This is a genomic window from Mesorhizobium sp. LEGMi-168a (assembly GCF_058312955.1).
On sequence record NZ_JBZEGV010000014.1, the window covers coordinates 111,151 to 154,821 of the forward strand.

Consider the following 43,671-nt stretch of genomic DNA (forward strand, 5'->3'; position numbering starts at 1 on the left):
CGCAGCGGACGATGCAGATGGGCCGCGCGAGGGCATGGCGCTGGTCGAAGGTTTTCGCGGCGACATACTGATCTGGTTGCGCATCGGCGAGGACGGCTTGATCGAGCGCTGCCACCTGCGCGACCCCTCATGGTTCCAATGGCCGCTCTTGGAAGCGGCGATCGAAGGCAACATCGTCGCCGACTTCCCGCTCTGCAACAAGTCGTTCAATTGCTCCTATTCCGGCCACGATCTCTAGAACCATGATCCCGAAAAGTGGAAGCCGGTTTTCGGAAAAGATCATGGTCAAACAATAGACGTCCAACGCCATGCGAAAGCTCCTCTTCGAAAGCCTGATCCGCCCGCCCTTGACCGAGCGTCCGCCGCAAGTCAGCGACGCAGCGGTCGACGAGCTGGCGCGCGCCCTCGACGGCGTTGCCCGCAAGCGGCTCGGCCGAAGCCTGTCGATCCGCGCAGTCGACGCCGGTTCCTGCAATGGCTGCGAACTCGAGATGCACGCGCTCAACAACGCTTTCTACGACATCGAGCGCTTCGGCTTCCGCTTCGTCGCCTCGCCCCGCCATGCCGATGTGCTTTTAGTCACCGGGCCGGTCACCAAAAACATGCGCGAGGCACTGAAGCGGACCTTTGACGCGACGCCCAACCCGAAATGGGTGGTGGCGCTGGGCGACTGCGCAAAGGACGGCGGTTGCTTCGCCGGTAGTTATGCGGTTGTCGGTGGCGTGGCCGACGTGCTGCCCGTCGACCTTCATATCCCGGGCTGCCCGCCGCGGCCGGTCGAGATCCTCAAGGGATTGATCGCGCTGCTCGACGGAACGAAGGGGAAGGCCGGCGCTTCCAAGGGCTGACCACGAGAGGCCGCCGCCGTGTCGTAGCTCACTGATCGACGACCAGGCGCAGCACCCTCACTTCCGCATGTTGCACAACAAACTCACGATTTGAATTCAGTCTGAGCGGATGGGCCGGTACGTATGGACCGTGCGCTGCGGGGTGTCTGCTGTGCTGCTACGGGTTCATACAAATCGCCATCGCCTATTGAACTTTCGACCACGCCCGAAGGGCGATTTCCGCGACAGCTTCCAATTCCTTTTTGTTCGCTCCGTCGGCCGACAATATCGCCATTCCGTATATCAACGCGGAAAGGTATCGGGCGAGGTCCGCGGGTTGCGCGCCGGCCTGTAACTCGCCCTCATCCTGTGCGCGCTGCAGTCGATTTAGTATGCCGAGCTCCCCGCGGCGACGCCGAGTGGCCAAATCGCCTCTAACCGCCTGCGATGACGGGCTGACTGACAATGCCCCTTGGACGCCCAAACAACCTTGCGGATTGCGCCGGTCTCCGTGCAGCTCGACTGGTCCGGTCATCAGCAGCCGAACTACCTCCTCAAGGGCCGTGGCTTGCTGCGCCGCGCGCCTGTAGGCGCCGGCCCGGCTCTCATAACGATCCATGGCGCGCTGGAACAAAGCCTCCTTGCTGCCGAACGCGGCGTATAGACTTGCGCGGGTGATGCCGAGCGCGTCGGTAAGGTCGGCAATTGAAGTCCCCTCGTAGCCGTGGCGCCAGAACAGCTGGACGGCCCGGTCGAGCGCCTGGTCGATGTCGAACTCTCGTGGTCTTCCTGCTCCCATCTCAACCTCCGACTCAGCCTTCCCATAATAGTGCTTGCTTAATGTAGAACGATCATTCTAGATTTCAGCATCTGCGGATCGAGATAGTGGAGGGAAAAATGCTAGGAAGAGTGATGGCGCTCTCGTTGTTCCTGGCAATAGGCGTGCCAATGACCGCTCATGCGGAAGCCGGCATTTTTTCGGGCTTCCACACCGAAATGGTGGCCGCGAACGGCGCCGAAATCTTTGCGCGCATCGGTGGATCCGGGCCAGCCGTGGTGCTGATCCACGGATTTGGTGATACTGGCGACATGTGGGGGCCGCTGGCTGTCGACCTTTCGAGAAATCATACCGTCATCGTTCCCGATCTGCGCGGCATGGGACTTTCTTCGATCCCAGAGGGCGGCTACGAAAAATGGAACCAGGCCGCCGACATCCAGGCTTTGCTCGATCATCTGGGCATCGGGAAAGCCGATATCATCGGGCATGATATCGGCACGATGGTCGCTTATGCCTACGCAGCTCGCTATCCTGAAAAGACAGACAAGCTGGTCGTCATGGATGCACCGGTGCCGGGCATTCCGCCTTGGAACGATATCGTGCGCGATCCGAGGCTCTGGCATTTCGATTTCGGCGGTCCCGACATGGAGCGCCTCGTGCTAGGCCGCGAACGCATCTATCTTGACAGATTCTGGAACGAATTCGCGGGCACGCCGGCGAAATTCGATGAAGCGACCCGCCAGCACTATGCGAAACTTTATGCAAGGCCCGGGGCAATGCGCGCTGCCTTCGCCCAGTTCCGATCGATCCGCCAGGATGCTGTCGACAACCAGGCTGCCTTGGCCAAGAAATTGCCGATGCCTGTTCTTGCCATCGGCGGCGCGAAGTCATTTGGACAGACGGAGGCGGTCGTCATGCGCAATGCCGCCGCCAATGTCACCGAAGTTGTCATCCCCGATTCCGGGCACTGGTTGATGGAAGAGGCCCCAGAGCCGACAATCAGCGCAGTGCGGGATTTTCTGGAACATAGCTGACGCCCGGCAAGCTTCGACGGTCTCATGCGGCGGTTCTCATCCACGCCAGGAAGGACTCTATCACCGCGGATCGCGAACTGTGGTGCGTCCAGACGACATAGAAGCTGTGGCCCGGCAGGGACAACGGATGCGCCTTGACGAGCGAGCCGTTTCCCAGTTCGCGGCCGACCACGACGTCACTCAAGATCGCAATGCCTTGCCCGGCGGCAACCGCATCGATCGCGTGCAGCTCCTCGCGGAAGCTCAAATCCCAGGCCTTGTCGCGATCAGGTCCGGATCGATCGAACGGGCCATCGCCAGCCATCCGCGCCATGTGGGAGCGTCCGGATCCCGGTTCATCCAGTCAAAATGGATCAACGGATCACGCAACAGATCGGCGGCACGCTCTTTCGCTGGCATATCGAGGACCCGGTGATCTTCCGCGAACGCATCCGCGTGAGCATCGAGCACGGCCACGCCAACCGGCGCGCCGACGACATCTCGTCGGTCGCCTTCTGGTACCAGGCCGAGCCGCACAAGCCGTTCGCGCCGCTGCCGCCGGTCGCCGCGCGCATCCCCGGTTTTAGCCGCGACGCGGAGGGCTAGGACGCATCCAACTTGCCCCTGCGCAAGTGGGCAGAAGCTGGCATCAATGCCCGGTTTTCATTTGGTGCAGGCCCCGCAAATCGAAGCGACTGAACGCCGCATCAAAGCCAATCCGATGTCGAACCCGGAGCTTGCCGCGAAGCTTTGCGAGATAGAGCCCGGCCGATCGCCTGGGGCCGCAATCAGTGTGTCTCATGATCCCTGAAATGGTAACTCGTGCTTCGGCCCCCGGCGGGGTCCCGCTGCAAAATCCCGCGCTCAACCAAATCCGTGATGTCGCGCAGCGCGGTATCCGGTGAGCATTTTTCCATGATCGCGTATTTCGAGGACGTGAGCTTTCCTTCGAACTCGTCAAGGAGACGATTGATCATGTCGCGCTGGCGGCCGTTGAATGTCTCGCCGGCATGCCGCTTCCAGAACTCGGCTTTGAAGAGCACGTCGGCAAGGGTTTGTTCCGCGCCCTCTATGGCGCGGTCGAGGCAATTCAGAAACCATTCCAGCCACGGCGTGATATCGAGGTCCGGGGCTTTCTGTGTTCTTTCCAGGATGTCGTAGTAGCCCTTGCGATCGAAGCGGATTTGCGCCGACATGCTGTAGAAACGCTGCGGGCTATCCTCGGATCGGGCCAATGCCATGTCGGCGATGGCTCGCGCGATACGGCCGTTGCCGTCATCGAAAGGATGGATGGTGACGAACCAGAAATGAGCGAGGCCCGCCTTGAGGACGGGATCGATGTCGTCGCCATCATTGAACCAATCGAGGAAGATGCTCATCTCCTGACCGAGGCGGTCGGCGGCTGGCGCTTCGTAGTGGACACGCTGCTTGCCGAATGGACCGGAGATAACCTGCATCGGCCCCGATTTGTCGTCGCGCCACGCGCCCACGACGATGCGCGTCATGCCGCTACGGCCGGTCGGAAACAGCGCCGCGTGCCAGCCGAACAGACGTTCGTCGGTCAATGGTTCCGCAAATTTCTGCGCGGCGTCGAGCATCATCTCGACGACGCCTTCGACATGGCGATCCGCGGGCAAGACCGCTCCTGCCTCGATGCCAAGGCGGCGTGCGATCGATGACCTGACCTGTTCGCGATCAAGGATCTCACCTTCGATCTCGCTGGATTTGAGAATGTCTTCGGTCAGCGTTCTGAGGATGGCTTCCTGGCGCAAGCGGAAGCCCAAAGCCTGCATCCGGCCGAAGAGTCGGCCCTGGCGATGACGAACGGCCGCGAGCTGCCGGGAGAGCTTTTCGGGCTTCCAAGCGAATGCCGGCCATCCGGACAATTGGTGAACGTACTTAACCGCATAATCTCCGCGTCTCATGCGGAGATTATGCGTCTTATTCACCGCAAAAGCAGAGGATAATCGCCGCAGAGGATGCGGAGATTATCAAGGGGGTTCATCGCATTGTTGCTTCGGGTCGCTGGAGCTCGGAGACCGCGCCTTTGTCCGCTCAGGGCGAAGCCCTTCGCGATTTCGGCCTGAGATACTCGGCAGGTTCACTTGGACCAACTCAACCGACCCGCATTGTGGTGGGTGACATTGTCCCGGTCCATTTCGACTTAATCGCCTGAGCGAATTCGTCGATGAACACCCGCGTCTTGGTTGGTGTCATGCGGCCCGGCGGAAGCACGATGTAGATGCCGAGGTCACTGGGGCCAGCCCATCCGTGCAGGACCTCGGCGAGCCGTCCGGATTGGATCTCCGGCGCGACCAGCCATTCCGGTGCTAGCATGATGCCAAGGCCCTGCAATGCCGCTTCAAGTATGACTTCCGAATTGTCGGCCATCATCGCCCCTCTGGGTCGAACAGTCTTCCGAATACCGCCCTTTTCCAGAGGCCAGTCCGGCCAAGAGGCGTGACTCGGAAAACCAAGACACGAATGCACTTCAAGCTCATCGGGCGCCTGCGGATAGCCACGTACCTCCAGATAGTCGGGTGAGGCGACCAGGATGTTTCGATAGCTAGCGACCTTCTTGCCGGTAAGGGAGCTGTCGACCATCGCTCCGAGTCTGATTGTGACGTCGAAGGATTCAGCGACAAGATCGACAAACCGGTCGGTAAAGCGGGCATCTATCCGGATTTCGGGAAACTTCGTCAGAAACTGTGGAAGGAGAGGCGCCACCCATTTGCGCCCGAAGGTTTGCGGAAGCGAAATTCGGAGAAGCCCCCTTGGTGAGGAAGCCAAGTCGACGACCTCACGATTGGCGCCTTTCAACTCATCCAGTACCGTCTGCACCTTGTGGAAGTAGAAGTCGCCGGCTTCGGTCAGGGCGACCCGCCGCGTTGTTCGAGCCAGAAGCGGCACCTCAACGCGTTGCTCCAATTGCTTCACTCTTTTGGAAATTACCGAGGGGTCACGTTCCAGCGCCACGGCGGCGGCGGCGAAGCTCCCGGCCCGGGCCACAGCCACAAAAGCTTCCAGTTCTTCAATCTGCGATCCGTGGTGATCCAATTGATGCCGTTTTTGCATTTGTTATATGCCTCAATACGTAATTACTGCCAACAATGCATGAGATAACGAGGTTGCGCAACTCAAAAGGAGATAGAGAGATGAAAACCTTCCTCAGCATTGGAACGGGCCCCGGTATTGGAATCACCACGGCCGAACGTTTCGCGTCCGAAAGATTTCGCTTGGTGCTGAGCGCTCGTGATGTGGAAAAGTGCCAGCAATTCGCCGCAAGTCTGCGGGCGAAGGGTGTGGAAGTCCACGTTCGCGCGGTCGATGCTGCAGATGTCCAGGCGGTAAGCGCACTCGTCGAGAGCGTCCGCGAGGAATTCGGTGAAATTGACGTCCTCCACTACAATGCGGCCAACCTCCGGCACGCAACGCTGGAGGAACAGCCAGCCGCATCCTTCAATACGGATCTCGCTGTCAACATTGGCGGCGCCTTGGCCGTGGTTAAGTCCGCTGGGCGCCACATGAAGGCGAGGAAGACGGGGACGATCCTGCTGACAGGCGGTGGCTTCGCGCTGGCCCCCCACCCGGAATATATTTCGATCAGCATCGGCAAAGCTGGTATTCGCGCCTTGGCGCAGGGCCTCTTCGACGACTACAAGTCGTGCGGCGTCCATGTCGGAACCGTCACCGTCGCCGGTTTCGTGGAAGCAGGGACGTCTCAGATCACCGATATCGCCGATCGTTTCTGGCAGCTTCACGCCCAGCCCCAGGAGAGCTGGACCGTCGAAGAAATCTATCACCCGTAGTGCGAACACTTCAGCTCTGATGTGCGAGCGCGGGCGTCCCGCGCTCGCCTTCCGAGAACGCCTTGACGTAAGACTTCCACCACGACGCCAGAAATGAACAGAGATGCGTTGATAGGCGTCTCCGGGGGGCGATACTTGGACTAAACGTTGATGCGCCGACATCGGTAAGCTGAACTCAAGCTACCACTGCCAAGCCCGGCGAAGCGCGCAAGCGGGCTATGTCGCGCGCCGGCGGTTCTCCAAAGTGGCGGCGATATTCGCGACTGAACTGCGACGCGCTTTCGTAACCCACGCGCAAGGCGGCAGTCGTGACGTCGATGTCATCGACCAGCATCAGGCTTCGCGCGTCCTGCAGTCTGAGCTGCTTCTGGAATTGCAGCGGCGTCATCGCCGTCACGGCGCGAAAATGCTCGTGCAGGCTCGACGGACTCATGCCTACTTCCGCGGCAAGCCGCTCGATGCTGAACCGTTCCCGGAAGTTCTTCCCGATCCAGGCGATGGCGCGCCCGACCTGGGCCACCCGACCCTGGCTGGAGGTGATGTGGCGCATCCTGGCGCCGTCCGGGCCGGCGAGCAGGCGATAGAGAATTTCCTGCTCGGCAAGCGGCCCGAGCACGGGCAGCGCTGCCGGATCGTCGAGCAGGCGCAGCAGGCGTAGCGCCGCGTCGAGCAGGCCGGCGCCGGCGTCGGACACCGTCTTGCCTATGGGCGAGGATGGCGCTCCCGGCGGCGGCGGCACGCGCAACGCCAACTCCCCCAGCATGACCGGATCGAAGTCGAGGTACAGGCAGAGATAGGGCTTGTCAGGCGTCGCCTCGACCACATGGCCTATCACCGGCAGGTCGTAGGTCACGACCCCATAGCGCCCCGGTGCGTATCTGAACACGCGGTCGCCCAGCGTGACCTCCTTGTGCCCCTGCGCGACGAGGCACAGTTGCGGCCGGTAAACATTCGGCATCGGCATCGTCACCGTGGAGGATCGGACAAGCGTCACGCGTTCGATGGGGGTGGCGTGGAAGCCGTCCTTCGAGACGTGCCGGGCAATCACGGCCGCGATTTCGGTCAGTGTTTCCATGAATCGGACCATCGCACGCGCGCGGAAGTGCGGCAATGCGAACCGCAGCTTCTGGAGGATTGGGCAGGAATCCCGGCGCATCAGGCTGACGGTTCGGCGCCGCCGCGCATCACAGTGTCGGCAGCGCCTGGGTCACAGCATACCTGGCCGCGGAACAAGGATGGAGCAGAACATGACAACCGATAATCTGAAGACCCCCACGGTCGCACTGGGCACGTGGGCCTGGGGCGACAGCGGCGAGACTGGCGACGGCTACTTCGGCAGCAGCCTCACTCAGGCTGGTTTGGAAGAGGTCGTCGACAAGGCCCACGCGGCCGGGTTCACCCTGTGGGACACCGCCCTGGTGTACGGCATGGGCCGTTCCGAGACCGTACTCGGGAAGGTACTGAACCGCTACGCCCGCGGCGACTACCAGCTCTCCACGAAGTTCAACCCGCGGATCGCCGGAAGCAGCGACGATCCGGTGGCGGACATGCTGGAGCAGAGTCTGGCCAACCTCGGCACCGACTACATCGACCTCTATTGGATTCACAATCCAGCCGATGTGCCGCGGTGGACTCCGCACCTCATTCCGTTGCTGAAGAGCGGGAAGGTCAAACATGTCGGCGTCTCGAATCACAACCTGAGCGAAATCAAGCTCGCCGACCGGATCCTGGGCGAAGCCGGGTTCCGGGTCGAAGCCGTCCAGAACCACTATAGCCTCCTCTACCGCAGCTCCGAGCACGCTGGCATCCTGGACTACTGCCGCAACCAAGGCATCCCGTTCTTCGCCTATATGGTGCTCGAACAGGGCGCCTTGACCGGCAGGTACAGCCCGGAGAACCCGCTGCCGGAAGGCAGCAGCCGGGCAAAGACCTACAATGGCATGCTGGCTCAGCTGAAGGCCCTGACGGACAAGCTCGCCTCGATTGGCCGGAGCCAGGGTGCAGCAGCGCCCGACGTCGCGACAGCGTGGGCCATCGCCAAGGGCACGACGCCGATCATCGGCGTCACAAAGCCCCATTATATCGAGGGTCTGGTCCGAGCCGGCGGCATCACGCTCACCAGCGACGACATCAAGGAGCTGGAAGCTTTTGCCGACGCCGCTGACGTGAACACCCGCGGCTTTTGGGAACAAGAAATGTAGGTCTAGAGCAGTTCAGCGTTTGATAGAATCGATGAACTGCTCTAACTCTTTGTTTTTACGCAATTCCGGACGGAAAACCGCTGCGCACTTTTCCTGGGATTGCTTTAAGTCCTCGGACCGCCGCTCCAAGCGATACGGCAGGCGATCATCTCGTTCTGCGGGATGATCGCCTGTGACCAAGCAGGTTGCCGTTGCCTCCGGCCAGCAGGCGACACGCCCCAGCCGGCCAAGGCATAGGCGTCTACATTTCCATCGGCCCGTCCGGTTCCGCTTGTCCGCCCGCCGCGACAACCTTCAGTCGTCCCAGATAATGGTTCCAGCCTTTCTGATGGCTGACGCGTTCCTTTTCGTTCGGCAGCCCGCTGTGCGTGAGGCGGACGAGTGTACCGCTATCCTTTGCCACCAGATCAATCTCGACGAGGCTCGATCCCGGCGGCACGGTGTCGTTGTCGTCCCAACCGAAGCTGTAGGCGAGACGGTGAACCGGGATCACCTCCGTGAACTCGCCGCGCGCCACATGCTTGCCGCCGACATTGACGAGGTAGATGCCGCCAGGGTTTGCTTCGATGGTTGCTTCCGTGCCGATCCATCGTAGGATCTTGTCCGGATCTGTCAGCAACGCGAATACCGTTGCCTGAGGGGCGGAGACTTCGATCTCTGTGTAAAGCGTTGCAGCCATCGGTGGAGCTCCGGCGTACGATGAGACGTAAGGCTGTTCTTCCGCCTGCCCGAAGATTTTGAGAAGCTGACGACAGGCGCTGATCAGCATAGCATGATCCCCACGATGAAGCTGCCAAAGTCACTCGCTTTTCTGCTTGATGATGCTGCCGCCTGCGTCGATGCAGACGCTTTTCTGACAGGCCTCGCAACCCAGCTGACGGCCGACGGATTACCATTGCTCGGCGGGGCACTGACCCAGGAGGCCTCACACCCGATCATCGCACGCCGGACATGGCTGTGGCGCGCGGATACGGGACAAGTCATCGAAGCGCTTGGCTTCGGCTTTTCGGTGGAGGCCGATGAAAGTGTCGCCCGCGTTTGGCTGGACGGCCTGTCGGGTTTCCCCGCGGAGGCGGATGTTGAACCGACTGCGCAAGCAGCCAGGCTCCAATGGGTAATGACACGTCCGCTGGACGACGCGGAAGCCGCCTTGCTGAGCGATGTTTCCCGTTTCGCTACGGCGCCTCTCGCCGTGCTGGTTGCACGGTCGACCCTTGGCGCACTGCTTGAAGCCTATCTCGGCAAGCGCAGCGCCGCCCAGGTGCTCGGCGGCCAATCGCGCCGCGAGCACGGCGAGACCATTCGCGCCGCATTGCTCTACGCGGACCTGCGCGGTTTCACGCCGCTATCTGAAAGGTCACCTTCCGGGGACGTGGTGCAGGCGCTCGACGCCTGGTTCGACCGCGTGGCCGGCGCCGTTCACGCTTTCGGCGGCGAGGTGCTGAAGTTTATCGGGGATGGCGTTCTCGCGATCTTCCCGATTGGCGAACGCAACGCCCGATCTGCCTGCAATGCCGCAGTTCGCGCCGTAAAGGCGGCGCAAGCAGGGATGGATCATCTGAACGATTTGCGACGGCAGCAGGATGCTCCCGAGCTCGCATTTGGAATAGCACTGCATGTCGGCGAGATATTCTGGGGCAATATCGGCACCGCTGACAGACTGGACTTTACCGCGATAGGGAGAGCGGTCAACCTCGTCAGTCGGCTTGAAGGACTGTGCCGGTCGCTTGGCCGGGACGTCCTCATATCAGGAGACTTCGCAGCGGAGACATCCGAAAAACTATATCGATTGGGGGACCATGAACTGCATGGAATTGCTGCGCCTTGCAGCGTCTATGCGATCCAGCCCTGAGGCGATTCCAAAGATTGCAAGTCGCGAAGCTCCCGAAAGACTGGGTATCCTTGCCGGCGCGGGTGGCTCGATCAAAGGACGCGATCGATCGGGATGGGGGTGTTCTACACCGTCTACTATGCCGGCATGCTGGTTGGGCCGGCGATCGGTGGCAAGTTTGCTACCTGGGCCGGCACCGCGACCGTCGCGCTCGATTTCGGCGCTGCCGCGCTCTTCGTTGCCCTCTCCTTCCTTGGTCGTTCCACCGGATCAGCCGCCTGCCGCAGCCGATGGCGGTTCCATCCCGGTGAGGCGGCTGGTCGTGCCGAGACCGCCGGTATGGCGTTCGCCTGGCAGAAATCGTTGAGAATGCCGGGATAGCTGGGCACCGCTATGCTGTTGTTTGCGCCATAGCTTTTTGAGGCAAGCCATATGGCTTTCAAGAAAGCTGGACGATTCCCTCGAGCGCTGCATAGACCGAGGGTCGCAGCCAACGGTCCATGCTGCGGGCAAGGCCGGGATCGCCGCTCAGGAAAAGGCCGCCCCTTTCTTTCTCGCGCTCGATGCTGGAGCGGCCCTCGATGATGGCCCCTAGCGAAACAACGCCGGTCTCGACGTAAAGGTCGACGTCCCGGCGGGGGTCGAGTGAGCATAGCTCGGGCAAGTCCGCGCCTGGCTCGACCACAAACCAGTAATGGGGATACTTCGGTGGGGGATCGTCGCGGAAATGGAAGCGGATGACGGCGCGCCGCCGCGGCAGTTCAGAGAGGTCGATCATTCGTCGCACGGCCCACATGATGGTCGAAGCATCCGCACCGCTGAGCGCGATCTCGGCCTCGATGTTGCATAGCGACCATTCCGCCAGCGCGTTCATCGCCGGTTCGAGCTTGATCGACTTCTCGGTGCGGAAATAGTCGACCGTGCCCGCCGTCCTGTCCTCGACGCGCTCGACCAGGCCCGACGCTTCCATCTCCTTGAGCCGCTTCGACAGGATGGCGGACGAGATGTTACCCACCCCCTTGCGAATGTCGTTGAAGCGGGTCGATCCGTTCCAGAGCTCGGTCAGGATTTGGATCGTCCAGCGCGGTCCCAGGATCTCGCAGGCGAGCGAGATCGGGCAGATCAGTCCGTAAGGCCGTCGCGTCATGGCCGACCACTCCTGTGCCGCAAGTTAGTCCTTGCGGAGGTCTAAGGCCAGTTCACAATCTGAAGCGGATCACTTCCGAAGCTGCTCTAGCACCTGCCCGCCTTCTGCCGTCATGGTGATCGTCATTCGAGCAACCCCAACCATCGGTGGTTACCATGGAGACTAGGCCGGACCGCACTGCGCGTGTCGGGCACTTTTCTTGGTCGTCCGCGCGAACTCAACAAGGGACGCATGGAGGGTCGCTTGTGGCCATGCAACGTCTACAGAGAATAAGGGAGGAAAGACATGTCGGCCAAAATCCTTCAGATCAACTACAAGCTCAACGGGCCGAGGGCCGGGTATGAGAGAGAAAACCTGCCCTATGCTCAGCCCATCGCGGACATACCTGGCCTGCGCTGGAAGGTCTGGATCATAAACGAGGCCCAAAGCGAAGCTGGCGGGATCTACCTATTCGACGATGACGCCGCAGTGCGCGCCTTCTTGGACGGGCCAATTATTGCGGAGATGAAAGGTGACCCGACGTTGAGCATCAAGGCGTTTGACGTGATCGCAGAACTCACGACCATCACACGTGGCCCGGTGAAGTAGTATTCTCGGAGGTTGGGAGGGCGCTGTTGCGGCGGAACTGGGCTCGAACGCTGCTGGCTTGGTTTCAGAAATCTGGCGCGCCCGAAGAGATTCGAACTCCTGACCCCCAGATTCGTAGTTCACAGCTCACACTTTATCATTGTATTTCAATCACTTACGCGATATCCAGCTCGGACAAATGTTGCGGTGGATGAGCGACAAGTTAGGAGTTCCCTGTTGCTCATGCTACCCAAGCGTCCGCCATCGCCCGCCGGAAGGCCTCTTCGGCTCCATCGTCGGGCTAACGCCACGAGGGGTCCGCTTTGCGCCATGAGCAGTCATCCGCCTCCACTCATCGAGTCGGAGAATTGGGTCCCTTTACAGGACTTCCTGCTAAGCGCGGGGGGTGGTTGCGCTTTGGCACATTTTCCATAGTCCTTTCGCATCAACCCGACTTTGCCTTCGAAAGCACGCTGCTCCTCGCCGTCGATGTCGAAGGCGGGGCAGAGGTTCTCGCTGAGACCGAGCCGATCTCGTTCCACCCGAGTTAACGAGTGCTCGCCAGCAGCAGAGAGTCGTGAGACAATGGCTGCTACGCCCAGGGGCGTCGGCGTCGGAAGCGATAGCTCACGCCAAGCCCCGGCCCCCTCGGTCAAACGCGCATATACGGTGTTCCCAAAAGGGAGGAGACGCCATGCCGAAGATCAAGGCCAACAACATCACCATCAACTATGAGCAGCAGGGCACCGGCGATCCGCTACTGCTGATCCCCTACCTTGCTGCCGACAATGCATGCTATGCGTTTCAGGTCGCAGACTACGCCAAGCAGTTCACCTGCATCTCGATCGATCCGCGCGGCGTTGGCGAAAGTGACAAGCCGGCCGGAGCCTATTCGACCGAGCTCTTTGCAGACGATGTTGCTGCCTTCATTGCCGCCATTGGGTTGGATCGCGTCCACATCGCCGGACTGTCGTTGGGGGCGGCTGTCGGCATGTGGCTCGCCGCCAAACATCCCGCGCGGGTGAAATCGTTGTCGCTCCACAGCGCATGGGCGAAATCCGACCCCTATCTGAAAATTGTAGTCCAAGGCTGGCAGTCGATGGCCAAAGGCCTTGGCAGCGTAACCGAGATGATCATCCAAGGCATCTTTCCCTGGTGCTTCACACCGGAGCTCTATGCGTCAAAGCCCGAGCATATCGAGGCACTCGCGTCCTTCGTGCGCGGCCGACCGGCCCAGCCGCTTGCCGCCTTCCTGCAACAATCCGAGGCAGTCATTGCCCACGATGCCGCGGCTCAGCTCGCCAAGATCAAGGCGCCGACCCAGATCACCTTCGGCCGATACGATCTCGTCACCGGAGCTCGTTTCGCGGATACGTTGAACGGCGGCATTGCCAACAGCGAACTGGTGGTGTTCGAAGACTGCTCCCATGCCCCGATCTACGAAAACGTCGCTGAGTTTAACGCGAAGACGCTGACCTTCCTGAGTCGGCAGGCGGGATAGAGCCCGGCCCTCGCTGTGCCCAAAAAGAGCGCATCCGCACGAGGAGGCCCTCTTGGCGCGAGGCTTGCGACGGGTGGACATGCGCTTGCCCGATGTCCAAAGCGCCGCGAGGTCTACTTCGAACATCAGATACTCGGGTGTGCGCCCGGCCACATAAAGTTCCCGCCGCCGCGCCCACACTCCATCCGCTCTGCAAAAGGCCCGCATGAGCGAGACGTCGAGCGACCGTCTCGAAAACATCGCGGAGATTCCTCATGCGCTCGGTTCATGCCTCGGCGGCCGCCTAGTCGGTGACCGCTGAGGCCCGCAGGTCGGTGACGAGTCGGTTGATTTCGAGGACTGAGAGGACCCCCGCCAAGCGGACCTTTGAACAAACACGATGAACGTCCGCAAAGGGCCGTGAAGCAGACGTCGAAGACACGCTTCATCGATATTCGCATGCGAAGACAAAGCGCCGAGCGTTCGCTGCGGCGGCAGCGCAGGCGTGTCCCATCGCTCAAACCGTTTCAGATCGTCAATTTGAAACGGTGCGGTTTCGCTAACCTTTGAGATTGTTGGCGCGCCCGAAGAGATTCGAACTCCTGACCCCCAGATTCGTAGTCTGGTGCTCTATCCAGCTGAGCTACGGGCGCGCAACAGGCCGTGTGTGACACAAGCCCCGCGATCCGGTCGAGACGGCCGGCCGCGATGTGGAGTGTTCCCTAACGACTGAATTTCGGAAAAGCAAGCCGATCCGGCAAAAGTTTTGTCGCAGGTGCGATCAAGGTGTGTCGCACCTCGGATCGGGCCGAACCGAAGATGGTAACCCTCAAGCCGGACGGCGCAGGCCGTTGCGGGCCTGGTCGAGCCGCACCGGCTGGTCGGGGATGGTGACGGCGAAGACCGTGCGGCCGCCGATCGATTCGACCAATTCCACCGTGCCGCCATGGGCGCGGATCAGTTCATAGGCGATCGCCAGACCCAGGCCGGTGCCGCCGCTGCGCGCCGAACCGCGGAAGGCCGCGAACAGGTTCTCGCGCGCCTTGGGCGGCAGGCCGGGCCCGGTGTCGGTGACGATGATGCGGCTGACGCTGCCAAGCCGCTCGGCCGAGACGGCGAGGCGGCGCACCACCGCGCTTTCGGTGTCGGCGGCCATCGCCTGCACCGCGTTGCGGCAGAGATTGGTGAGCACGCGGAAGAGCTGGTCGGAATCGGCATCGACCTCGAAGGTGAGCTCGACGGCGTTGATGAATTCGATGCCTTCCTCGATGTCGAGCAGGCCGTGCACGTCATCGACCAGCTGGCGCAGCCTGAGGCGCCGCCGCGACGGCGCCGGTTCCTGCGTGCGGCCATAGGCGAGCACGCCCTCCGAATAGGCGACGGCGCGGTCGAGCGCGCGCAAAAGCTTCGGCGCGAAGGACTGCACGGTCGGATCCTTCACCTGGCGCAGGCGGTCCGACATCAGCTGCGCGGATGCCAGGATGTTGCGCATGTCGTGATTGATCTTCGATACGGCGAGACCGAGGTCGGCGAGATGCTTCTGCTCGGAGAGCATCTTCTGCAGCCGGTCCTGCATTTGCGCCAGCTCGCGCTCGGCAACGCCGATCTCATCGGCGCGCTCCGTCGGGCAGATTATGCGGCCGGGATCGTCGGGCGCCTCGGAGAAAGACAGGATCGAGCGCGTCATGGTGCGGATCGGGCCGATCATGATCAGGTCGATCGCCGCATAGACGAGCATGGCGGTGAACAGCGAGATCAGCAGCGAGACGACGGCGACGTTGCGCGAATAGCGCAGCATCGCATTGCGCAGGCTGCGATCCGGCATGATCAGCTCGAATTCCTTGTCGCTGTCGCCGACCGGGCCGAAGACGCGCAGCATGCGGTTGCCGCCGGCGAACAGCGTCTCCAGCGCGCCCGTCATGCCGTTGACCAGGCCGACATTGGCGATGTCGACATGCTCGTCGACCTTCGGCGGCATGTCGGCCACGACCAGCAGCCGGGAGACGCCACCGTCGCGCACGGCAATCGCCTTGGCCCCGATCGCCATCAGCACGTCGTTCTGGGCGGTGTGCGACAGCGAGTTGGGCTCGCCCTGCAACAAGACGATCGATACGGCGGCGGCGGTGCTCAGCCGCTCCTTCAGCCAGTTCACCCGGTAGCTGGCGATCCAGGGCAGAAAGATCAGGATTTCGGCCAGCAGCACGAAGACGATGGTGAGCAAAAGAAGCTTCGTCGACAGGCCGCGCGACAGCGGCACCCGGCGCGGCGAGCTCACCGTCTCCGGGCGTGCTTTTTCATCCGTGGACAGGACTTCACTCGTCATGACGTGGTCTTCACGAAGGCTTGAATGGTCAAGATTATGCGATTTGCGGCTTTTTTGCCAATTTCGCCTTCGGCCCCGTGAAAAAATGCTCCTGGACGGGCCGGATTGACTTCCAAAAACCTTCTTTCTATAAGCCCGCTCACGCTCGGGCCATTCGTCCCGGCGCGGTTTCGATCGCGCCTAAAACCGGCCCGGCTAAGCTCCTGTTACAGAGTGACAGAATCAAGAAGGGCCGCACGCCGCGGTATTAAAACAAATGAAGCGTACCTACCAACCGTCCAAACTCGTCCGCAAGCGCCGGCATGGTTTCCGTGCCCGCATGGCCACCAAGGGTGGTCGCGGCGTCGTTGCTGCCCGCCGCAACCGCGGCCGCAAGCGGCTCAGTGCCTGAACGAAAGACGAGATCGTTGCCCGCAACCGGCAAGCCAAAGGGACAAATTCCCGGGCGGCTTCTGAAACGCGCGGATTTCCTGGCTGTGCGCGGCGGCGAGAAGCGCCGCGGGCGGCTTTTTCTCGTCGAGGTTCTCGACCGTGGCGACGTTTCCGCGCCACGCGTCGGCTACACCGTCACCAAGAAGGTAGGCAACGCCGTGGTGCGCAACCGCGTCCGGCGGCGGCTGAGAGAAGCCGTGCGCACGCATGCCGCCGATGACATGGCGCCCGGTAATGACTATGTCATCGTCGGGCGCGAAGACGTGCTTGCCATTCCGTTCGGCCAGTTGAAGGCCGAGCTTTCCCGCCGGCTGCGCGGAACACGATAGGCCAAGGCTTTCGATGGAAAACAACCGCAATTTCTTCATCACCATCGCGTTGTCGGTGCTGATCCTGACGCTGTGGCAGGTGTTCTACATGAACCCGCGCATGGAGCAGCAGCGCGAGACGGCACGCATCGAGCAGCAGCGCGCCGAGGCGCAGAAGAAGGAAGCGGGCGGTGCCGCCAATTCCGGCGCGGCCGGAACGCCGGCTCCGGCTCCAGGCGCCATTCCAACCGCGCCCGGCAGCGAAGCCGTCACCGCGGCCAGCCGCGACCAGGCCATTGCCGCGACGAAGCGTCTCAAGATCGACACGCCGAGCCTCGAAGGTTCGATCAACCTGACCGGCGCGCGCCTCGACGACCTGAAGCTCAAGCACTACACCGAGACGGTCGACAAGAACTCGCCCGAGATCGAGCTGCTCAACCCGTCATCGCTGCCCAACGGCTATTTCGCCGAGATCGGCTTCGTCGGCAACGACAAGACCGGAACGGTGCCCGGCGCGGATACGGTGTGGAGCGTCGACGGCAATCCGACCCTGACGCCTTCGACGCCGGTGACGCTGACCTACACCAACGACAAGGGCCTGACGTTCAAACGGACCATCTCGGTCGACAACGACTACATGTTCACGGTCTCCGACACCGTGCAGAATTCGGGCAGCGCCGCCGTCTCACTGTTCAACTACGGCCGCGTCACTCGCTTCGACAAGCCGGCGGTGGCCAGCACCTATGTGCTGCATGAAGGCCTGATCGGCTTTACCGGCACCGAAGGGCTGCAGGAGCACAAATACGCGGCGATCGAAAAGGACAAGCAGGTCAAGCCCGGCAAGTCGACCGACGGCTGGCTCGGCATCACTGACAAATACTGGGCGGTGACGCTGGTGCCGACCGAGAAGCAGCCGTTCCAGCCCACCTATTCCTATTTCGACTTCAACGCCGGCCCGCACAGCCATAGCTATCAGTCCGATTTCCTGACCGATGCGATCAATGTCGAGGCCGGCAAGTCGGCGACCGTCGAGACCGAGGTGTTCGCCGGCGCCAAGGAAGTCGCCAAGATCAACGCCTATGAGGAAGACCGCCACATCAAGCGCTTCGACCTCCTGATCGACTGGGGCTGGTTCCACTTCATCACCAAGCCGATGTTCTGGCTGATCGACACGCTTTACAAATTCTTCGGCAATTTCGGGCTGGCGATCCTCGCCACCACCGTCATCGTCAAGGCCATCTTCTTCCCTTTAGCCAACAAGTCCTACGCGTCGATGGCGAACATGAAGAAGGTGCAGCCGAAGATGCTGGAGATCCGCGAGAAATACGCGGACGACAAGATGAAGCAGCAGCAGGCGATGATGGAGCTCTACAAGACGGAGAAGATCAATCCGCTGGCCGGCTGCTGGCCGGTGGCGCTGCAGATCCCGGTCTTCTTCTCGCTCTACAAGGTGCTCTACATCACCATCGAGATGCGGCATGCGCCGTTCTTCGGCTGGGTCCACGACCTTGCGGCGCCCGATCCGACCTCGCTGTTCAACCTGTTCGGCCTGCTGCCCTTCGCTCCGCCGGCTTTCCTGCCGCATATGGGCGCCTGGGCGGTGGTGATGGGCATCACCATGTTCCTGCAGATGCGCATGAACCCGGCGCCGCCGGACCCGACGCAGGCCGCGGTGTTCACCTGGATGCCGGTGATCTTCACCTTCATGATGGGCAGCTTCCCGGCGGGCCTCGTCATCTACTGGGCCTGGAACAACCTGCTCTCGATCCTGCAGCAGGGCGTGATCATGAAGCGCCAGGGTGCCAAGATCGAATTGTGGGACAATCTGGCGGCGCTGTTCCGCAAGAAACCATCGCCGGCGGAATAGCCGGCGCCCGACCCGAACACCAAAAACCCCGGCGCTGAACTGACCCCCGAAAGTTGGACACAACCTTCGGGGGTTTTGTTATCGTCCAATGCCCTTCGCGCAGAAACTCGCGAACTTTCTTACGGAACGCGCTTCGCCGCGCGAAACTCCAGCGCGCCTTGTCTCGTAGCTACCCGGTCCTCCCCAATAAGGCCGCGACGGCTTCCGGCGCGACGACGCCGGTGTTTGGGAGGCCGTCCGGCAGGCCGGGGTCCCGTGGCGGGACCCCGGTTCCATTCAGCGCTCCGGTAGACCGGGACATTGAGCAGCCCTATAAGCTCCTTCTCGCTTCGAGGGCGTATGGAGCAGCCCATGACCGGACCCAATCCCAACATCAAGCACCCAATCGCGATGCATCCGCGCGTCGGCTTCCTGAAGGGACTGGTCAATGCGCCCAATATCGAGATCGGCGACTTCACCTATTACGACGATCCCGACGGTCCCGACAAATTCGCCGAGAAATGCGTGCTGCACCACTATGCCTTCATTGGCGACAGGCTGATCATCGGCAAGTTCTGCGCCATCGCCGAGGGCGCGCGCTTCATCATGAACGGCGCCAACCATGCCATGTCCGGCTTCTCGACCTATCCGTTCGACATTTTTGGCCATGGCTGGGAGGAAGGGTTCGACCCGCAGACCTGGTCCAAGGAGATCCGCGGCGACACGATCGTCGGCAATGATGTCTGGATCGGCATGGATGCGGTGATCATGCCCGGCGTGAAGATCGGCCATGGCGCGATCGTCGCCGCGAAATCGGTTGTCACGCACGACGTGCCGCCCTATGCGATCGTCGCCGGCAACGCGGCCAGGGTGGTGAAGATGCGCTTCGACGAGTTCACGGTGCGGCGGCTTTTGAAGGCGGCCTGGTGGGACTGGCCGGTCGACAAGATCGGCCGCAACCTCGACGCCATCCGTGGCGCCGACATTTCCAAGCTGGAGGCCGCGGTTTGAACGCGCCAAACACGACATCCGATAAAACGACGATCGACACCGACCTGTTCACCCGCGCCTGGATTTTCATCCGCGGCGTGCCGTCGATGAAGTTCCTGCCGCCGGAAGGGCCGCCGGAGATCGCCTTTGCCGGCCGCTCCAATGTCGGCAAATCCTCGCTGATCAATGCGCTGGTCGGCCACAAGGGCCTGGCGCGCACCTCCAACACGCCGGGGCGCACGCAGGAGCTCAACTATTTCGTGCCGGACGGTTTTTCTGGCGAAGGCGCCGACCTGCCGCCGATGGCGCTGGTCGACATGCCGGGCTACGGCTATGCCAGCGCGCCGAAGGACAAGGTCGATGCCTGGACGAAGCTGATCTTTGAATATCTGCAGGGACGCGTCACGCTGAAGCGCGTCTATGTGCTGATCGATGCCCGCCACGGCATCAAGGCCAAGGACGAGGAGGTGCTGTCGCTGCTCGACAAGGCGGCAGTCTCCTACCAGGTCGTGCTGACCAAGACCGACAAGATCAAGGCGGCCGGCGTGCCGAGGCTGATCGAGGAGACGTTGGCCAAGATCAAGAAGCGGCCGGCGGCCTTTCCTGCGGTTCTGGCGACGTCATCGGAAAAGGCCGTTGGGCTCGACGAACTGCGCGCGGCGATCGCGCTGGTGGCGAACGGCGGCTGAAGCGCCTCGCATGGCGATCTCACATGGGATGGGAAAAGTTGCTTGGCACCTACCCCACCCCTACCCCCCCCACAAGGGGCAGGCAATCGCACATGGCAGCGCTGGCCCCCGCTCCGTCTCAGCGCTGCGCGCCGATCCACCTCTCCCCCATTTCATGGGGGCGAGGAAACGCCAATCGCTGAGGTAGCGCCTTGGAAGGCTTGGGTTCCTCGCCCCCGCCAAAGGCGGGGGAGAGGTGGCTCGGCGAAGCCGAGACGGAGAGGGGGAGCGCCATATGCGATTGCCCTGCCTCGAGGGGGACCGATGTCGCCGCTGTTTCCGACCAAAATCACCGGTGTTTTTGCCGCCAGTCAACGTGATCGCCGGGATTCCCCCTGTGGTTTAAGGGTGGGGCATTTCGTATTCGATTGCCCTGCTCAATCCGTCTCGTCGCGTTCCGGCGCGTGGTCCCGCCGGCCGGCGAGGATTTCACGCTTGCCGACATGGTTGGGAGCGCCGACCAGGCCTTCCTTCTCCATGCGCTCGACCAGCGAGGCGGCGCGGTTGTAGCCGATGCCGAGGCGGCGCTGGATGTAGGAGGTCGAGCATTTCTTGTCGCGCTTGACCACCTTGACGGCTTCCTCGTAGAGGGCGTCGCCATCCTCGGCGTCGATCGAGCCCTTGTCGAAGACCGGACCCGCGTCGGCCGCCTCTTCCTCCTCTTCCTCGTCGGCGGTGACCGTATCGAGATATTCCGGACGCCCTTGCGCCTTCAGATGCGCCACGACGTGCTCGACCTCGAGATCGGAGACGAAGGGGCCATGCACACGCGCGATGCGCCCGCCGCCGGCCATGTGCAGCATGTCGCCCTGGCCGAGCAGCTGCTCGGCGCCTTGCTCGCCAAGGATCGTGCGGCTGTCGATCTTCGACGTCACCTGGAAGGAGATGCGGGTGGGGAAATTGGCCTTGATGGTGCCGGTGATGACGTCGACCGACGGGCGCTGCGTCGCCATGATCAGGTGGATGCCGGCGGCCCGCGCCATCTGCGCCAGCCGCTGGATGGCGCCTTCGATCTCCTTGCCGGCCACCATCATCAGGTCGGCCATCTCGTCGACGATGATGACGATGTAGGGCATCGGCGCGAGGTCGATCTCCTGCTCCTCGAACAGCGGCTCGCCCGTGCCCTTCTCGAAGCCGACCTGCACCTGCATGACCACGACCTCACCCTTATCGCGGGCGGTGGCCGCGCGCTGGTTGTAGCCGTCGATGTTGCGCACGCTAAGGCGCGCCATCTTGCGGTAGCGCTCCTCCATCTCGCGCACCGCCCATTTGAGCGCCGTGACCGCCTTCTTGGAATCGGTGACGACGGGCGTGAGCAGATGCGGGATGCCGTCATAGACCGACAGTTCCAGCATCTTGGGGTCGACCATGATGAGGCGGCATTCCTCCGGCTTCATCCGGTAGAGCAGCGACAGGATCATGGTGTTGATGGCGACCGACTTGCCGGAGCCGGTGGTGCCCGCGACCAGCAAATGGGGCATCTTGGCCAGGTCGGCGATGACCGGCTCGCCGCCGATCGTCTTGCCGAGGCCGAGCGCCAGCTTGCAGGCCGTGTTGCGGAAGCCGGCCGATTCGATCAGCTCGCGGAAATAGACCGTCTCGCGTGTTTCGTTGGGCAGCTCGATGCCGATGACGTTGCGGCCCGGCACCACGGCGACGCGTGCCGAGACGGCCGACATGGAGCGGGCGATGTCGTCGGCGAGCCCGATGACGCGGCTGGATTTCACGCCCGGCGCCGGCTCGAACTCGTAGAGCGTGACGACCGGACCCGGCCGGACATGGATGATCTCGCCCTTGACGCCGAAATCCTCCAGCACGCTTTCGAGCAGGTCGGCGTTCTGTTCCATCCGCTCCTGCGACATGTAGAAGCCCTGGCCCTCCGGCGGCATCTGCAAAAGGTCCTCGGAAGGAAGTGCGTAGCCCGTCGCGGCGGCCGGCACCACGACCTTGCCGGCGACAGGCAGGGAGGCCGCGGGCCTGGCGGTCCGTACGCTCTTTGCAACGGAACCCGGCGCGGCCACCGCTTCGGGGGCGCGCGGCTCGACCTCCGCCGGAGCGGGCCGGGCGGCAGGCGTGTCGGCCGGCGCTGTCACCGAAGCAGGGCCCGCGGCCGGCCCATTCGCGCGCCATTCGATGACGCGGTAGAACGACGTGGCCTCACCGATGGCAGCAGGGCGGGACGAGTTCGGCTGCGCTGCGGCAGGTTTCGCCGTCGCGGGAGCGGCGGGCGATGGCGACGGATCGGTCAGGTGAGCCCGCGCCAGGCGCTCGGCAAGCAAGGGCATGCTGAACTCGAAAAACGCATCGTCGGAAAGATAGGACCAGCGAAATTTCGGCGGTTGCGGCTGCGGCTTTTGTACCTGCGCGGTGACGGCCTGCGGCCGCGTGGCGCTGGCTTGCTGCGGCACCGTGGAGACTGCAGCGGGAATCGCCCGGACCGGGTTGGCCTGAGGGGCTGACGGCGCGGGGCGGATGGAATCACGCGGGGCGGTCGCCGCCTTGGCCGGCGCTTCATCATCCGGTTGCGGCGCAGGCCGCTTATCGGAATCCGGCGTGCGGGTGAACCGCACATTGGGCGCGAGGAAGAAATATTGCTGCCAGGCCGGTTGGCCGAACTCGCCGCCGCCAGCCGGATCGAAGGAGCCGGTGTTCGATTCGCCCTCAACAGGGGTTCGCAGCGTGACGACCTGCCCCGTTTGCCCTTGCTGCGGCGAAGCCGCGCCGCGATCCCGCGCCCCCTCCGGACGATGGTAATCGTCGTTGTCGTAGGTGGAAGCACCGGAAGGATTGGCACGGGAAAAACGCATGGATGTCATACTCGAGACTCATCGAACAAACCTGTCCCGAGACATAGGAACCGATGGTTAACAAGCTCTTCCGAAAGGCTCCGCGAAGCAGCCGATCGACGGTCGAGTTGAGTTGGAAGGGCGTGTCTAACCGGCACCGGTCACGACGCTGCCGGCATTCCGGCGTTTGCGTCAAAGTGCGTCGCGATCCTTCAGCCCGTCAGGGGTTCGGTCACGCCGGTTCCGACGCCCGCTCCTCGGCCGCAAGCTTCTCGGTGCCATAGGCCTTCAGGAAGACGTTCACGCCGGAGCGGACGACATGCTCGATCTCGGCCGGGCTCGGCGCCTTGGTGCGATAGGAGAAGATGCACTGGCGGAAGAGGCCGGCGAGGCACAGCTCGGTGAACTGATAGGCGGCGAGGTCGACATCGTCGATCGCAAGCAGGCCGCGCTCAACGGCTTCATTGAGGAAGACCATAACCTTGTCATGGCCGCGCTTCGGCCCGCGCTCGTAGAAGCGCGCGCCAAGCTCGGGAATCCTGTCGGAGGCCCCGACCACCGTGCGCTGCGCCTGGATAACCTTGGCCGAGGTGATCTTGGCCGAGAGCACCATGCCGAACTTCACCAGCGTCTTGCGCAGGTCCTCGAAATGGTCGAGCACCTCATACATGTTCTTGAAGATGGTGCCGCGCTCTTCCTCGATGAGGGCCTCGAACAGCTCTTCCTTGTTGGCGAAATAGACGTAGATCGTGCCCTTGGAGACGCCGGCCTCGCGCGTGATGTCGTTCATCGAGGCGGCCTCGAAGCCCTTGTCGATGAAGACGCGGCGCGCGCCTTCGATGATCTGGGCCCGCTTGACCGGATCCTGCCCGGCCGCCGGACGGCCTTTGCGCAGGTCGAGCAGATCGCTGTCCGCTGTCGTTTCGACCATTAAAGTCACACCTCACGAAATATTTCGAACCAAGCGGTTCGATTTGCACTTGATATGGGCCTCTTTACACGCTATGTCAATCACCAATTCGAACCGAACGGTTCAGTCTGACTGACTTACTCCAGAGAGATTACCATGTCCTCGAACGCGCCCGCCACCGCCGAAGTCCGTACGTTTCCCAACGCCAAGGTCCAGCCGTCGACCGAGGCTCCGGAAGTGCCTCTGCAGCCTGCTCCTGTCGCTCCCGTCGCGCTTGTCGAAGCGCCGGCCAAGAAGAAGCGCTCTGTCCGTTCCTTCCTCCTGCCGATCATCGGGCTTGCCCTCCTCGGCGCCGGCTCCTGGTACGGCTACAACTATTGGACCGACGGCCGGTTCATGATCTCCACCGACGACGCCTATGTCCAGGCCGACATGTCGTTCGTGTCGCCAAAAATCTCCGGTTATGTGGATAAGGTGCTGGTGAGCGAGAATCAGCAGGTGAAGGCCGGCGATCCGCTGTTCGTCATCGACGACGGCGACTACAAAATCGCCGTTGCCCAGGCCGAGGCGCAGATCGCGACCTTGAGCAAGACGCTCGACCGCATCGACGCTCAGACCAAGGCGGCCCAGGCCTCGCTGGCGCAGGCCGAGGCGCAGAAGATCGCCGACCAGGCCGCTGCCGACAACGCGGCGCGCGCCCAGACCCGCGCGGCGCAGCTGGTCAAGACGCATGTCGGCACGCAGGCGCAGCTCGACGACGCCCAGACGGCGCTCGACCAGGCCAAGGCCGCGCTTGCCGGCGCCGACGCGCAGATCACCGCGGCCCAGGCCAATATCGGCGTGCTCGAGGCCCAGCGCGCGGAGCAGGCGAGCACGCTCGCCTCGCTGCAGCTCACCCGCGACAAGGCCCAGCGCGACCTTTCCTTCACCGTGCTCAAGGCGCCCTATGACGGCGTCGTCGGCAACCGCTCGGTCGAGCAGGGCGACCTCGTCAGCCCCGGCCAGAAGCTCGCCGTCGTCGTGCCGATGGACAAGCTCTACATCGTCGGCAACTTCAAGGAGACGCAGCTTGGCCGGCTGGTGCCCGGTGAGAAGGTCCGCATCACGGTCGATGCCATCGACGGCCATACATTCGAAGGCACGGTCTCGTCGCTGGCGCCGGCCTCCGGCGCGGTGTTCTCGCTGCTGCCGCCGGAAAACGCCACCGGCAACTTCACCAAGGTCGTGCAGCGCGTTCCGGTCCGCATCGACGTGCCGGCGGACGTGCTGAAGACCGGCAAGCTGCGTGCCGGCTTGAGCGTCGTCGTCGCCGCCGACAGCCGCACCGCGCCGGCCTCGACGACGAACTAGGCACTTTTGGGGGGGCGGTTCAGTGGCCGATTGAGCGCTGAGCCGCCCAGCCTGCCAGGTATTTGTTTTGACGCAATTCTAGACGGAAAACCGCTACGCGTTTCCCGGAATTGCTGAAGGGAAGCCCATCAAATGGCAACCGCAACCATCACCGCAGGATCAATGCCGGCACGGCCGGCCGCCGCCGCGCCCGCCGACCATATGCCGGTGCGCCGTGTCATTGCCTTCCTGGCGATGGTGTTCGGCATGTTCATGGCGATCCTCGACATCCAGATCGTCTCGGCATCGCTCGCCGAGATCCAGGCGGGCCTCAGCGCCAGCTCCGACGAGATCCCGTGGGTGCAGACCGCCTATCTGATCGCCGAGGTGGTCATGATCCCGCTGTCGGGCTTCCTCAGCCGGATGCTGTCGACGCGCGTCCTGTTCACGATCGCCGCCGCCGGCTTCACCGCGGCCAGCGCGCTCGCCGCGACCGCGACCAACATCGACCAGATGATCGTCTACCGCGCCATCCAGGGTTTCATCGGCGGCGGCATGATCCCGAGCGTCTTCGCGGCCGCCTTCACCATCTTCCCGCCGTCGCGGCGCGCCGTCGTCTCGCCGATGATCGGCCTGGTGGCGACGCTGGCGCCGACCATCGGCCCGACGGTCGGCGGCTATATCAGCCACGCCATGTCCTGGCACTGGCTGTTCCTGATCAACGTCGTGCCGGGCGTACTGGTGGCGACGGCGGCCTGGGCGCTGATCGATTTCGACAAGCCCAACCTCAAGCTGTTCTCAAAGTTCGACTGGTGGGGCCTTGTCGGCATGGCCGCCTTCCTCGGCTGCATGGAATATGTGCTGGAGGAAGGCCCGAACCACGACTGGCTGCAGGAGCCGGCGGTGTTCGCCTGCGCCATCATCATGACCATCGGCGCGGTCATATTCTTCTGGCGCGTTTTCACCGCCGAGGAGCCGATCGTCGACCTCAGGGCCTTCAGCAACGTCAACTTCGCCTTCGGCTCGCTATTCTCCTTCGTCGTCGGCATCGGCCTCTACGGGCTCACCTATCTCTATCCGGTGTTCCTGGGACGCATCCGCGGCTACGATTCGATGATGATCGGCGAGGCGCTGTTCGTCAGCGGCCTGGCGATGTTCTTCACCGCGCCCATCTCCGGCATCCTGTCGAGCAAGATGGATCTGCGGGTGATGATGATGGTCGGCTTCTTCGGCTTTGCCACCGGCACCTGGTGGATGACGCACCTGACCGCCGACTGGGATTTCTGGGAGCTGCTCATCCCGCAGATCCTGCGCGGCTGCTCGATGATGCTGTGCATGGTGCCGATCAACAACATCGCGCTCGGCACCTTGCCGCCGGAGCGGCTGAAGAATGCGTCAGGCCTGTTCAACCTGACCCGCAACCTCGGCGGCGCCGTCGGCCTGGCAATCATCAACACGGTGCTGATCGACCGCAACGCCTTCCACTATGCGCGGCTTTCCGAGCACGTGCAGTGGGGCAGCGAGGCCGCGCAGACGAAGCTGCAGAACATGACGCTGAATTTCGAGCAGACCGCCGGTCTCGACGCGACCAGCGCGGCGATCTCGAAACTGTCCGGAATGGTGCAGCAGCAGGCGGCGCTGCTCTCCTTCATGGACGTGTTCATGTTGCTGACGGTGCTGTTCGCCACGCTCGGATTCTTCGTGCTGTTCATCAGCAAGCCGGCCCAGCAGGGCGGCGGTGGCGGCGGAGGCCATTGAGGAGCCGGAACCCCCGCCTGGCATCCTCAACGTGTGACCCCGGAAATCGGCGACGATTTCCGGGGTCATGTCTTTTCAAGAAGGATTGAAGTGCCTCAGGCCGCGGCCGGCTTGAAGCTCAGCGCCACGCCGTTGATGCAGTGGCGCAGGCCGGTGGGCGGCGGGCCGTCGTCGAAGACATGGCCGAGATGGCCGCCGCAGCGGCGGCAGTGCACCTCGGTGCGGGTCATGCCGAGCGAGCGGTCCTCGGTCTTGCCGATGGCGTTGGGGATCTCCTGCCAGAAGCTTGGCCAGCCGGTGCCGGAATCGAATTTCGTCTCCGACGGATAGACCGGCAGGTCGCAGCCCGCGCAGGCGAAGATGCCCTTGCGGTGCTCGTTGAGCAGCGGGCTGGTGCCCGGATATTCGGTGCCCTCTTTGCGCAGCACGTCGAAGGCGGCGTCGGAAAGTATGGCGTGCCATTCGGCATCGGTCTTGACGACCTCGAAGGTCTCGGCGGCCAGGGCCGGCTTCGCGCCGCCCATGCGCAACGCCGCTCCGGTGCCAATCATCAAGGCGGTCGCGGCCGCGCCGCTCCAAAGAAAGTCGCGACGGTTCATTACCATGTCTCCTGCTGTCTATTTGCCAGATTCAGCGACCCACGGGAAATCAAAAGGCCGTTGACGCCCCCTGACGGGCGCCCCGCACCGGGCTCCGATGACGAAGCCACGGCGCGGAGCGGACGCTTACCGACCGCGAAACACACAGACAAACCACGCGATCGGTCAGAAGGAACTACTGCCTGTTCGTCGACAGCAAGCCTTTCGTTACATCTTCGGCAAGAGAACCTTGTCGATGACATGGATCACGCCGTTCGACTGGCGCACGTCGGCGATCGTGACATGGGCGACATTGCCGTTCTCGTCGGTCACGGTGACCTTGCCCTTTGCGGACTTCAGCGTCAGCGCGCAACCGCCGACGGTCTTGACCTCATGCGCGCCGCCGTCGGCCTTGGCCATCTTGGCGACGTCGGCGGCCATCGCCTTGGCTGCGATGACGTGGCAGGTGAGGATCTTGGTCAGCTTGTCCTTGTTCTCGGGCTTGAGCAGCGTCTCGACCGTGCCGGCAGGCAGCGCGGCAAAAGCCTCGTTGGTCGGGGCGAAGACGGTGAACGGACCGGCACCCTGCAGCGTGTCGACAAGGCCCGCGGCCTTGACGGCGGCGACCAGCGTGGTGTGGTCCTTGGAATTGACGGCATTCTCGATGATGTTCTTCTTGGCATACATCGGCGCGCCGCCGACCATCGGATTGGCGGCATAGGCAACGGCGCCGAGCGCGGAAAGGCCGATCGTCGAGGCAAGCAAAAGGGTGGCGAGTTTACGCATGATGTCAGTCTCCTCGGGTTGTTTTCCCGTTCGTGGGAACGTGATGAAATACGGGAGACCCAAAAACTTAGTTTCACCGGCCATCGAAGATTTTTTCTCGCCGGTTAGAATTCAGAGATTTCCGATTCATACGCGTGGAAAGACGCTCATGCCGACAAATGACCGGCAGGTAGACTTCGATTAACCTTTGAAATTATCAGATGCCCTTCAGGTCACCCGCGGCGACGACGGGACCGGTCGGCTGGCCGGTCGGCGATCCGCCGGTCGGCTCGAGGCTGACGGCGAGCACGGCGCCCTGCGCCAGCTTCTGCTGGACGGCCGGCGTGACCGCCATGCGCGCGGTCTGGCCGGCGGGGATGACGCCCATCGAGACCGGCGCGTTCTTGCCCTCGATCATCCACAGCTCGAAGTCCTTGCCGGAGCCGCGCTCACCGGAAACGAGCGAGAGGCCGACCTCGTGGCGGGCCGCATCATAGACGGCGAGGTATTTGACGTTGCTGTTGTCGGCGGCAAGCGATGCAACCAGCCTGGTCTCGGGCTGCGGCGCCGGCGGATTGACGAAAGGCAGGGCGACATAGACGGCCAAGGCGGCAATCGCGGCGGCGGCAAGGCCGCGCCAGAAGGCAAGGCTCGACCACAGGCCGGCGCTGGGCGCGGCGGATGTGGCGGCTGAAGAGGCAAACAGCCGACGGTCGATCGCCGCCTTGACCGATGCCGGAGGCTCGACCGCGGTATAGGCCGCCGCCATCGGCGCGAAGTGGACCTCCCAGGCGTCGACCAGGCGGGCAAACGCCGTCTCGGTGTCGATGCGGCGGGACGCGATCTGGCGTTCGTCGGCCGCCAGAACGCCGAGAACGTATTCGGCGGCGAGCAGGTCGTCGCCTCCGCGTTCCGGTCCGTTGTCTTCCGCCAGCGTCATCTTTCCAGGCATTCTCTAAGTTTGAGCAGGCTTCGCCGCAGCCAAGTCCGCATCGTGTTCAGCGGAACCTTGTGGCGCTCCGCCAGCTCGGCATAGCTTTCGCCGTTGAGATAGGCGCCCCGGACCGCCGCGGCCCGGTCTTTCTCCAATTCGTCGAGGCAATGGTGGATGCGCTCGGTCTCGCCGCCCGCGACAGCCATGGCCTCAGGTCCCGGCGTCGGATCGGCGACGTCGAGGGCGGTGTCGATGTTGGCGGAAGGACTGCGCCGCGCCCGGATGCGATCGATCGCATGGTTGCGCGCAATCGCCACCAGCCAGGAAATCGGGCTCAGATCGGAAACCGCGAAGCGGTCCGCCTTCGTCCAGATCTTGACGAAGACCTCCTGCAGCGCTTCTTCCGCATCTCCCCTGTCCCTCAATACACGAAGGCAGACGCCGAAAAGTTTCCCGCTGGTCTGCTTGTACAGCAGATCGAACGCAGCCCGGTCCTTCATCGAAGTCCGGACGATCAGCTTGCTGATGTCCTGAGGCCCCATGCGGGCAAATTAGAAGATTGCGATTTATTTGCAACGGGGCGCCGGGCGCTTGGTCCGCCAAAGACTGTCGTGCCGCTAGTCTGTCGAATCCCGATTCCGATTTGCCGCTTCATGCGATAGCCTTGCGCAAAAGAGGGGGCGGCGATGTCGATTGAACGCGTGCTTTGGGAACAGGATGCGACAGGACTTGCCGAGCTCGTGCACAAGGGAGACGTCTCGCCGCAGGAGCTGGTCGACGCCGCGATCGCGCGCGCCGAGGCGACAAGGCCCGACATCAATGCAATCGCCACGCCGCTCTATGATGCCGCGCGGACACTGGCAAAGACCGTGGACCGCAAGCTGCCGCTCGCCGGCGTACCTTTCGCGCTGAAAGATCTCGGCATCGGCATCAAGGGCGTGCCGATCTATGGCGGCAGCCGCATTCCGGCTTTCACCGCGGATTTCAACTCGGTGATGGTCGAACGGTATCTGGCCGCCGGCTTGATCCCGATCGCCACCAGCACCTCGCCCGAGCATGGGCTCAGGCTGATGACGGAATCGGCGCGCTTCGGCATCACCCGCAATCCCTGGAATACCGGCCACACCACCGGCGGCTCGTCGGGCGGTTCAGCCGCGCTCGTGGCGGCGGGCGTGGTGCCGGCCGCGCACGCTTCCGACGGCGGCGGTTCGATCCGCGTGCCTTCGGCCTGCAGCGGCCTCGTCGGCTTGAAGACCTCGCGCGGCCGCGTGCCGCTGACGCCGCTGGTCAGCGAGAGCTGGTACGGCATGGTCGTCGACCACGCCGTCAGCCGCTCGGTGCGCGACTCAGCGCTTCTGCTCGACCTGACCCATGGCGCCGATTCGCTGTCGCCCTATGCGGCCCGGGAGCCGAAGGGCACGTTTGCGGCTGCCGCCGCGCGCGATCCCGGCAGGCTCAGCCTCGCCGTCTACCGCAGGTCGCCGCTCGGCCTGCCGATCTCGGCCGAGACGATTGCCGCGCTGGACACGGCAGTGGCGCTGGCGCGCGAGGGCGGGCACACGGTGGAAGAGATCGACCTGCCCTATATCGGCCGCGAGTTCATGGCCGATTTCTGCAAGAGCGTCGCCTCGGCGGTTGCGGGCATGATGCGGGCCGAGGCGCTGCGCGTCGGCCGACCCGTCACCAGCGAGGTCGAGCGCGCGACGCGCGTGCTCGGCCGCCTCGGCGAAATGCTGTCGGCTGGCGAAGTCTATGACGCGGTGCAGCGGCTCAACGCCACCGCGCGGCGGATGATCGAGGAGACCGCGCGCTTCGACGCCGTGCTGATGCCGATCATCGCGCACCCGCCGCTCGCCTGCGGCGCGATGGACCCGAAGGGCGCCGACGAGCTCATCGAAAACCTGCTCGACAAACTGCACCTCACCGGGCTGCTCAGGATCAAATCAATTTTCGGCCAGCTGATGGACAAGAGCCTGTGGTTCACCCATTGGCCGGCGATCCACAATGTCAGCGGCCAGCCTTCGATCGCGCTGCCGGTCCATGTCACGGCGGGCGGCCTGCCGCTCGGCGTCCAGGCCGCGGGGCGGCCGGGCGACGAAGAGACGCTTTTGTCCTTCGCCGCACAGATGGAGAAGCTCTCCGGATGGCTGCAGCGGCGCGCGCCGCTCAAGACACCGGTTTAAGGACAGGCGTGATTTCATCATTGTGACCGCAAAGCCGTTTGCGGCCTGGGGCAATTCCCGCTAAGACGCCGCCATTCATGCTAAAGCACGTCGCGTGAAAGAGGATTCACGCGACATGCTTTAGTCCTTTGATCTTAAGCATGTCTTTGCCCCGAAACCGGCTCCCACTTTCGGGAGACATGCTCTAGCTGGGATCGACATCGATGACGGACATCGCCGCCACCGCTGAAATGCAGGCCGCGCTGCTCTCCAGAGCGCTGCCCTACATGCAGCGCTACGAGAACAAGACCGTGGTGGTGAAGTATGGCGGCCACGCCATGGGCGACAACGAGCTCGGCAAGGCCTTCGCCCGCGACATCGCGCTCCTGAAGCAATCCGGGGTCAACCCGATCGTCGTCCACGGCGGCGGGCCGCAGATCGGCGCCATGCTCAACAAGATGGGCATCGAATCCAAGTTCGAGGGCGGCTTGCGCGTCACCGATCAGAAGACGGTCGAGATCGTCGAGATGGTGCTGGCCGGCTCGATCAACAAGGAGATCGTGGCACTGATCAACGCCGAGGGCGAATGGGCGATCGGCCTCTGCGGCAAGGACGGCAACATGGTGTTCGCCGAAAAGGCGCGCAAGACCATGATCGACCCGGACTCCAACATCGAGCGGGTGCTGGATTTGGGCTTTGTCGGCGAGCCGGTCGAGGTCGACCGCACGCTGCTCGACCTTCTGGCGCGCTCGGAGATGATCCCGGTGCTGGCGCCGGTGGCGCCCGGCCGCGACGGCCATACCTACAACATCAATGCCGATACCTTTGCCGGCGCCATTGCCGGCGCCTGCCGCGCCTCGCGCCTGCTCTTCCTCACCGACGTGCCCGGCGTGCTCGACAAGAACAAGAAGCTGATCGACGAACTGACGGTCGCCGAAGCCAAGGCGCTGATCAAGGACGGCACGGTGTCGGGCGGTATGATCCCGAAAGTCGAGACCTGCATCGAGGCGATCGAGCGCGGTGTCGAAGGCGTCGTCATCCTCAACGGCAAGACGCCGCATTCGGTGCTGCTCGAGCTCTTCACCGAGCACGGCGCCGGCACGCTGATCGTTCCGTAACAGTTCATCAGCCGGCTAATCTTTTCCGATCGGGTGCTTCGCTGCGCACGACAGTCGGCAGTACCGGCTTTCGCCTCGGGTGCCGAAAGATCATCGATTCCTCTTCGGCGTCCTGCGGCGCGCCCCAGAATTCGGCGAGCGTCGGTCCGTCCTTGACGCGGCGGTCGCGCACTAGGAAACCCCAGACTTCGCGAAACCAGACGCGGCGCCCCATCTTCGTGTACCAGCGCATCGAATGGCGCTGCTCGGGATCGGGATGGAACAGGATGCGCGCCAACGCCTTCGGCCGCGACTGCACGGCAAGCTCGATCAGCTTGACGGCGAAGAACAGCATCCAGGGTTTCAGCCGGGTCATATGCAGCACCTGGTGCTTGTAATCCCAGAGGCGGACGTCCTTCTGGATCACCTTGCGGTCTCGGGCGATGCGGAAGAACGGCGTCCAGCGATGCGGCGTCACATAGAGAGCCTGGATCTGGTCCGGGTCATAGGCGATGAGCTGGCGAAAGCCGCGCCACAAATCGCGAAAACCTTCGTCCTCGAAGCCGGCGACCCAGGTCGCCATCGACAGGATGCCATGCTGCCGCAGCAGCCGGATCGCCTCGCGATCGGACTTGGCGCTGCCGCCCTTGCGGATCAAGGAAAGCGTCTCCTCGTCGGTGTTCTCCATGCCGAGCAGCCAGCGGATGACGCCGGCCTTGCGATAGAGGTGCAGGATATCGGCATCGCGCACGATGTCGTCGGCGCGGGTCGAGCCGACGATCAGCACCGGCACGTCTTCAACGATCATGGCGTCGAGAAAGGCGCGCCAGGCTTTCTTGGAGGAGGTGGGGTTCTCGTCGGCAAGGTTGACGAGCTCGACGCCATGCTCACGATACAGCCTGGCGATCTCTTTCGCGAACTTGACCGGGTCGCGGTGCCGCCAACGCGTCCAGAATCCGCGCTGGCCGCAATAGTTGCACAAATGCGGGCAGCCGCGCGAGAACTGCATGACCACGGCGCGCTTGCCGCCCCAATAGCTGTAGCGGCGATGGTCGATCAGCTCCCAGCCGACGCGATGGGCGTCGAGGTCGGCAATGGTCATCGCCGCCGGCGTGGCGAAGGGACGGCCGAGATCGTCGCGATAGGCGATGCCGGCGACGCCCGACAACGGCAGGCGCCGTTCCAGCGCTTCGACCAGCGCCACCGCAGTCGCCTCGCCCTCGCCGCGGACGATAAAGTCGAAGACGTTCGTTGCGGCCAGCACGTCGCGCCAGTGATAGGTCGGGAAGACACCCCCATAAACGATGATGACCTCGGGCGCGCAGGCCTTGATCATCTCAGCGATCCGCAACGCCGTCGGGTGCGCCGAGGTCGAGCCGGAATGGCCGATGAGGACGAAATCCGGATTGCCGCTCAGGGCGTCATCAACGAGCACGGAAAGCGGCATCGGCCCGAACTCGGCGTCGACCAGGCGCACCAGGTGGCCGGCATCGAGCAGCGGACCGCCGATCGCCAGCAACCCGAGAGGCGGCAGATGATCGTCAGGCACGCGGCTGCCGATGGCCGTATGTGGCGGGTTGACCAGCACGATGTTCATGGCGGACCTCCTTGTCGGTAGGCCGGTGCTAGCCGCCGATGTCGAAGCCGCCTTGGCGCGGTTCAGCAATTTCGATGCAGCTTTCCCACAGATTTGATGGGCGCACCCTAACGTCGCGCATGCCGGGAAACGGCGCAGCCAGTGCATAGCGAAGGTGCTGAGGTCGTACGCACCCCCGCATGTCGATCGCGCCGCGGCTCTCGTCGGTTGAAACCTTCGCAGAACCGTATTTCAGCTATCACTAATGCAGTCTGTCCTAAACTTTTATTAAAACTCTAAGCATTTATAATCGTCGGTGGGGGACCACAAGGAATGCCCATATGGCGTTGAATCCTGATTTGAAAATTGATGAGGCGAGCCTCATCACGTCGACGTTGATCAAGAAGCATAAGGCGGCGTCCGCGGAGACGGTCGACGCCGTCGAGCTTAGGGCGCGGGCAGCCCAGCTCGCCCTCGTGCTGGACCTTGCCCACCAGGCTTTCACGCGCCAGGAGCCTGCGGGGCAAATAGTCGAACGCCTGGCCGGTCGATTGCATGAACTGCGCCGCGACGTCGCCCCTGCTGTTTGGCAGGAGTTGATCCCGCTGGCTCAACAACACCGTGTGGCGGCGTACCTGAAACAGGATCCGTTCACGCGCTGGTCCTTCGAAAAGCCGCGCGGCTATTCGGGCGACGCGACGCTGCTGGACATCTACTACAAGCACTCGAGCGCCGACGAGATCGTGGCATCCTCGAGCGAACTTGGCCGCGAGATATTTGCCTATACGAGCGAGGCGGCGAGTTCGGTGGCGGGGCGCGAGCGTCGCGAGATCCTGGCCAGGACGGTCGACGAAACGGCTGCGCGGGTTGAGGATGCCGAGGTGTTGGCGATCGCCTGCGGCCATTTGCGGGAAGCCGAGCTCTCAAAGGCGCTCGCAGGGAAAAGATTGAAGCGCTGGATCGGTCTCGACCAGGACCCGGTGAGCGTCGGCACCGTCAACCGCGACCTTGCCAGCACGGCAGTGGAAGCCATAGACGGCTCCGTGCGCGGCCTCTTGCGGCGCGCCTACCCGCTTGGCACTTTCGATCTCGTCTATGCATCCGGCTTGTACGACTACCTGCCGCTCCCTGTCGGTGCACGGCTGCTGCAGCGAGCCATGGAACTGGTCAAGCCGGACGGCGAATTCCTCTTCGCCAATTTCAGCGACGAGATCACCACCGACGGCTACATGGAGACCTTCATGGACTGGCCGCTCATCCTGCGTTCGGCGAGCGACATGTGGGATATCATCAATGCCGCGGTGGACAAGAACCGCGTCGAGGCCGAGGTCTATTACGGATCGAACAGGAACATCGTTTACGGCAAGATCCGCAAGCGCGGGGATCTCGGAGCGCCGGCATAGGCGAGAGCGGCCACTTCAAAATCCATTTTGATTTCCAGTCGGGCCGTTCACGGCCCGACTTTCGTGGAATTGCCCTAGGCGACGAGTTCCCGCCTGGACTGCACGATCTCCTCGATCGGAACGGGGCGCCCGGTGAGGAAGCCCTGGATCGACTGAATGCCCATGTGCTGGAGCAGATTCTGCTGCTCTTTCGTCTCGACGCCCTCGACAAGGACCGTGTGGCCCAGATTGCGCAGAAGCCTGACCATGTCCTGCAACAGGCTCAGGCCGCGAACCGTCTGGCAATCATGCAGGAAACTCCGATCGATCTTGACGACGTCGAACTTGAAACGACGCAGCCATGCCAGACCCGCAAATCCGGTTCCGAAATCATCCAGCCAGATTTGCACGCCAAGGGCCCGAAGCTGTTCGATGCTTCTGGCGGCCTGTGCCTCCAGGGAAATGTCGCTGCCCTCGGTGACCTCGAGCGCCAGCTTATGAGGCGCCATGCCATGCCGGCCCAGGATCTCTGCGATGTGCAGCGGGAAATTCGGAGCCTTGAGCTGAACGACCGATACGTTCGCGGAAACGACCGCCCCCAGCCCATGCTCGACCATGTCGCCGCAGGCCCGGTCGATCAGCCACAGCCCAAGTTCCTCGATCCCGCCGGTCTGCTCGGCCACGGGTATGAATACGGACGGGCTGATCACGCTGCCGTCGAAGTCGCGCAGCCGCATCAGCGACTCATGGCCAAGCACCTGGCCGGATGTCGCGTCGCAGATCGGCTGATAGACCACGGAGACAAGTCCCTCCGAAACGGCATGCTTGAGCAGTTCTGAAAGATTCTGGCTGGCGCGCTTCTGGTCGATGGCCTGGGCGTCATAGATCGTGAAGGTCGCGCGACCCGAAAATTTGGAGGCATAGAGCGCGCGGTCGGCCTCCTGCAGCAGGATACGAAGCTCTATGCTTTGCTCGGCGCGCGTCAACGACGCGCCGGCGCTGATGGTGACGATGTCGAGCTTGTCGTCCCGGTCTGGATGGGAGATTTTCAGATCCTCGACGGCCCGGCAAAATTGATGCGTTACCTCACGCAGGTGATCCCGTCCGGCGACCTTGCACAGCACGACGAATTCCTCGCCGCCATAGCGTCCCGCGATGGCGTGGTTGGAAGCCGCCGTTTCGTCGAAGGCACGGGCGAGTTCGATCAGGCAGTCGTCGCCGGCCTGATGTCCGAGCCGGTCGTTGAACCGCTTGAAGTAGTCGACATCCATGAGAATGACGCCTATTTCGTCATTGTCTTTGGCCCATTCCTTGCACAACTCCGCGAATTCCCGCGTGATCGCCCTGCGGTTCTTGAGTCCGGTAAGCGGATCCGTATCGGCGATCTCGATGAGCTTTTGACCGTTCTCGATGGCGACCTGCTCCTGGATCTGCGCCTGGAGCGCATGCAGGAAGGTGTGGTAGCGCTCCATGCTTAGGCGCCACGAAAGATAGAGCGACAAGACAAGGCAATTCGCGAAGTAGGTGGCAAGCACCAGGCGGGTGGCAAGGTCGGCTTGAAGGAAGAACAGCGTGGCGCCCGAGAAGGCGACTGTTACGGTCGCGGACGACAGAGCCGAGAGCCATAGCCGGAAATTGAAGAAGAGGTTGGCGCCGAGAATGAAAACAGTGCCGAAGATGATGAAATGGGACAGCGCCGCCTGATGCGTCGTGCCGAGCGCCGACAGCAGCCACCCGATCGCGCCCGTCACGATCGCCAAGGCGGCAACGTAGTGCAGCGTGGTGACGGCAAAACCGCGTCGGGCAACGAGTTCGACAAGCACCAGAAAGGTTAGCCCCAACGTCAGGCGCGTCAGGATCAGCCGGTCCGCAACGTCCGGGAAAAGAAACAAGTCGAAGGCGCCGTAGGATATGTAGCTCACCACGGCCGCCGCTATGCCCCAGCGCACGACCTTGCGATTCTGGTCCGCGTTCTTCTGCAGAAGCATCGCGAAAAGCATCGGATCGGCCGATTTCCACGACGGGCGTGAAATCGCTTCGGTGACCCTCTGAGCCACATCCTCCGTCAATTGCATGCAACGCTCCTTGGCGATCATCCTCCGCATCAACGGCTCGAGCAAACGAAGTCCGTCAAGTCCTCACGGAAGGACGAAGGCAAGCCTGATCCATTATAAGACACTAATGTTGCTAACCGGCGGTAAACGGATTGCGCCACCGCCTCGGCACCGCGACCGGTCAAGGGTTCCATGCAGCAGTCTGGAGTTGCCGGACAATGCAGGGGATCAAGCTTTCCTCCGGCGCGCGAGAGAAGACACCTGTAAGATTTATGCTATCGCAAATCTCCAGGCATGTCTTTTCTTAACATTGGATAGTCTTAATTTCGGCCGGTGCCGGACGGACACTCCAGATTTGCATTTTGATCCAGTGTCTTGTCGGGTTCCTTTCCGCAGGGGAACCCGGTTGCGGACATAATCTAACGCCGCAGATGGCTGAGCGGCACATGGCCAGGCCCTTTGATGTTCTGCAGCACGAGCTGGGTGTGGACGTCGCGCACCCCGGGCAGCCGCATCATCCGGTGCATGACGAAGGCGTTGAGATCGTCCACCGACGGCACCATCACATGCAGCAGGAAATCGTGGTCGCCGGTCATCGTCCAGCACGACGAGACCTCGTCCATGCGCTGCACGGCGGCGATGAAGCTTTCCGGCGAGCCGTCGCTGTGGCTCACCAGCCGCACCTGGATGAACACCTCGACCGTCAGGCCGAGCGCGCGCCGGCTGAGCATGGCGGCGAAACCCTTGATGATGCCGGCGCCCTGCAGCGCTTCGAAGCGCCGCGCGCAGGGCGTGGTCGACAGGCCGATCTCCTGCGCCAGTTCCGACACGGGCATTCGTCCATCGCGCTGCAAGATGTCGAGCATTTTTATCTCGAACTCATCCAATTGAGGCATTTTCACTCCCCGATCTACGGTTTCGAGCGAAGCTTACCTCAAAACTGGTCATTTGGCTACAAACAAGGCTGATTTGCCTCGCCAGCCGCGGCTACGATGTGCCCACGATCCGCGGATCACGATCTTGAGGAGGAAAAAATGACGATCAGCGTTGCCGACTATGCCCGCGAATGCGCCGCGCAGGGCCTTCGCGGCGATTATTCGGTTTGCCGCGCCGATTTCACGGTGGCTCAAGGGTACAACTATTCGGTCGAGGAGCAGGCGGTGTGGCGCACGCTCTGCGACCGCCAGACGAAGCTGACGCAGAGGCTCGCGCACCGTTCCTATCTCGACGGCGTCGCAACGCTCGGCCTGCTCGACAAAATTCCGGATTTCGACGCCATCAGCGAAAAACTGCGCAGGCTGACCGGCTGGGAGATCGTGGCGGTGCCGGGCTTGATCCCTGCCGGGCCGTTCTTCGACCACTTGGCCAACCGCCGCTTCCCGGTCACCAACTGGCTGCGGACGAGGCAGGAGCTCGACTACATCGTCGAGCCTGACATGTTTCACGACTTCTTCGGCCATGTGCCGATCCTGACGCAGCCGGTGTTTGCCGATTTCATGCAGATGTACGGCGCGAAGGCCGAGGACATGATCGCGCTCGGCGGCGACGAGATGATCACCCGGCTCTATTGGTACAGCGCCGAATACGGCCTCATCCAGGAAGCCGGCCAGCCGCTGAAAGCCTTCGGCGCCGGGCTGATGTCGTCCTTCACCGAGCTGCAGTTCGCGGTCGAAAGCAAGGATGCCCACCACGTGCCGTTCGACCTCGAGACGGTGATGCGCACCGGCTATGAGATCGACAAGTTCCAGCGCGCCTATTTCGTGCTGCCGTCTTTCGACGCGCTGCGCGATGCCTTCGCCAGCGGCGATCTCGCCGGCATCGTCGCACGGTTCAAGGGTCAGCCGGCGCTCGACCCGGCCACGGTTTAGAGCATGATCCCGAAAAGTGGGAACCGGTTTTCGGAAAAGATCACGCTACAACAAGGGGTTAGATCAGGATGACGATTCAACCAATCGTCATCCTGATCTAGAGCAATTCCAGGAAAAGTGCGCAGCGGTTTTCCGTCCGGAATTGCGTCAAAACAAATACTTAGAGCGCACCAGCGTTTCTGTGAAACGATGAAGCGCTCTAGACCATCGAACAAAAGCGCGGCGCCTGAACCGTTTTCGGCACGGCGTGCGCCAAAGGTCCGGCTTTCGCCCAGCCGGCCGTCAGAGCGGTTCGGTCGCCGACAAAGCGACTGGACCGCTCTGGGTTCATGGGCGTCAGCCGGCGGCAGCCGGTTCGGCCTTGAGCCTCGCCAACTGCTCGCTCTGCAGGTCGAGCGCGGCGTTGATGAAGCGCAGCACGGTCGCCAGTTCGAACTTCCCAAAAGGCGCGCCAGGGCGGCGCCGGGTTGCCATTCCAGGCGCCGGCGCCGCCTGCTTTTCGGGGAACTCAGACCGTGATCACCTTGCTGAGGTGATCGCCCAGCCGGCAGGCAAGCGCGGTGATGGTGGTCGTCGGGTTGCACTGCCCGGACGTGCAGAACACCGAGGAGCCGCCGACATAGAGGTTGTCCATGCCGTGCACCTTGCAGTTGGCGTCGACGACGCTCTTCAGGACATCGGTGCCCATGCGGGTGCCGCCCATATGGTGGTGGCCCGCCGTCTCCTGGTTCGTCGGGTAGTCGCTGCCATTGCTGATCCAGTCGGCGATGCGCACGCGGCCGAGATTCTTCTGCGCCATGGTGGTGCCGAAGAGCCGCAAGCCCTCCAGCAAGGTGCGGCGCTCGAGCGGCGACTTCTTCCAGTGCAGCTCGATGCGCGGCACGCCGGCGTGGTCGACATCGATCTTCGACAGCTCGATCTGGTTCGAGGCGAGCGGCGCCTGTTCCCAAGCGACGTAGAGCTGGGTGGCGCAACGCAGGCGCTGGCTGAGCTGGTCCGACATCCATTCCGCCATATTGGGCGCGGTGCAGGCCAGGTCCGCGATCAGCCGTTTGACATTCGGGTAGGGCATCTCGATCAGCCTGATGCCGAAATTCAGGATCTGCAGCCGCTCCATCGCGGCGAGCGTGGGCGAGAAGAAGGCTTCGTTCGAGGCGTCGACCTCGAACTCGCCGTAGCTGGCGAGGATGGCATTGCCGCCCTCGAAGGTCGGGTGCTCCATCCAATAGCGGCCGAGCGCTGCGGCGTTCGGCACGACACCGCCATTCGAGCGCCGGTTCGACCACAAAAGCAGCTTGGAGTTCTCCAACCCGCCGGTGCAAGTGATGAAGTAATCCGCCGTGAAGGTGCCGGCGTCCTGGCCGTTCGACCACAATTTGGCGCCGGTCACTCGCTTGCCGTCGCCGGCGAGCTCGGTTGCGTAGGTGTTGAGCACGACGGCGATGGTCTTGCTCCGGTCGAGCTCGTCGGCGAATTTCTCGGCAAAGCGCACGGCGCCGCTCTTGATCAGCTGCACCCAGCGGATGTCGTCCGAGATTGGGACATCGGGCCGGAAGTCGGGAAGCTCGAGAATATCGCGGACTTCGGGCAGATAAGGTTCGATATCGGCGCGGCTGATCGGCCAGCCGGTGTCCGGCGCCCATGCCTTGGGCTCGAAATCCTGGCTGTCGAGCACGCGGCACCAGCCGGCCCAGTGGTTGGAAGAGCCGCCCATGAAGCGCAGCCTGGTGATGTCGAGATCGAAATAGAAATCGCCGACCGTAGCGCCGCGATAGAAATCCTGCGACTCGTCGCTGAATTCGCGCGAGCCGGCCTCCAGAACGACCACCGGAATGCCGGCGGCGCCCAGTTTCCTGGCGATCGTGGTGCCGGCCGGGCCGGAGCCGAGGATGCAGACCTTGGGTTTGAACCCCGCCTGCCTATAGGCCTCGTAGCTGTCGAAGATCATGCGAGATCGCCCCGCTTCAGGATCCAGCCGTTGACCTCGATGATCTCATCGGGGGCGATCTCGCCAAGGCCAAGGCCAAGGCCAAGGCCAAGGCCAAGGCCAGGGACGGCCGGCTGGTTGCGGAACAGCGACAGCGCGGGCAGCGCGATCAGTGCCTGCACGATCGTGCGGCGCGACATCTTGATGAAATGGGTCATGACACGTCTTTCGATGGGCTCGATACACGCATGCCGTTCCTGGACGGCACACATGCCGCCGGAGAAGCCAATTCCATGCCAAGTCTAGATGAAGACGTCGTTACAACCGCGCAATCGCCGCGGTTGAATTTGGAAAGGGTTAGGAATTTGCTAACGCCCGCCCAGGCCTCAGGCGGCTTCCGAAATGTCGCGATCGAGAATGGAAAGGTTGCGGCCGCGGTGCTTTGCCTCGTAGAGCCTGCGGTCGGCGGCGCGCATCAGTTCCGACACGGTGGCGTTCTCGCCGCAGGTGATGCCGCCGATCGAGACGGTCAACGGCACGGTCCGCTCGTCTATCGGACGGAAGCGGATCAGTTCCACCTCGCGGCGGATACGCTCGGCCACACGCCTCGCTTCCGGCTCGGTGGCGCCGATAAGGAAGGCGGCGAACTCCTCGCCGCCGATGCGGCCGAGCACGTCGCCGCTGCGCACGCCCCGCTCGATGGCGCCGGCGATCAGAAGCAGCGCATCGTCGCCGGTCAGGTGACCGTAATTGTCGTTGATGGTCTTGAAGTGATCGGCGTCGATGATCAGCAGCGCGCCGCGATCGGCCTTGCGGCGGGAGCCGTCGAGCGCGGCGAAGAAGGTCTCGCGGTTGAGCATGCCGGTCATGTCGTCGCGGCTGGCCTTCTCCGACAGGCGCCTGTGGGCCGCGGCGAGCTGCGCATGCGCGCGGGCGAGCTCGCGATGCGCGTTCTTCAGGCGGTCGCTTTGCCAGAAGGTGCCAGCGCTGGCGATCCAGGCGAGCATCAACGGGCAAACCGTGGCCGTCAGCCAGACGGTGCGGCTGACCGGAAAGCCCATGGCCGGGACCACAACCAGCGTCAACAAAAGCGAGACGGCGACCGAAGCGAACGCGACGACTGCGGACTTCAAAATTATGCGATTCATCGCTGACTCCCGACGGAATGCCTCTGTGCCAGCAAGCGCTGAAGGCGACCTTTCCGGGACGGTTAAAATTTGAAGCGAGCGGCTATTTTCACTACGCGCGACGCGCAGAAGTTGTGGATAAAGTCCGCGTCCGCATGCCATAAGGAAGTCATGACAACGACACCCGACCCCTCGCGATTTGCCCATGTCACGGATTGGGTGTTCGACCTCGACAACACGCTTTATCCGCATCATTCGAATCTGTTCGCGCAGATCGACGTGAAGATGACCGCCTATGTCAGCGAGCTGCTGACCCTGTCGCGGGAAGAGGCGCGCAAGCTGCAGAAAGAGCTCTACCAGGAATATGGCACGACGCTGAACGGGCTGATGGCGCGCCACGGCATCGACCCCGACGACTTCCTCGAGAAGGTGCACGACATCGACTATTCCTGGCTGGTGCCCGATCCGGTGCTGGGCGCGGCGATCCGGCAGTTGCCGGGCCGCAAGTTCATTTTCACCAACGGCGACCGCAGGCATGCCGAGCGCGCCGCGCGCCAGCTCGGCGTGTTGGACCATTTCGACGCCATCTTCGACATCGTCGCGGCAGGGCTTAACCCCAAGCCGGCGCGCCAGACCTATGAAAGGTTCGCCGAGCTGCATTCCGTCACCGGCCACAATGCGGTGATGTTCGAGGATCTGGCGCGCAACCTCTCGGTGCCGAAATCGCTCGGCATGACGACCGTGCTGGTTGTGCCGCGCAATTTCGAGCCGACCTTCTCGGAGATCTGGGAGCGCGATCCGGCGAATGAGGACGACGTGGATTTCGTCACCGACGATCTCGCCGGCTTCCTGACGGCAATCGTCGAAGTCCCGGCCTGAGACCAACTCTAGATTGTCGGCCGCCCCGACTAGAGCAATTCCAGGAAAAGTGTGTAACGGTTTTCCGTCCGGAATTGCGTCAAAGACAAACAGCTGGAGCAGTTCAGCGATTCGACCAAACGCTGAACTGCTCTAGCTGTGGAGCCTCAACAGGTTGTCCTCGGACAATGCGAGGCGACTGATGGGTGTTTTGGATTTTAGGCCGCCATGCGGGCGATGCCAATTGTAGCGATGCATCCAAACGGGCAACTCGGCAGCT

Annotated in this window: 43 protein-coding genes, 1 tRNA gene and 1 pseudogene (1 of these 45 only partly in view); 22 read left to right on the forward strand and 23 right to left on the reverse strand. The window is 62.8% G+C overall.

Features of this window, described 5'->3' with window-relative positions:
* Together AC4FWB_RS19320 and AC4FWB_RS19325 are read left to right on the forward strand one after the other, a co-directional pair.
* Positions 1 to 238: the 3' portion of a hydrogenase large subunit gene (locus tag AC4FWB_RS19320; protein ID WP_491027897.1), read on the forward strand. The gene continues 1,283 nt to the left of window position 1, outside the view; 238 of the gene's 1,521 nt are visible here — the last part of the coding sequence; its start codon lies off the left edge, out of view; its stop codon occupies positions 236 to 238.
* Positions 239 to 308: 70 nt separating this feature from the next.
* Positions 309 to 848: an NADH-quinone oxidoreductase subunit B family protein gene (locus AC4FWB_RS19325; protein ID WP_491027854.1), complete on the forward strand. Its 540-nt coding sequence runs from the start codon at positions 309 to 311 to the stop codon at positions 846 to 848.
* Between the two features lie 184 nt (positions 849 to 1,032).
* Here AC4FWB_RS19325 and AC4FWB_RS19330 read toward each other — a convergent pair whose 3' ends face one another.
* On the reverse strand, positions 1,033 to 1,626 hold the full coding sequence (locus AC4FWB_RS19330; protein ID WP_491027855.1) for a TetR/AcrR family transcriptional regulator: 594 nt from the start codon (positions 1,624 to 1,626) through the stop codon (positions 1,033 to 1,035).
* Positions 1,627 to 1,739: 113 nt separating this feature from the next.
* Between AC4FWB_RS19330 and AC4FWB_RS19335 the strand changes: the two genes are divergently transcribed.
* A complete protein-coding gene (locus tag AC4FWB_RS19335) occupies positions 1,740 to 2,639 on the forward strand; it encodes an alpha/beta fold hydrolase (protein ID WP_491027898.1) in 900 nt (299 codons plus the stop codon).
* 22 nt (positions 2,640 to 2,661) lie between these two features.
* Here AC4FWB_RS19335 and AC4FWB_RS19340 read toward each other — a convergent pair whose 3' ends face one another.
* Complete coding sequence (locus AC4FWB_RS19340; protein ID WP_491027856.1) at positions 2,662 to 2,952, reverse strand: LysR substrate-binding domain-containing protein; 291 nt, start codon at positions 2,950 to 2,952, stop codon at positions 2,662 to 2,664.
* A gap of 35 nt (positions 2,953 to 2,987) precedes the next feature.
* On the opposite strand from AC4FWB_RS19340, the gene AC4FWB_RS19345 reads away from it, so the two are divergent.
* Positions 2,988 to 3,224, forward strand: coding sequence for a DUF2961 domain-containing protein (locus AC4FWB_RS19345; protein WP_491027857.1), 237 nt, complete (start codon positions 2,988 to 2,990; stop codon positions 3,222 to 3,224).
* Between the two features lie 182 nt (positions 3,225 to 3,406).
* Here the strand turns inward: AC4FWB_RS19345 and AC4FWB_RS19350 are convergent, their stop codons facing one another.
* Together AC4FWB_RS19350 and AC4FWB_RS19355 are read right to left on the reverse strand one after the other, a co-directional pair.
* Entirely contained in the window at positions 3,407 to 4,543 is a 1,137-nt protein-coding gene (locus tag AC4FWB_RS19350) for a Fic family protein (protein ID WP_491027858.1), read from the reverse strand.
* 190 nt (positions 4,544 to 4,733) lie between these two features.
* On the reverse strand, positions 4,734 to 5,693 hold the full coding sequence (locus AC4FWB_RS19355) for a LysR family transcriptional regulator (RefSeq protein ID WP_491027859.1): 960 nt from the start codon (positions 5,691 to 5,693) through the stop codon (positions 4,734 to 4,736).
* Between the two features lie 80 nt (positions 5,694 to 5,773).
* Here AC4FWB_RS19355 and AC4FWB_RS19360 point away from each other — a divergent pair, with 80 nt between their 5' ends.
* Positions 5,774 to 6,427: an SDR family oxidoreductase gene (locus tag AC4FWB_RS19360; protein ID WP_491027860.1), complete on the forward strand. Its 654-nt coding sequence runs from the start codon at positions 5,774 to 5,776 to the stop codon at positions 6,425 to 6,427.
* 175 nt (positions 6,428 to 6,602) lie between these two features.
* On the opposite strand, the gene AC4FWB_RS19365 is transcribed toward AC4FWB_RS19360, so the two are convergent.
* Positions 6,603 to 7,502 (reverse strand): AraC family transcriptional regulator, encoded by a 900-nt coding sequence (locus AC4FWB_RS19365; protein ID WP_491027861.1) that lies wholly within the window; start codon positions 7,500 to 7,502, stop codon positions 6,603 to 6,605.
* 172 nt (positions 7,503 to 7,674) lie between these two features.
* On the opposite strand from AC4FWB_RS19365, the gene AC4FWB_RS19370 reads away from it, so the two are divergent.
* Complete coding sequence (locus AC4FWB_RS19370; protein WP_491027862.1) at positions 7,675 to 8,628, forward strand: aldo/keto reductase; 954 nt, start codon at positions 7,675 to 7,677, stop codon at positions 8,626 to 8,628.
* Positions 8,629 to 8,869: 241 nt separating this feature from the next.
* Here AC4FWB_RS19370 and AC4FWB_RS19375 read toward each other — a convergent pair whose 3' ends face one another.
* Positions 8,870 to 9,307, reverse strand: coding sequence for an SRPBCC family protein (locus AC4FWB_RS19375; RefSeq protein WP_491027899.1), 438 nt, complete (start codon positions 9,305 to 9,307; stop codon positions 8,870 to 8,872).
* 105 nt (positions 9,308 to 9,412) lie between these two features.
* Between AC4FWB_RS19375 and AC4FWB_RS19380 the strand changes: the two genes are divergently transcribed.
* Positions 9,413 to 10,480 (forward strand): adenylate/guanylate cyclase domain-containing protein, encoded by a 1,068-nt coding sequence (locus AC4FWB_RS19380; RefSeq protein ID WP_491027863.1) that lies wholly within the window; start codon positions 9,413 to 9,415, stop codon positions 10,478 to 10,480.
* 93 nt (positions 10,481 to 10,573) lie between these two features.
* Positions 10,574 to 10,840, forward strand: a complete 267-nt coding sequence (locus AC4FWB_RS19385; RefSeq protein ID WP_491027864.1) for a hypothetical protein — start codon at positions 10,574 to 10,576, stop codon at positions 10,838 to 10,840.
* 58 nt (positions 10,841 to 10,898) lie between these two features.
* Here AC4FWB_RS19385 and AC4FWB_RS19390 read toward each other — a convergent pair whose 3' ends face one another.
* Positions 10,899 to 11,606, reverse strand: coding sequence for a winged helix-turn-helix transcriptional regulator (locus AC4FWB_RS19390; protein ID WP_491027865.1), 708 nt, complete (start codon positions 11,604 to 11,606; stop codon positions 10,899 to 10,901).
* A gap of 285 nt (positions 11,607 to 11,891) precedes the next feature.
* On the opposite strand from AC4FWB_RS19390, the gene AC4FWB_RS19395 reads away from it, so the two are divergent.
* Both AC4FWB_RS19395 and AC4FWB_RS19400 read left to right on the forward strand, forming a co-directional pair.
* Positions 11,892 to 12,194 carry a YdhR family protein gene (locus tag AC4FWB_RS19395; RefSeq protein ID WP_491027866.1) on the forward strand — a complete coding sequence of 101 codons (303 nt, stop codon included), beginning with the start codon at positions 11,892 to 11,894 and terminating at the stop codon, positions 12,192 to 12,194.
* Between the two features lie 673 nt (positions 12,195 to 12,867).
* A complete protein-coding gene (locus AC4FWB_RS19400; protein ID WP_491027867.1) occupies positions 12,868 to 13,674 on the forward strand; it encodes an alpha/beta fold hydrolase in 807 nt (268 codons plus the stop codon).
* Between the two features lie 555 nt (positions 13,675 to 14,229).
* Here the strand turns inward: AC4FWB_RS19400 and AC4FWB_RS19405 are convergent.
* A tRNA-Arg gene (locus AC4FWB_RS19405) sits at positions 14,230 to 14,306 on the reverse strand.
* A gap of 176 nt (positions 14,307 to 14,482) precedes the next feature.
* Positions 14,483 to 15,976: an ATP-binding protein gene (locus AC4FWB_RS19410; protein ID WP_491027868.1), complete on the reverse strand. Its 1,494-nt coding sequence runs from the start codon at positions 15,974 to 15,976 to the stop codon at positions 14,483 to 14,485.
* A gap of 256 nt (positions 15,977 to 16,232) precedes the next feature.
* Here AC4FWB_RS19410 and rpmH point away from each other — a divergent pair, with 256 nt between their 5' ends.
* The 5 genes from rpmH (at position 16,233) to yihA (ending at position 20,241) form a co-directional block, all read left to right on the forward strand.
* Positions 16,233 to 16,367, forward strand: a complete 135-nt coding sequence (gene rpmH / locus AC4FWB_RS19415; RefSeq protein ID WP_008833937.1) for a 50S ribosomal protein L34 — start codon at positions 16,233 to 16,235, stop codon at positions 16,365 to 16,367.
* A 16-nt stretch (positions 16,368 to 16,383) separates the two neighbouring features.
* Positions 16,384 to 16,737, forward strand: a complete 354-nt coding sequence (gene rnpA / locus AC4FWB_RS19420) for a ribonuclease P protein component (RefSeq protein ID WP_491027869.1) — start codon at positions 16,384 to 16,386, stop codon at positions 16,735 to 16,737.
* Positions 16,738 to 16,750: 13 nt separating this feature from the next.
* Positions 16,751 to 18,583, forward strand: a complete 1,833-nt coding sequence (gene yidC, locus AC4FWB_RS19425; RefSeq protein ID WP_491027870.1) for a membrane protein insertase YidC — start codon at positions 16,751 to 16,753, stop codon at positions 18,581 to 18,583.
* 351 nt (positions 18,584 to 18,934) lie between these two features.
* Positions 18,935 to 19,573 carry a CatB-related O-acetyltransferase gene (locus AC4FWB_RS19430; RefSeq protein WP_491027871.1) on the forward strand — a complete coding sequence of 213 codons (639 nt, stop codon included), beginning with the start codon at positions 18,935 to 18,937 and terminating at the stop codon, positions 19,571 to 19,573.
* Positions 19,570 to 20,241 (forward strand): ribosome biogenesis GTP-binding protein YihA/YsxC, encoded by a 672-nt coding sequence (gene yihA / locus AC4FWB_RS19435; RefSeq protein WP_491027872.1) that lies wholly within the window; start codon positions 19,570 to 19,572, stop codon positions 20,239 to 20,241. The genes AC4FWB_RS19430 and yihA overlap by 4 nt, the downstream gene beginning before the upstream one ends.
* Before the next feature lie 416 nt (positions 20,242 to 20,657).
* Here yihA and AC4FWB_RS19440 read toward each other — a convergent pair whose 3' ends face one another.
* Both AC4FWB_RS19440 and AC4FWB_RS19445 read right to left on the reverse strand, forming a co-directional pair.
* Entirely contained in the window at positions 20,658 to 23,087 is a 2,430-nt protein-coding gene (locus tag AC4FWB_RS19440; RefSeq protein ID WP_491027873.1) for a DNA translocase FtsK, read from the reverse strand.
* A gap of 211 nt (positions 23,088 to 23,298) precedes the next feature.
* Entirely contained in the window at positions 23,299 to 23,997 is a 699-nt protein-coding gene (locus tag AC4FWB_RS19445) for a TetR/AcrR family transcriptional regulator (protein ID WP_491027874.1), read from the reverse strand.
* A 135-nt stretch (positions 23,998 to 24,132) separates the two neighbouring features.
* Between AC4FWB_RS19445 and AC4FWB_RS19450 the strand changes: the two genes are divergently transcribed.
* Both AC4FWB_RS19450 and AC4FWB_RS19455 read left to right on the forward strand, forming a co-directional pair.
* Entirely contained in the window at positions 24,133 to 25,326 is a 1,194-nt protein-coding gene (locus AC4FWB_RS19450) for an HlyD family secretion protein (protein WP_491027875.1), read from the forward strand.
* A 132-nt stretch (positions 25,327 to 25,458) separates the two neighbouring features.
* Entirely contained in the window at positions 25,459 to 27,063 is a 1,605-nt protein-coding gene (locus AC4FWB_RS19455; protein ID WP_491027876.1) for a DHA2 family efflux MFS transporter permease subunit, read from the forward strand.
* Between the two features lie 95 nt (positions 27,064 to 27,158).
* Here AC4FWB_RS19455 and msrB read toward each other — a convergent pair whose 3' ends face one another.
* From msrB to AC4FWB_RS19475, 4 genes are all read right to left on the reverse strand, one after another.
* Positions 27,159 to 27,662, reverse strand: a complete 504-nt coding sequence (gene msrB, locus AC4FWB_RS19460; RefSeq protein WP_491027877.1) for a peptide-methionine (R)-S-oxide reductase MsrB — start codon at positions 27,660 to 27,662, stop codon at positions 27,159 to 27,161.
* Between the two features lie 207 nt (positions 27,663 to 27,869).
* A complete protein-coding gene (locus AC4FWB_RS19465; protein WP_192252946.1) occupies positions 27,870 to 28,427 on the reverse strand; it encodes a fasciclin domain-containing protein in 558 nt (185 codons plus the stop codon).
* Between the two features lie 196 nt (positions 28,428 to 28,623).
* A complete protein-coding gene (locus AC4FWB_RS19470) occupies positions 28,624 to 29,346 on the reverse strand; it encodes an anti-sigma factor (protein WP_491027878.1) in 723 nt (240 codons plus the stop codon).
* Positions 29,343 to 29,882 (reverse strand): sigma-70 family RNA polymerase sigma factor, encoded by a 540-nt coding sequence (locus AC4FWB_RS19475; RefSeq protein WP_491027879.1) that lies wholly within the window; start codon positions 29,880 to 29,882, stop codon positions 29,343 to 29,345. The genes AC4FWB_RS19470 and AC4FWB_RS19475 overlap by 4 nt, the downstream gene beginning before the upstream one ends.
* A 144-nt stretch (positions 29,883 to 30,026) precedes the next feature.
* On the opposite strand from AC4FWB_RS19475, the gene AC4FWB_RS19480 reads away from it, so the two are divergent.
* Both AC4FWB_RS19480 and argB read left to right on the forward strand, forming a co-directional pair.
* Positions 30,027 to 31,523, forward strand: coding sequence for an amidase (locus AC4FWB_RS19480; RefSeq protein ID WP_491027880.1), 1,497 nt, complete (start codon positions 30,027 to 30,029; stop codon positions 31,521 to 31,523).
* A gap of 203 nt (positions 31,524 to 31,726) precedes the next feature.
* Positions 31,727 to 32,620 carry an acetylglutamate kinase gene (gene argB, locus AC4FWB_RS19485; RefSeq protein WP_040971090.1) on the forward strand — a complete coding sequence of 298 codons (894 nt, stop codon included), beginning with the start codon at positions 31,727 to 31,729 and terminating at the stop codon, positions 32,618 to 32,620.
* A 7-nt stretch (positions 32,621 to 32,627) separates the two neighbouring features.
* Here argB and bchE read toward each other — a convergent pair whose 3' ends face one another.
* Entirely contained in the window at positions 32,628 to 34,196 is a 1,569-nt protein-coding gene (gene bchE / locus AC4FWB_RS19490) for a magnesium-protoporphyrin IX monomethyl ester anaerobic oxidative cyclase (protein WP_491027881.1), read from the reverse strand.
* A gap of 320 nt (positions 34,197 to 34,516) precedes the next feature.
* Here bchE and AC4FWB_RS19495 point away from each other — a divergent pair, with 320 nt between their 5' ends.
* Complete coding sequence (locus tag AC4FWB_RS19495) at positions 34,517 to 35,578, forward strand: class I SAM-dependent methyltransferase (RefSeq protein ID WP_491027882.1); 1,062 nt, start codon at positions 34,517 to 34,519, stop codon at positions 35,576 to 35,578.
* Positions 35,579 to 35,652: 74 nt separating this feature from the next.
* Here the strand turns inward: AC4FWB_RS19495 and AC4FWB_RS19500 are convergent, their stop codons facing one another.
* Complete coding sequence (locus AC4FWB_RS19500) at positions 35,653 to 37,632, reverse strand: putative bifunctional diguanylate cyclase/phosphodiesterase (protein ID WP_491027883.1); 1,980 nt, start codon at positions 37,630 to 37,632, stop codon at positions 35,653 to 35,655.
* Positions 37,633 to 38,030: 398 nt separating this feature from the next.
* Positions 38,031 to 38,507, reverse strand: a complete 477-nt coding sequence (locus AC4FWB_RS19505; protein WP_491027884.1) for an Lrp/AsnC family transcriptional regulator — start codon at positions 38,505 to 38,507, stop codon at positions 38,031 to 38,033.
* A gap of 138 nt (positions 38,508 to 38,645) precedes the next feature.
* Between AC4FWB_RS19505 and phhA the strand changes: the two genes are divergently transcribed.
* Positions 38,646 to 39,479 (forward strand): phenylalanine 4-monooxygenase, encoded by an 834-nt coding sequence (gene phhA, locus AC4FWB_RS19510; protein ID WP_491027885.1) that lies wholly within the window; start codon positions 38,646 to 38,648, stop codon positions 39,477 to 39,479.
* 336 nt (positions 39,480 to 39,815) lie between these two features.
* On the opposite strand, the gene AC4FWB_RS19515 is transcribed toward phhA, so the two are convergent.
* From AC4FWB_RS19515 to AC4FWB_RS19530, 4 genes are all read right to left on the reverse strand, one after another.
* Positions 39,816 to 39,953 carry a hypothetical protein gene (locus AC4FWB_RS19515; RefSeq protein WP_491027886.1) on the reverse strand — a complete coding sequence of 46 codons (138 nt, stop codon included), beginning with the start codon at positions 39,951 to 39,953 and terminating at the stop codon, positions 39,816 to 39,818.
* A 34-nt stretch (positions 39,954 to 39,987) separates the two neighbouring features.
* Entirely contained in the window at positions 39,988 to 41,427 is a 1,440-nt protein-coding gene (locus tag AC4FWB_RS19520) for a GMC oxidoreductase (RefSeq protein ID WP_491027887.1), read from the reverse strand.
* Complete coding sequence (locus AC4FWB_RS19525) at positions 41,424 to 41,624, reverse strand: hypothetical protein (protein WP_491027888.1); 201 nt, start codon at positions 41,622 to 41,624, stop codon at positions 41,424 to 41,426. The genes AC4FWB_RS19520 and AC4FWB_RS19525 overlap by 4 nt, the downstream gene beginning before the upstream one ends.
* 168 nt (positions 41,625 to 41,792) lie before the next feature.
* Positions 41,793 to 42,554: a GGDEF domain-containing protein gene (locus AC4FWB_RS19530; protein WP_491027889.1), complete on the reverse strand. Its 762-nt coding sequence runs from the start codon at positions 42,552 to 42,554 to the stop codon at positions 41,793 to 41,795.
* 150 nt (positions 42,555 to 42,704) lie between these two features.
* On the opposite strand from AC4FWB_RS19530, the gene AC4FWB_RS19535 reads away from it, so the two are divergent.
* Positions 42,705 to 43,412, forward strand: a complete 708-nt coding sequence (locus AC4FWB_RS19535; protein WP_491027890.1) for a pyrimidine 5'-nucleotidase — start codon at positions 42,705 to 42,707, stop codon at positions 43,410 to 43,412.
* Between the two features lie 132 nt (positions 43,413 to 43,544).
* Here the strand turns inward: AC4FWB_RS19535 and AC4FWB_RS19540 are convergent.
* Positions 43,545 to 43,671: pseudogene (locus AC4FWB_RS19540) on the reverse strand (IS481 family transposase); the annotation flags it as partial.

Excerpts from the sequence above, each read along its gene's own strand:
- AC4FWB_RS19325 (WP_491027854.1), top strand. The coding sequence starts at position 309 with ATGCGAAAGCTCCTCTTCGAAAGCCTGATCCGCCCGCCCTTGACCGAG.
- AC4FWB_RS19330 (WP_491027855.1), bottom strand. The coding sequence starts at position 1,626 with ATGGGAGCAGGAAGACCACGAGAGTTCGACATCGACCAGGCGCTCGAC.
- AC4FWB_RS19335 (WP_491027898.1), top strand. The coding sequence starts at position 1,740 with ATGGCGCTCTCGTTGTTCCTGGCAATAGGCGTGCCAATGACCGCTCAT.
- AC4FWB_RS19340 (WP_491027856.1), bottom strand. The coding sequence starts at position 2,952 with ATGGCGCGGATGGCTGGCGATGGCCCGTTCGATCGATCCGGACCTGAT.
- AC4FWB_RS19345 (WP_491027857.1), top strand. The coding sequence starts at position 2,988 with ATGGATCAACGGATCACGCAACAGATCGGCGGCACGCTCTTTCGCTGG.
- AC4FWB_RS19350 (WP_491027858.1), bottom strand. The coding sequence starts at position 4,543 with ATGAGACGCGGAGATTATGCGGTTAAGTACGTTCACCAATTGTCCGGA.
- AC4FWB_RS19355 (WP_491027859.1), bottom strand. The coding sequence starts at position 5,693 with ATGCAAAAACGGCATCAATTGGATCACCACGGATCGCAGATTGAAGAA.
- AC4FWB_RS19360 (WP_491027860.1), top strand. The coding sequence starts at position 5,774 with ATGAAAACCTTCCTCAGCATTGGAACGGGCCCCGGTATTGGAATCACC.
- AC4FWB_RS19365 (WP_491027861.1), bottom strand. The coding sequence starts at position 7,502 with ATGGAAACACTGACCGAAATCGCGGCCGTGATTGCCCGGCACGTCTCG.
- AC4FWB_RS19370 (WP_491027862.1), top strand. The coding sequence starts at position 7,675 with ATGACAACCGATAATCTGAAGACCCCCACGGTCGCACTGGGCACGTGG.
- AC4FWB_RS19375 (WP_491027899.1), bottom strand. The coding sequence starts at position 9,307 with ATGGCTGCAACGCTTTACACAGAGATCGAAGTCTCCGCCCCTCAGGCA.
- AC4FWB_RS19380 (WP_491027863.1), top strand. The coding sequence starts at position 9,413 with ATGAAGCTGCCAAAGTCACTCGCTTTTCTGCTTGATGATGCTGCCGCC.
- AC4FWB_RS19385 (WP_491027864.1), top strand. The coding sequence starts at position 10,574 with ATGGGGGTGTTCTACACCGTCTACTATGCCGGCATGCTGGTTGGGCCG.
- AC4FWB_RS19390 (WP_491027865.1), bottom strand. The coding sequence starts at position 11,606 with ATGACGCGACGGCCTTACGGACTGATCTGCCCGATCTCGCTCGCCTGC.
- AC4FWB_RS19395 (WP_491027866.1), top strand. The coding sequence starts at position 11,892 with ATGTCGGCCAAAATCCTTCAGATCAACTACAAGCTCAACGGGCCGAGG.
- AC4FWB_RS19400 (WP_491027867.1), top strand. The coding sequence starts at position 12,868 with ATGCCGAAGATCAAGGCCAACAACATCACCATCAACTATGAGCAGCAG.
- AC4FWB_RS19410 (WP_491027868.1), bottom strand. The coding sequence starts at position 15,976 with ATGACGAGTGAAGTCCTGTCCACGGATGAAAAAGCACGCCCGGAGACG.
- rpmH (WP_008833937.1), top strand. The coding sequence starts at position 16,233 with ATGAAGCGTACCTACCAACCGTCCAAACTCGTCCGCAAGCGCCGGCAT.
- yidC (WP_491027870.1), top strand. The coding sequence starts at position 16,751 with ATGGAAAACAACCGCAATTTCTTCATCACCATCGCGTTGTCGGTGCTG.
- AC4FWB_RS19430 (WP_491027871.1), top strand. The coding sequence starts at position 18,935 with ATGACCGGACCCAATCCCAACATCAAGCACCCAATCGCGATGCATCCG.
- AC4FWB_RS19440 (WP_491027873.1), bottom strand. The coding sequence starts at position 23,087 with ATGCGTTTTTCCCGTGCCAATCCTTCCGGTGCTTCCACCTACGACAAC.
- AC4FWB_RS19445 (WP_491027874.1), bottom strand. The coding sequence starts at position 23,997 with ATGGTCGAAACGACAGCGGACAGCGATCTGCTCGACCTGCGCAAAGGC.
- AC4FWB_RS19450 (WP_491027875.1), top strand. The coding sequence starts at position 24,133 with ATGTCCTCGAACGCGCCCGCCACCGCCGAAGTCCGTACGTTTCCCAAC.
- AC4FWB_RS19455 (WP_491027876.1), top strand. The coding sequence starts at position 25,459 with ATGGCAACCGCAACCATCACCGCAGGATCAATGCCGGCACGGCCGGCC.
- msrB (WP_491027877.1), bottom strand. The coding sequence starts at position 27,662 with ATGAACCGTCGCGACTTTCTTTGGAGCGGCGCGGCCGCGACCGCCTTG.
- AC4FWB_RS19465 (WP_192252946.1), bottom strand. The coding sequence starts at position 28,427 with ATGCGTAAACTCGCCACCCTTTTGCTTGCCTCGACGATCGGCCTTTCC.
- AC4FWB_RS19470 (WP_491027878.1), bottom strand. The coding sequence starts at position 29,346 with ATGACGCTGGCGGAAGACAACGGACCGGAACGCGGAGGCGACGACCTG.
- AC4FWB_RS19475 (WP_491027879.1), bottom strand. The coding sequence starts at position 29,882 with ATGGGGCCTCAGGACATCAGCAAGCTGATCGTCCGGACTTCGATGAAG.
- AC4FWB_RS19480 (WP_491027880.1), top strand. The coding sequence starts at position 30,027 with ATGTCGATTGAACGCGTGCTTTGGGAACAGGATGCGACAGGACTTGCC.
- argB (WP_040971090.1), top strand. The coding sequence starts at position 31,727 with ATGACGGACATCGCCGCCACCGCTGAAATGCAGGCCGCGCTGCTCTCC.
- bchE (WP_491027881.1), bottom strand. The coding sequence starts at position 34,196 with ATGAACATCGTGCTGGTCAACCCGCCACATACGGCCATCGGCAGCCGC.
- AC4FWB_RS19495 (WP_491027882.1), top strand. The coding sequence starts at position 34,517 with ATGGCGTTGAATCCTGATTTGAAAATTGATGAGGCGAGCCTCATCACG.
- AC4FWB_RS19500 (WP_491027883.1), bottom strand. The coding sequence starts at position 37,632 with ATGCAATTGACGGAGGATGTGGCTCAGAGGGTCACCGAAGCGATTTCA.
- AC4FWB_RS19505 (WP_491027884.1), bottom strand. The coding sequence starts at position 38,507 with ATGCCTCAATTGGATGAGTTCGAGATAAAAATGCTCGACATCTTGCAG.
- phhA (WP_491027885.1), top strand. The coding sequence starts at position 38,646 with ATGACGATCAGCGTTGCCGACTATGCCCGCGAATGCGCCGCGCAGGGC.
- AC4FWB_RS19515 (WP_491027886.1), bottom strand. The coding sequence starts at position 39,953 with ATGGCAACCCGGCGCCGCCCTGGCGCGCCTTTTGGGAAGTTCGAACTG.
- AC4FWB_RS19520 (WP_491027887.1), bottom strand. The coding sequence starts at position 41,427 with ATGATCTTCGACAGCTACGAGGCCTATAGGCAGGCGGGGTTCAAACCC.
- AC4FWB_RS19525 (WP_491027888.1), bottom strand. The coding sequence starts at position 41,624 with ATGACCCATTTCATCAAGATGTCGCGCCGCACGATCGTGCAGGCACTG.
- AC4FWB_RS19530 (WP_491027889.1), bottom strand. The coding sequence starts at position 42,554 with ATGAATCGCATAATTTTGAAGTCCGCAGTCGTCGCGTTCGCTTCGGTC.
- AC4FWB_RS19535 (WP_491027890.1), top strand. The coding sequence starts at position 42,705 with ATGACAACGACACCCGACCCCTCGCGATTTGCCCATGTCACGGATTGG.